The organism is Bacillus infantis, from assembly GCF_020171945.1.
In the GTDB taxonomy this organism is placed as follows: Bacteria; Bacillota; Bacilli; order Bacillales; family Cytobacillaceae; genus Bacillus_AB; species Bacillus_AB infantis_A.
The window spans coordinates 286,719-344,136 of record NZ_JAIVAP010000002.1 but is presented as its reverse complement, the minus strand read 5'-3'; the positions used below and the strand labels follow the sequence as shown (position 1 = coordinate 344,136).

At 48.1% G+C, this 57,418-nt stretch carries 59 protein-coding genes, 1 other RNA gene and 2 other annotated features (2 of these 62 only partly in view); of the genes, 8 read left to right on the top strand and 52 right to left on the bottom strand.

Annotated features, from left to right (window positions below; all coding sequences use genetic code 11):
- From mnmA to LCM00_RS05720, 4 genes are all read right to left on the bottom strand, one after another.
- On the bottom strand, positions 1-820 hold the 5' portion of the coding sequence (gene mnmA, locus LCM00_RS05735) for a tRNA 2-thiouridine(34) synthase MnmA (RefSeq protein ID WP_224898797.1). The gene continues 293 nt to the left of window position 1, outside the view; the window shows 820 of its 1,113 coding nt (coding positions 1-820); it begins with the start codon at positions 818-820; its stop codon lies beyond the left edge, outside the window.
- 87 nt (positions 821-907) lie between these two features.
- The gene (locus LCM00_RS05730; protein WP_224898794.1) at positions 908-2,050 is read right to left on the bottom strand and encodes a cysteine desulfurase family protein; all 1,143 of its coding nucleotides are present in this window, start codon (positions 2,048-2,050) and stop codon (positions 908-910) included.
- A gap of 93 nt (positions 2,051-2,143) precedes the next feature.
- A complete protein-coding gene (gene cymR, locus LCM00_RS05725) occupies positions 2,144-2,563 on the bottom strand; it encodes a cysteine metabolism transcriptional regulator CymR (RefSeq protein WP_224898791.1) in 420 nt (139 codons plus the stop codon).
- Positions 2,560-3,252, bottom strand: coding sequence for a YczE/YyaS/YitT family protein (locus LCM00_RS05720; RefSeq protein WP_224898789.1), 693 nt, complete (start codon positions 3,250-3,252; stop codon positions 2,560-2,562). The genes cymR and LCM00_RS05720 overlap by 4 nt, the downstream gene beginning before the upstream one ends.
- A 246-nt stretch (positions 3,253-3,498) precedes the next feature.
- Between LCM00_RS05720 and LCM00_RS05715 the strand changes: the two genes are divergently transcribed.
- Together LCM00_RS05715 and LCM00_RS05710 are read left to right on the top strand one after the other, a co-directional pair.
- On the top strand, positions 3,499-4,770 hold the full coding sequence (locus LCM00_RS05715) for a replication-associated recombination protein A (RefSeq protein ID WP_224898787.1): 1,272 nt from the start codon (positions 3,499-3,501) through the stop codon (positions 4,768-4,770).
- 112 nt (positions 4,771-4,882) lie between these two features.
- Positions 4,883-5,365 carry a hypothetical protein gene (locus LCM00_RS05710; protein WP_224898784.1) on the top strand — a complete coding sequence of 161 codons (483 nt, stop codon included), beginning with the start codon at positions 4,883-4,885 and terminating at the stop codon, positions 5,363-5,365.
- Positions 5,366-5,382: 17 nt separating this feature from the next.
- Here LCM00_RS05710 and LCM00_RS05705 read toward each other — a convergent pair whose 3' ends face one another.
- The 6 genes from LCM00_RS05705 to LCM00_RS05680 all read right to left on the bottom strand — a co-directional run bounded on the left by LCM00_RS05705 (position 5,383) and on the right by LCM00_RS05680 (position 10,566).
- On the bottom strand, positions 5,383-5,610 hold the full coding sequence (locus LCM00_RS05705; RefSeq protein ID WP_224898782.1) for a hypothetical protein: 228 nt from the start codon (positions 5,608-5,610) through the stop codon (positions 5,383-5,385).
- A gap of 51 nt (positions 5,611-5,661) precedes the next feature.
- Positions 5,662-6,426: a tRNA threonylcarbamoyladenosine dehydratase gene (locus LCM00_RS05700; protein WP_148973684.1), complete on the bottom strand. Its 765-nt coding sequence runs from the start codon at positions 6,424-6,426 to the stop codon at positions 5,662-5,664.
- 208 nt (positions 6,427-6,634) lie between these two features.
- Positions 6,635-6,822, bottom strand: a non-coding RNA gene (ssrS, locus tag LCM00_RS05695) — 6S RNA.
- 63 nt (positions 6,823-6,885) lie between these two features.
- Positions 6,886-8,661: an aspartate--tRNA ligase gene (gene aspS / locus LCM00_RS05690; protein ID WP_224898780.1), complete on the bottom strand. Its 1,776-nt coding sequence runs from the start codon at positions 8,659-8,661 to the stop codon at positions 6,886-6,888.
- Positions 8,662-8,664: 3 nt separating this feature from the next.
- A complete protein-coding gene (hisS, locus tag LCM00_RS05685) occupies positions 8,665-9,939 on the bottom strand; it encodes a histidine--tRNA ligase (protein ID WP_224898776.1) in 1,275 nt (424 codons plus the stop codon).
- A 100-nt stretch (positions 9,940-10,039) separates the two neighbouring features.
- Positions 10,040-10,279: a binding site (T-box leader), on the bottom strand.
- Positions 10,280-10,389: 110 nt separating this feature from the next.
- A complete protein-coding gene (locus LCM00_RS05680; RefSeq protein ID WP_165352527.1) occupies positions 10,390-10,566 on the bottom strand; it encodes a hypothetical protein in 177 nt (58 codons plus the stop codon).
- A gap of 205 nt (positions 10,567-10,771) precedes the next feature.
- Between LCM00_RS05680 and LCM00_RS05675 the strand changes: the two genes are divergently transcribed.
- Positions 10,772-12,511 (top strand): SH3 domain-containing protein, encoded by a 1,740-nt coding sequence (locus LCM00_RS05675; protein ID WP_224898773.1) that lies wholly within the window; start codon positions 10,772-10,774, stop codon positions 12,509-12,511.
- Positions 12,512-12,580: 69 nt separating this feature from the next.
- Here LCM00_RS05675 and dtd read toward each other — a convergent pair whose 3' ends face one another.
- The 8 genes from dtd to LCM00_RS05635 all read right to left on the bottom strand — a co-directional run bounded on the left by dtd (position 12,581) and on the right by LCM00_RS05635 (position 22,819).
- Positions 12,581-13,021, bottom strand: coding sequence for a D-aminoacyl-tRNA deacylase (gene dtd, locus LCM00_RS05670; RefSeq protein ID WP_224898769.1), 441 nt, complete (start codon positions 13,019-13,021; stop codon positions 12,581-12,583).
- 12 nt (positions 13,022-13,033) lie between these two features.
- Complete coding sequence (locus LCM00_RS05665; RefSeq protein WP_224898766.1) at positions 13,034-15,229, bottom strand: RelA/SpoT family protein; 2,196 nt, start codon at positions 15,227-15,229, stop codon at positions 13,034-13,036.
- A gap of 424 nt (positions 15,230-15,653) precedes the next feature.
- Positions 15,654-16,166, bottom strand: a complete 513-nt coding sequence (locus LCM00_RS05660; protein ID WP_148973679.1) for an adenine phosphoribosyltransferase — start codon at positions 16,164-16,166, stop codon at positions 15,654-15,656.
- Positions 16,157-18,523 carry a single-stranded-DNA-specific exonuclease RecJ gene (gene recJ, locus LCM00_RS05655; RefSeq protein WP_224898763.1) on the bottom strand — a complete coding sequence of 789 codons (2,367 nt, stop codon included), beginning with the start codon at positions 18,521-18,523 and terminating at the stop codon, positions 16,157-16,159. The genes LCM00_RS05660 and recJ overlap by 10 nt, the downstream gene beginning before the upstream one ends.
- 109 nt (positions 18,524-18,632) lie before the next feature.
- Entirely contained in the window at positions 18,633-18,953 is a 321-nt protein-coding gene (locus tag LCM00_RS05650) for a LapA family protein (protein WP_224898760.1), read from the bottom strand.
- 18 nt (positions 18,954-18,971) lie between these two features.
- Complete coding sequence (locus LCM00_RS05645; protein ID WP_224899328.1) at positions 18,972-19,832, bottom strand: cation diffusion facilitator family transporter; 861 nt, start codon at positions 19,830-19,832, stop codon at positions 18,972-18,974.
- 169 nt (positions 19,833-20,001) lie between these two features.
- Entirely contained in the window at positions 20,002-22,263 is a 2,262-nt protein-coding gene (secDF, locus tag LCM00_RS05640) for a protein translocase subunit SecDF (RefSeq protein WP_224898757.1), read from the bottom strand.
- A 262-nt stretch (positions 22,264-22,525) separates the two neighbouring features.
- Positions 22,526-22,819 carry a post-transcriptional regulator gene (locus LCM00_RS05635; protein WP_224898754.1) on the bottom strand — a complete coding sequence of 98 codons (294 nt, stop codon included), beginning with the start codon at positions 22,817-22,819 and terminating at the stop codon, positions 22,526-22,528.
- 128 nt (positions 22,820-22,947) lie between these two features.
- Here LCM00_RS05635 and spoVB point away from each other — a divergent pair, with 128 nt between their 5' ends.
- Positions 22,948-24,510, top strand: a complete 1,563-nt coding sequence (spoVB, locus tag LCM00_RS05630) for a stage V sporulation protein B (RefSeq protein WP_224898751.1) — start codon at positions 22,948-22,950, stop codon at positions 24,508-24,510.
- A gap of 43 nt (positions 24,511-24,553) precedes the next feature.
- Here the strand turns inward: spoVB and LCM00_RS05625 are convergent, their stop codons facing one another.
- On the bottom strand, positions 24,554-25,201 hold the full coding sequence (locus tag LCM00_RS05625; RefSeq protein ID WP_224898748.1) for a DUF421 domain-containing protein: 648 nt from the start codon (positions 25,199-25,201) through the stop codon (positions 24,554-24,556).
- 213 nt (positions 25,202-25,414) lie between these two features.
- On the opposite strand from LCM00_RS05625, the gene LCM00_RS05620 reads away from it, so the two are divergent.
- Complete coding sequence (locus LCM00_RS05620) at positions 25,415-25,804, top strand: TIGR04086 family membrane protein (protein WP_224898745.1); 390 nt, start codon at positions 25,415-25,417, stop codon at positions 25,802-25,804.
- A 76-nt stretch (positions 25,805-25,880) separates the two neighbouring features.
- Here the strand turns inward: LCM00_RS05620 and yajC are convergent, their stop codons facing one another.
- The 5 genes from yajC to ruvA are packed head-to-tail and all read right to left on the bottom strand — an operon-like array spanning position 25,881 to position 30,105.
- Positions 25,881-26,165, bottom strand: coding sequence for a preprotein translocase subunit YajC (gene yajC / locus LCM00_RS05615; protein WP_022544225.1), 285 nt, complete (start codon positions 26,163-26,165; stop codon positions 25,881-25,883).
- A gap of 25 nt (positions 26,166-26,190) precedes the next feature.
- Positions 26,191-27,330: a tRNA guanosine(34) transglycosylase Tgt gene (tgt, locus tag LCM00_RS05610; protein WP_224898742.1), complete on the bottom strand. Its 1,140-nt coding sequence runs from the start codon at positions 27,328-27,330 to the stop codon at positions 26,191-26,193.
- Between the two features lie 27 nt (positions 27,331-27,357).
- Entirely contained in the window at positions 27,358-28,386 is a 1,029-nt protein-coding gene (gene queA, locus LCM00_RS05605; RefSeq protein ID WP_224898739.1) for a tRNA preQ1(34) S-adenosylmethionine ribosyltransferase-isomerase QueA, read from the bottom strand.
- A gap of 54 nt (positions 28,387-28,440) precedes the next feature.
- Positions 28,441-29,442: a Holliday junction branch migration DNA helicase RuvB gene (ruvB, locus tag LCM00_RS05600; RefSeq protein ID WP_224898736.1), complete on the bottom strand. Its 1,002-nt coding sequence runs from the start codon at positions 29,440-29,442 to the stop codon at positions 28,441-28,443.
- Between the two features lie 51 nt (positions 29,443-29,493).
- Entirely contained in the window at positions 29,494-30,105 is a 612-nt protein-coding gene (ruvA, locus tag LCM00_RS05595; protein WP_224898733.1) for a Holliday junction branch migration protein RuvA, read from the bottom strand.
- A gap of 132 nt (positions 30,106-30,237) precedes the next feature.
- Here ruvA and LCM00_RS05590 point away from each other — a divergent pair, with 132 nt between their 5' ends.
- Positions 30,238-30,756, top strand: a complete 519-nt coding sequence (locus tag LCM00_RS05590) for a YgdI/YgdR family lipoprotein (RefSeq protein ID WP_224898731.1) — start codon at positions 30,238-30,240, stop codon at positions 30,754-30,756.
- A 52-nt stretch (positions 30,757-30,808) separates the two neighbouring features.
- On the opposite strand, the gene LCM00_RS05585 is transcribed toward LCM00_RS05590, so the two are convergent.
- From LCM00_RS05585 to nadB, 7 genes are all read right to left on the bottom strand, one after another.
- Positions 30,809-31,333 (bottom strand): intercompartmental signaling factor BofC, encoded by a 525-nt coding sequence (locus LCM00_RS05585; RefSeq protein ID WP_224898729.1) that lies wholly within the window; start codon positions 31,331-31,333, stop codon positions 30,809-30,811.
- Between the two features lie 271 nt (positions 31,334-31,604).
- Positions 31,605-32,222, bottom strand: coding sequence for a YhcN/YlaJ family sporulation lipoprotein (locus LCM00_RS05580; RefSeq protein ID WP_224898727.1), 618 nt, complete (start codon positions 32,220-32,222; stop codon positions 31,605-31,607).
- 87 nt (positions 32,223-32,309) lie between these two features.
- Complete coding sequence (locus LCM00_RS05575; RefSeq protein ID WP_224898725.1) at positions 32,310-33,353, bottom strand: phosphotransferase; 1,044 nt, start codon at positions 33,351-33,353, stop codon at positions 32,310-32,312.
- Positions 33,283-34,830, bottom strand: a complete 1,548-nt coding sequence (gene safA, locus LCM00_RS05570) for a SafA/ExsA family spore coat assembly protein (protein WP_224898723.1) — start codon at positions 34,828-34,830, stop codon at positions 33,283-33,285. The genes LCM00_RS05575 and safA overlap by 71 nt, the downstream gene beginning before the upstream one ends.
- A 257-nt stretch (positions 34,831-35,087) precedes the next feature.
- Positions 35,088-36,194: a quinolinate synthase NadA gene (gene nadA, locus LCM00_RS05565; RefSeq protein ID WP_224898720.1), complete on the bottom strand. Its 1,107-nt coding sequence runs from the start codon at positions 36,192-36,194 to the stop codon at positions 35,088-35,090.
- Entirely contained in the window at positions 36,191-37,042 is an 852-nt protein-coding gene (gene nadC / locus LCM00_RS05560; RefSeq protein ID WP_224898717.1) for a carboxylating nicotinate-nucleotide diphosphorylase, read from the bottom strand. The genes nadA and nadC overlap by 4 nt, the downstream gene beginning before the upstream one ends.
- Entirely contained in the window at positions 37,011-38,597 is a 1,587-nt protein-coding gene (nadB, locus tag LCM00_RS05555; protein WP_224898714.1) for an L-aspartate oxidase, read from the bottom strand. Before nadB ends, nadC begins: the two co-directional genes overlap by 32 nt.
- Positions 38,598-38,701: 104 nt before the next feature.
- Here nadB and LCM00_RS05550 point away from each other — a divergent pair, with 104 nt between their 5' ends.
- A complete protein-coding gene (locus LCM00_RS05550; RefSeq protein ID WP_224898711.1) occupies positions 38,702-39,859 on the top strand; it encodes an IscS subfamily cysteine desulfurase in 1,158 nt (385 codons plus the stop codon).
- 64 nt (positions 39,860-39,923) lie between these two features.
- On the top strand, positions 39,924-40,466 hold the full coding sequence (locus tag LCM00_RS05545; protein WP_224898709.1) for a transcription repressor NadR: 543 nt from the start codon (positions 39,924-39,926) through the stop codon (positions 40,464-40,466).
- Between the two features lie 62 nt (positions 40,467-40,528).
- On the opposite strand, the gene pheA is transcribed toward LCM00_RS05545, so the two are convergent.
- The 21 genes from pheA to LCM00_RS05440 all read right to left on the bottom strand — a co-directional run.
- Positions 40,529-41,407 (bottom strand): prephenate dehydratase, encoded by an 879-nt coding sequence (pheA, locus tag LCM00_RS05540; RefSeq protein ID WP_224898706.1) that lies wholly within the window; start codon positions 41,405-41,407, stop codon positions 40,529-40,531.
- Positions 41,408-41,563: 156 nt separating this feature from the next.
- Positions 41,564-42,019, bottom strand: a complete 456-nt coding sequence (locus LCM00_RS05535; RefSeq protein WP_035403585.1) for an ACT domain-containing protein — start codon at positions 42,017-42,019, stop codon at positions 41,564-41,566.
- A gap of 115 nt (positions 42,020-42,134) precedes the next feature.
- Positions 42,135-43,424 (bottom strand): GTPase ObgE, encoded by a 1,290-nt coding sequence (gene obgE / locus LCM00_RS05530; protein ID WP_224898703.1) that lies wholly within the window; start codon positions 43,422-43,424, stop codon positions 42,135-42,137.
- A 129-nt stretch (positions 43,425-43,553) separates the two neighbouring features.
- A complete protein-coding gene (locus LCM00_RS05525; RefSeq protein WP_148973660.1) occupies positions 43,554-44,102 on the bottom strand; it encodes a sporulation initiation phosphotransferase B in 549 nt (182 codons plus the stop codon).
- 268 nt (positions 44,103-44,370) lie between these two features.
- Complete coding sequence (gene rpmA, locus LCM00_RS05520; protein ID WP_009796105.1) at positions 44,371-44,661, bottom strand: 50S ribosomal protein L27; 291 nt, start codon at positions 44,659-44,661, stop codon at positions 44,371-44,373.
- Positions 44,662-44,673: 12 nt separating this feature from the next.
- Positions 44,674-45,006 (bottom strand): ribosomal-processing cysteine protease Prp, encoded by a 333-nt coding sequence (locus tag LCM00_RS05515; protein ID WP_224898700.1) that lies wholly within the window; start codon positions 45,004-45,006, stop codon positions 44,674-44,676.
- Between the two features lie 11 nt (positions 45,007-45,017).
- Complete coding sequence (rplU, locus tag LCM00_RS05510; RefSeq protein WP_009796103.1) at positions 45,018-45,326, bottom strand: 50S ribosomal protein L21; 309 nt, start codon at positions 45,324-45,326, stop codon at positions 45,018-45,020.
- A 13-nt stretch (positions 45,327-45,339) separates the two neighbouring features.
- Positions 45,340-45,424: a sequence feature (ribosomal protein L21 leader region), on the bottom strand.
- Between the two features lie 82 nt (positions 45,425-45,506).
- Entirely contained in the window at positions 45,507-46,985 is a 1,479-nt protein-coding gene (locus tag LCM00_RS05505) for an Rne/Rng family ribonuclease (protein ID WP_224898697.1), read from the bottom strand.
- A gap of 53 nt (positions 46,986-47,038) precedes the next feature.
- Positions 47,039-47,905, bottom strand: a complete 867-nt coding sequence (locus tag LCM00_RS05500) for a M50 family metallopeptidase (protein ID WP_224898694.1) — start codon at positions 47,903-47,905, stop codon at positions 47,039-47,041.
- Entirely contained in the window at positions 47,898-48,674 is a 777-nt protein-coding gene (locus LCM00_RS05495; protein WP_263623278.1) for a M23 family metallopeptidase, read from the bottom strand. Before LCM00_RS05495 ends, LCM00_RS05500 begins: the two co-directional genes overlap by 8 nt.
- Positions 48,675-49,132: 458 nt before the next feature.
- Positions 49,133-49,936, bottom strand: coding sequence for a septum site-determining protein MinD (gene minD / locus LCM00_RS05490; RefSeq protein ID WP_224898691.1), 804 nt, complete (start codon positions 49,934-49,936; stop codon positions 49,133-49,135).
- Between the two features lies 1 nt (position 49,937).
- Positions 49,938-50,618 (bottom strand): septum site-determining protein MinC, encoded by a 681-nt coding sequence (minC, locus tag LCM00_RS05485; protein WP_224898686.1) that lies wholly within the window; start codon positions 50,616-50,618, stop codon positions 49,938-49,940.
- 192 nt (positions 50,619-50,810) lie between these two features.
- A complete protein-coding gene (locus LCM00_RS05480; RefSeq protein ID WP_224898683.1) occupies positions 50,811-51,113 on the bottom strand; it encodes a hypothetical protein in 303 nt (100 codons plus the stop codon).
- Positions 51,097-51,621, bottom strand: coding sequence for a rod shape-determining protein MreD (mreD, locus tag LCM00_RS05475; protein WP_009796094.1), 525 nt, complete (start codon positions 51,619-51,621; stop codon positions 51,097-51,099). The genes LCM00_RS05480 and mreD overlap by 17 nt, the downstream gene beginning before the upstream one ends.
- A gap of 2 nt (positions 51,622-51,623) precedes the next feature.
- On the bottom strand, positions 51,624-52,490 hold the full coding sequence (gene mreC / locus LCM00_RS05470) for a rod shape-determining protein MreC (protein ID WP_224898680.1): 867 nt from the start codon (positions 52,488-52,490) through the stop codon (positions 51,624-51,626).
- Between the two features lie 86 nt (positions 52,491-52,576).
- Positions 52,577-53,596, bottom strand: coding sequence for a rod shape-determining protein (locus LCM00_RS05465; RefSeq protein ID WP_224898677.1), 1,020 nt, complete (start codon positions 53,594-53,596; stop codon positions 52,577-52,579).
- Positions 53,597-53,754: 158 nt separating this feature from the next.
- A complete protein-coding gene (gene radC, locus LCM00_RS05460) occupies positions 53,755-54,426 on the bottom strand; it encodes a RadC family protein (RefSeq protein ID WP_224899323.1) in 672 nt (223 codons plus the stop codon).
- A gap of 69 nt (positions 54,427-54,495) precedes the next feature.
- On the bottom strand, positions 54,496-55,071 hold the full coding sequence (locus tag LCM00_RS05455) for a Maf family protein (RefSeq protein WP_224898675.1): 576 nt from the start codon (positions 55,069-55,071) through the stop codon (positions 54,496-54,498).
- A gap of 177 nt (positions 55,072-55,248) precedes the next feature.
- Positions 55,249-56,364 carry a hypothetical protein gene (locus LCM00_RS05450; protein WP_224898672.1) on the bottom strand — a complete coding sequence of 372 codons (1,116 nt, stop codon included), beginning with the start codon at positions 56,362-56,364 and terminating at the stop codon, positions 55,249-55,251.
- Between the two features lie 110 nt (positions 56,365-56,474).
- Positions 56,475-56,930, bottom strand: coding sequence for a type II secretion system protein (locus LCM00_RS05445; RefSeq protein ID WP_224898669.1), 456 nt, complete (start codon positions 56,928-56,930; stop codon positions 56,475-56,477).
- A 29-nt stretch (positions 56,931-56,959) separates the two neighbouring features.
- A protein-coding gene (locus tag LCM00_RS05440) for a pilus assembly protein PilO (protein WP_224898665.1) crosses the window boundary here: on the bottom strand, positions 56,960-57,418 show its 3' portion. Its footprint extends 348 nt past the window's final position; only the last 459 of its 807 coding nucleotides appear in the window; its start codon lies off the right edge, out of view — the gene reads right to left on this strand; its stop codon occupies positions 56,960-56,962.

Here is a 57,418-nt window from a genome sequence, read left to right as displayed (position 1 = left end):
AGCCCTGCCCAACGTATAAAACATTGCGCTTCAGATCCTTCCCGATCACAAACCAGGGATCACCCGCACCGCCGATGCCAAGTCCATGGCGCTGGCCGATGGTATAGTACATCAAGCCATCATGCTTGCCGACCGTTTCGCCTTCCATCGTTTCCATGCTTCCAGGCTGGGCAGGCAGATAGTTGCCAAGGAACTCTTTAAAATTGCGTTCGCCAATAAAGCAAATGCCTGTACTGTCCTTCTTGGCAGCTGTGGCAAGACCCGCCTTCTTGGCAATTTCCCTGACCTCGGATTTCTCGATGCTGCCGATCGGGAACATGACCTTGGAAAGCTGCTCTTCAGTGAGCTGGTTCAAGAAGTAAGTCTGGTCTTTATTTTCATCAAGTCCGCGCAGCATCTTCACGCCATTTCCCCCATGCTCCACCCTCGCATAATGCCCTGTTGCGAGATAATCGGCGCCAAGGCTCAGCGCGTGCTCAAGAAACGCTTTGAATTTGATTTCCTTGTTGCACATCACATCAGGATTTGGCGTGCGGCCTGCTTTATATTCATCAAGAAAATACGTAAATACTTTATCCCAATACTGTTTTTCAAAATTGACAGCATAATAAGGGATGCCAATCTGGTTGCAGACCCTGATGACATCTTCATAGTCTTCTGTTGCGGTACAAACTCCGTTCTCGTCCGTATCGTCCCAGTTTTTCATAAAAATGCCGATAACATCATAGCCCTGCTCTTTAAGAAGCAGTGCGGCCACTGATGAATCGACACCTCCTGACATTCCGACGACTACCCGGGTATCTTTAGGAGATTTTGCCATCTTCCTCACCTCTCTTGTGTTTCGGCTTTTATCGTAAAGGAAGAGAAGTTTTTTCTCCCCTTTTGCTATTGCCAATAAACAGATAGCTTATTTCCTAAGCCTCTGGATGATTTTTGCCGTTTCTTCCCCGGCTTTTGCAATCTGCTCCACGGAATTTGTAAATCCGAAGCTGAAGCGGATTGAATTGGCCAGCCTGCCGGAATTCTTTCCAAACATGGCTACCAGGACATGCGACGGCTCGATCGATCCGGCTGTGCAGGCTGAGCCGCTTGATGCGGCTAGCCCTGCCAGATCGAGGTTGACGAGCATGCTTTCGACATTGGTTCCGGGAAAGCTTAAGTTTAAAACATGGGGGAGCGTCTTATCAAGTAATCCGTTCGGACAGAATTCCACACCGGCTTCCTCAAGCTTTGACATGAAGACCCGCTTAAATTCACGGTATTTCCGTACGCTTTCCTCCCTGTTTTCGGACACAATTGCAGCAGCTTCCTGAAAGCCGGCTATGGAAGCAACATTCTCTGTGCCTGCACGGCGCTTCCTTTCCTGCTCTCCGCCATACATCCTCGGTGAAAAAAGCTTTGCATCCTTGTTTTTGTAAAGGAAGCCGATCCCTTTTGGCCCATTGATTTTGTGTGCTGATACTGAAAGGAAGTCCACATTAAGTTCACTTACATCCAGTTTTTCCAGTCCGTATGCCTGGACAGCATCAGTATGGAAATAGGCAGGATGATCCTTGAGGAGGGCACCAATTGCCTTGATCGGCTGGATGGTCCCAACCTCGTTATTCCCGTACATTATCGTCACAAGAATCGTGTCATCCCTCAGTGCTTTCCGGACATCTTCCACTTTTATAATCCCAGTTTCATCTACAGGGAGATAGGTGACTTCAAAGCCCTGCTGTTCAAGCTGCCTGCAGGTATGGAGGACAGCATGATGCTCAATTTCCGTTGTGATGATATGCCCTCCGTCCGGGCGGCCTGCAGCAGTTCCAAGGATCGCCAGGTTATCAGCTTCCGTGCCCCCGCTCGTAAAGATAATATCAGCTGCATGCGCGCCGATGCTCCTGGCAAGGGATTCCCTTGCTTCATCAACAATATTCCGTGCACTTCTTCCATAATAATGGATGCTCGAAGGGTTCCCGAAATCTGACTGCATTACTTCAAGCATCCGCTCAATGACGCGCGGATGCATGGGAGAAGTTGCAGCATGATCAATATAAATTCTATCCAATCCATTCACCTTCTAATTGAATTCCTTTTATACAGCTATGCCCAGCTGTGTGTTTTTAAAATCATGCCCGCTGGCAAAAAGCAGGTGCCGGGACTAGATATAAAACATATAAGCATCAGATTCGCCGCTGTCTGTATGGTTTGCCAGATCCTCAAGCGTCGTGCTGTCGAGTACCTCCTTGACAGCATCCCTGATCCTCATCCAAAGCTCTCTTTTCGCAGGCTCTTCGTCTTCAATGCCTTCGACCGGGCTGATGGGCCCTTCAAGTACTCTGATGATATCGCCTGAAGTGATGTCGGCTGGCTCATGGCCCAGCACATATCCGCCATAGGCACCGCGAATGCTTCTGACGAGTCCGGCGTTGCGAAGCGGAGCAATCAGCTGCTCCAGATAGTGCTCTGAAAGGTCATTTGTCTGGGCGATAGACTTCAAGGAAGTCGGTCCTTCTCCATGCTTTTTAGCCAATTCAATCATAATAGTCAAGCCATAGCGGCCTTTAGTCGAAATCTTCATGAACTTGCACCTCGATCTTGTTCTTTTAATGAAGGAGCTCCAATGCCTCCCTTTTTGCTGCGCAGCTTTTCAAGCCATTTATCTGTCAATGTCTGGCATTGCGGCAGGGCAAGCCCTGCCAGCGGCCCGATGACTAGCGTATAAAGAATTGTCGCCCAGAAAATCGGTCCGCCGAGCAGCCAGCCTGCAGCCAGGACCAGCAGTTCCATGGCACCGCGGACATCGCGGATCTTCCAGCCCGTCTTAGCTGCCAGGGCAATCATCAGGCTGTCGCGCGGCCCTGCCCCGAATTGGGCGGAGATATAAAGCCCCATTCCATAAGCATTAATGATGATGCCAGCGCCAAGCATCACTATTTTTCCAGCCAGGCTGCCGGGAGTCTGCATGAAAGGCAGCATCATGTAAAAATCAATGAACACTCCGATTAAAAGCATATTCAGGAATGCCCCGAACTGGGGGATTTCCCCTGAAAGCAAGGCAGCAGCTGTCAGAATGACCAGCCCCACAATGATTGACCAGCTTCCGATCGTCAGGCCTGCCTGATAGAAAAGGCCGACATGGAGGACATCCCATGGTGTTGCCCCAAGCTCTGCCTTAATAAGGAGCACGATGCCAAGGGCCATAATGAGAAGGCCTGAAAAAAACACTGCAAAACGGGGCCACGTCTGCCCTTTTCTATTTCTTATCATTGGTTTCTTCTACTCCCTGTGCCAGAATGGCTTTTTATATTAAATTTTACCAAAATGCTTAGTAATTATATAGACTTTTGACATTATAGCATATTTTCCTGTCTTCATGCAGAAAGCCCCGCCCATCTGCATCCGCCAGGAGCTTTCCTTTTTCCTTTAGAAACCCATTTGCGGTACACTAATAATAAGAATCGGATCGGGAAACCGCTCATCCGCTATCAACTAAATTGGCTGGAGAGATGCATAATGAATACCAAGCCGCTTGCCTTCCGCATGAGGCCTAAATCAATTGATGAGATCATCGGCCAGGAGCACCTGGTCGGCGAGGGGAAAATCATATACAGAATGGTGAAGGCAAGGCAGCTTTCTTCCATGATCCTGTACGGGCCGCCGGGAATCGGTAAGACTTCGATAGCAAGCGCCATTGCCGGCAGCACACAATTTGCCTTCCGGACATTGAATGCTGTAACCAACAATAAAAAAGATATGGAGATTGTGGCTGCTGAAGCGAAAATGTCCGGTAAAGTCATTCTCCTCCTTGATGAGGTCCACCGCCTTGATAAAGCCAAGCAGGATTTTCTCCTTCCTTACCTGGAGAACGGGATGATCGTGCTGATCGGCGCCACAACGAGCAATCCTTACCATGCGATCAATCCCGCAATAAGGAGCCGCTGCCAAATCTTTGAGCTTAAGCCGCTTTCTGAAGAGGATATCAAGAAAAGTCTGCTCAGAGCCCTGCAGGACAAAGAAAACGGCTTTGGAAATGAAAAAGTCAAAATAGACGAAGAGGCCCTGTCCCATCTCGCTTCTTCTTCAAACGGGGACGTCCGCAGCTCCCTGAATGCTCTCGAGCTGGCTGTCCTGTCAACAGAAAAAGACGAAAATGGAGTCATCAGCATTTCTCTCGGTACTGCCGAAGAATGCCTGCAGCGAAAAAGCTTCGCCCATGATAAGGATGGGGATGCCCACTATGATGTGCTGTCAGGATTCCAGAAAAGCATACGAGGCAGCGATGTGAACGCCGCCCTTCATTATCTGGGACGGCTGATCGAAGCCGGGGATCTTGTGAGCATCAGCAGAAGGCTGCTTGTCATTGCCTATGAAGATATCGGGCTTGCCAGCCCCCAAGCCGGCGCACGGACGCTCGCTGCCATTGAAACCGCGGAGAGAATCGGATTTCCAGAGGCGCGTATACCCCTTGCCAACGCTGTCATAGAATTGTGCTTATCTCCGAAATCGAACTCAGCTTATTCTGCCCTTGATGCCGCACTTGCCGATATCCGTGCAGGAAAAAGCGGCGAAGTGCCGCAGCATCTGAAGGATGCCCATTACAAAGGGGCAAAAGAGCTTGGAAGAGGAATCGACTACAAATATCCGCATGATTATCCTGGCGGCTGGGTGAAGCAGCAGTACCTCCCCGATAAAATAAAAAATAAAACTTATTATGAACCTAAAACAACCGGGAAGTTTGAGCAGGCCCTCGCAGCTATTTATGAAAAACTCAATAAAAGCAAATGAATGACTCTTACCTCGCAGAGAGGGCTGTCCACACTCGGGGACAGCCCTTTTTGTTGAATAAGATCATTTGTGCAGGTGACGATAAAGGAATAACGGAAAAGGAGGACGGAGCATGACAGCCAAAAATAAAAAATGGACTGGCGACGAAGACCGGCTCCTGATGGAAGCAATGGAAGAAGGAACAAACCACGGACATACGAAACAGGCCTGCTATGAGGATGCCGCCCAAAAGCTTGCAAGAACGGCTACTGCCTGCAGGGCAAGGTATAATAGTCTGCTGAAATATCAGGACGCTCATTCTGTAAAGCAGGATAATCGTGAAGATTCTGCTCCTGGAGATATCCTGGACCTCAGCAAGGGAATAGCATTCCTTCAAAAGCTGCAGCCCTTAATTCCGCTCATAAATGAACAAAAAGAACTGCAGAGGGAATCGGCCAAACACGCAGAAAGAAACAAGCTCCTGATAAAGGAATTAGAAGACAAACATCTTAAATTTCAGGAATGCGTTCAGCAATATGAGGAAATGTTCGGGATACTAAAGGAAGCAGGGATCATGGCCGAGGAAGCCGGTGTTGCGGTTAAAGTAATTCATTGAAGTAAGGGCTATGCTTATTAATGGGGGCTGTTGATTTCCATTCCAGGCACTTCGCTTTCCGCGGGGCGGCGCTGAGCCTCCTCGTCGTACCTCCTGCGGGGTCTCAGCTCTGCCGCTGCAATCCCGCAGGAGTCTACGTGCCCTCCACTCCAATCAACAGGGCTTCTAGAACTAAATAGCGTCTTCTCAAGTATTATGCAAACCACCTGTTTTTTGTCCAGCAGTCTAACATTTTCTATTTCCATTACCTCTTAATTAAAAGAGCACTGCATCACTGCAGTGCTCTATCATGTGTCTTATTTATCATTCACCCTAACAATCTTAATATCCTTAAGCAGGTCCCTCACCACATAGCTTGCCATGACCAGTCCGGCTACAGAAGGAACAAATGCATTTGAGGAAGGCGGCATTTTCGCTTTGCGGATTTTGGCATCATCCTTGCCCACTTCCTTCCTTACCTCCTCACGGATCACAATCGGGCTTTCATCCGAAAACACAACCGGAATCCCCTTGCGGATCCCTTCCTTGCGCAGGCGGGTGCGGATCACCTTGGCAATCGGATCGGTATGCGTCTTGAAGATATCGGCAATCTGGAACCTGGTAGGATCCATTTTATTGGCTGCCCCCATGCTCGATATCATCGGGATATCCCTTTTCAGGCATTCCTTGATCAGGTGTATCTTATAAGAAATCGTATCACTGGCATCTACTACATAATCAAGCCCGTAAGCAAAAATCTCCTCATACGTTTCTTCTGTATAAAACATCTTTAAGGCAATCACTTCACAGTCAGGATTGATATCCTTGATGCGTTCCTTCATTAAATCCGCCTTCGGTCTGCCGACAGTCGAAACTAAAGCAATGATCTGGCGGTTAACATTGGTGATATCAACATCATCCTTATCAATCAGGATAAGCTTGCCGACTCCTGAGCGGGCCAGTGCTTCTGCAGCAAATGAGCCGACGCCTCCAATCCCAAGGACTGCCACCGTGCTGTTTTTCATTGTTTCAAGGCCTTCCTGGCCAATCGCAAGTTCATTTCGTGAAAATTGGTGCAGCATATATCTCAACTCCATTAAATTTATTTGAATAAATATGCCAGTATCAGGGACTTTTTTACCGCCTATGGCCCCTTATCTCTTATGTATCTATTACCCGATAATGAATATATCATACTTCTTTATAAAAACAAGTATTTCTATGGGAATTAGGGGCAGTGAACAATAAAAAAACCATGCCAGCCAGCATGGTTTATCATTCATATGTAGGAAGAGTCCCAATTGTGCCGTCGCCTTGGATGCCTTCGTTTTGAACCCGCACTCAGCAGGTGGGTGCCCTATTCCCGCTTTTGTAAGTCCCCTAAGCCAGAGGCATTTACGCCGCAAGGAAATCCGGGCTCCCGAAGGAATAATGTTAGGTCAAAATGTCAGGTGAAACAACGAACACATTAGGACTCTTCTGTTATTGATAGTATAGTATCATATCCCGCCTCCCAGTATCAAGGGATAAGGAATAGGTAATTACTCACTTTTTTTCAGCTTAAGCTGCAGATGAAGATCGTTCAGCTGGGCCTCGCTTACTTCGCCAGGCGCATTGGTCAGGAGACAGCTTGCACTTGCCGTTTTCGGGAAAGCAATCGTATCCCTTAGGTTCGAGCTTCCGGCAAGCAGCATCACAAGGCGGTCGAGGCCAAGCGCGATGCCGCCGTGCGGAGGGGTGCCATATTCAAACGCTTCGAGCAGGAATCCGAATTGCTCCCTTGCCTCCTCCTTGCTGAATCCAAGGACAGAGAACATTTTTTCCTGGATCGCGCGTTCAAAGATACGCAATGAGCCTCCGCCGAGCTCATATCCATTCAGCACAAGGTCATAAGCCTGGGCCTTTACCTTCGAAGGATCTGTATCAAGGTATTCCAGATCTTCGCGGTTTGGCATTGTAAATGGATGGTGGGCAGCATAATAGCGGCCTTCTTCTTCGTCAAATTCAAGCAGCGGCCATTCTGTCACCCACAGGAAGTTAAAGAGGGTCTGATCAATTAGTCCAAGCTCTTTGCCAAGCTTCAGGCGCAGGGCTCCAAGGGCGTCAGCGACGACGCTTTTCTTATCGGCCACAAACAGGAGCAGATCTCCTGTCTCGACTCCCAGCAGTTCCTTAATAGCTGCCTGCTCTTCTTCTGCAACAAATTTCGCGATAGGACCCTTAAGGCCTTCTTCTTCTGCTTTCAGCCAAGCCAGACCCTTAGCACCGTATCTTGAAGCAAATTCGGTCAGCGCATCGATGTCCTTGCGGCTGTATTTGGAGGCAGCGTTTTTCACATTGATCGCTTTGACTTCCCCGCCGGAAGAAATCGCGCCTGCAAATACTTTGAAGCCTGAATTGCTTAGTGTTTCAGAGAGGTTGACAAGCTCCATAGCAAAACGGGTGTCCGGCTTGTCAGAGCCATAGCGGTCCATCGCTTCCTGGTAGGTCATGCGCTGGATCGGCAGTGTAATATCAATGCCCTTTACCTCTTTCATGACCTTCGTCATCATCTGCTCTGTCATGGAAATAATGTCTTCCTGGCTCATGAAGCTTGTTTCAATATCGATCTGCGTGAATTCCGGCTGGCGGTCTGCACGAAGATCCTCATCCCGGAAGCAGCGGGCAATCTGATAATATCTTTCGATTCCGCCGACCATCAAAAGCTGCTTAAAGATTTGGGGTGACTGCGGCAAAGCATAAAACTCGCCTGGATGGACCCTGCTTGGAACAAGATAATCGCGGGCGCCTTCAGGTGTGCTCTTCGTCAGGATAGGCGTTTCAATATCAAGGAAGCCTTCACTGTCCAGGTAATCGCGTATTGCCTTTGTCACCTGGTGGCGCATCTTGAAGGTCTCGAACATGACCGGGCGCCTGAAATCTAGATAGCGGTATTTCAATCGCACATCTTCTGAGACATCTGTCTGGTCAGCGATCACGAACGGAGGTGTCTTCGCTTCATTGATGATTGTTACTGCTTCTGCACTGACTTCAATTTTACCGGTGGGCAGGTTTTCGTTAATTGTGCCAGGTTCCCTGGCGACAACCTTTCCTTCCACACTCAGTACATATTCATTCCTGATTTTTTCAGCTGAAGCGAGAGCCTCAGGTGAAGTTTCGGGATTGAACACGACCTGGACCAGCCCTGTGCGGTCTCTTAAATCAATGAAAATCAATCCGCCCAGATCACGTCGCTTCTGAACCCAGCCTTTAAGTGTAACCTTTTCACCAATGCTTTTTTCTGTTACTTCTCCACAGAAATATGTTCTCCCAAACATACATTAACCCCCTATAAGCTCTTTTAATTGGTCTATGAATGAATCCAGGCTGACTTCGGTCTGATCACCGGTTTCCATGGACTTTACATTAATCTTGCCTGCTTTCAATTCATCTTCCCCAAGGACAGCTACATATTTTGCGTTCATGCGGTCAGCTGCCTTGAATTGTGTTTTGATCTTTCTGTCCAGATAATCCCTTTCTGCGGAAAAACCGGCCATGCGCAGCTTATGCAGGAGGCCGACAGAATGATCCTTCGCCTCTTCCCCAAGCGCCACGAGATAGCAGTCGATTCCTTCATCAACGGGAAGCTTGATATCTTCTGCCTCCAGAGCTGACAGAAAGCGCTCAATGCTGAATGCAAAGCCGATGCCTGGCGCTTCCGGGCCGCCGATTTCCTCAGTCAGGCCGTTATAGCGCCCTCCGCCGCAAAGAGTCGTTATTGCCCCGAAACCTTCAGCATCACTCATGATTTCAAAGGCAGTGTGATTATAATAATCCAGGCCGCGCACGAGGTTGGGATCGACCGTAAAGTCGATGGACACATCCGTCAGGTACTGCTGCACTTTATTAAAATAATTCCTTGAATCTTCATTAAGATAATCCAGAATGGAAGGGGCTGTCTGCATCAATTCATGCTCCCTGTCCTTTTTGCAGTCCAGGATCCTCATCGGATTTTTTTCCAGCCTGTTTTGGCAGTCTGAACAGAATTCCCCGATCCTTGGCTTGAAATGGGCAATCAGCGCCTCGCGGTGGCTGTTCCGGCTTTCTTTATCGCCAAGGCTGTTGATGACCAGTTTTAGCTTCTTCAGTCCCAGTTCTTTGTAGATGCTCATAGCCAGGGCAATTACTTCTGCATCAATGGCAGGATCCGAGCTCCCAAGCGCCTCGACCCCGAATTGGACAAATTGTCTGAAGCGGCCTGCCTGAGGGCGTTCATAACGGAACATTGGGCCTGTATAATAAAGCTTTACAGGCTGATTGGCATAGCCATGCATTTTATTTTCTACGAATGACCGTACAGTTGGTGCAGTGCCTTCAGGCCTCAGTGTCAGGCTGCGCCCGCCCCGGTCCTCGAAGGTATACATTTCTTTTTGCACGATGTCCGTTGTATCTCCGACCCCTCTCAGGAAGAGCTCGGTATGCTCGAATATCGGCGTCCGGATTTCCTGGTACTGAAACCTGCTGCACAGCTCCCTCGCTTTCTCTTCAACATACTGCCATTTTTCCGATTCTCCAGGAAGGATATCCTGCGTCCCCCTCGGTATATTCATTGCCATATCCTGTTTCCTCCTAGCATTCCTATGTATACTAACAGGGCACACCGGGGACATGCGGCGCTTTCTAAATGCAAAAAACTCCCGTCCCTTGTATTCCCATACAAGGGACGGGAGTTAGATCCCGTGGTGCCACCCTAATTGAAGGCATAACCATCATGCACTTCCACTTTTACAGTTAACGCCTGTCAACGTTCAGCCCCTACTAAAGCGATCTGCTATTTCAGGGAGAATCCTACGGAGTGTTCATTCATTAAGCTGCCATGCAGAAATGCTTTCAGCCCAGGGCATTTCCTCTCTTTTCACACATTTCTCAACTACTGTTCTCCATCATCAGTGTTCAATATGAATAGTGATTTTATTTATCTAATCATAAAGACCATTTCAGCCATTGTCAAGGGGTAAAAGAGCCTTTCCGAAAAGGGTCTTTCTCCCGGAGCCGATGCACCTGCTCTAGGAACGCTCAAGCTTCCTCTTCAGCTTCCTGACATCCCCTATGCTGAGGCCGAATTCCGAAGCAAGTTCGTACATGCCGGAACCCTGCTCCTTCTGGATGAAATCGTGGAAGTCCACCCCAAACAGCTGATTACCGTTTTCATGGGCATGCATGCCCTTTTCTCCAAATCTCATCAAACCACCCTACCCGAAAAGTTTTTTATTCTTTAAGTATGTCTTGAAAGCCCCGGGAACATTCCCTTACCAGCTAATAAATTTACCTTTTCAGCTAATGGCTAAAATTGGACTGCAAAATTCCGATATTAACAGCAGGGGTTTTATGTTCTAAAATAGAACTTATATTTATGCACTCCAAGATTTCGCAAAAGGAGGGGACTTTTTGTTAAAAAGCAGCAAAATACTACTGTTTCTATGCTTCATCCTTTTAGCAGGAGGAGTATGGAGGCCATCAGAAAGCACTGCCTCAACCGGCGGAACAGCACTGATTGCAGACAGCGGAGTGAATATCCGCAGCGGCCCGGGGCTCAGCTACCCGATTGTCAAAAAGGCCGCCAAAGGGGACCGGTATCCGATCCTGAAAGAAAGCGGGGACTGGCTGCAGCTCAGCCTTTCCGGGGGATCCAAAGGATGGGTTGCAGGCTGGCTGGCAGTGAAGGAAGCTGGCAAGAAAGACGCTGCCACCGTATCTTCCGGCGGGACAGTCACAGCCGATGGATTGCGGGTCAGGTCAAATCCCGGAACAGATGCCTCGGTCATAGCTGTCCTGAATAAAGGACAAAAGGTAGGCATTGTTGAAAAAGAGGGGAATTGGGTCAGGATCACCGGCTCATTCGGAAATGGCTGGGTTTCCGCAGATTTTATCACGGAGGGAAGCAGCAAAGCCGATGCGGCTGCCGAAGGAACGGTCACAGGTGATTCGGTAAACGTCAGGAGTGCTCCCGGAACACAGGGTACGGTCCTGGGGAAGCTTCAAAGCGGTGATAGAGTCAGCATGGTATCCAATAACGGGAGCTGGACAGAAATTATCTTCCGCGGCAGTCACGCATGGGTGAGCAGCGAGTTCATTTCTTCTTCCAAAAGCTTAAGCCCGAAGCCAAGTGCCGGCAGCAGCGCGAAACCTTCAGGAGGATTGACCGGAACGGTTACCGCCCAGACTCTGAACCTCAGAGATTCAAGTTCCTTGAATGGGAAAGTTCTCGGATCGGTTTCAAAAGGCGAAACATATTCAATTATTGAAGAAAAGAACAATTGGGCAAAGATTGAGTACAAGCCCGGTTCTTATGGCTGGATAGCAGCGTGGTATCTCGATAAGTCCGAGATTTCCTCAGCAAACGGCAGCAAACCGGCAAAAGGCAGCACCATCACCATACTACATAACGGAACGAATATCAGGAAAGACGCCAGAACTGGAAGCTCTGTGCTCCAATTGGCAAACGCAGGAGAATCCTTCGAGGTGCTCGGCCGTGAGAATGACTGGTACAAAATCAGCCTGGATGGGAAGACAGGCTATGTAGCCGGATGGATCGTTTCCTTGAGCGGCAGTTCGCCCCAAATTGAAAAGCCGGGGGCAGAGCTTCACCTGCAGGGGAAAACCATCGTCCTTGATCCAGGACACGGCGGCCGCGACAATGGCACAACCGGAGCGCGGGGAACCCAGGAAAAAACTGTCACCATCAAAACAGCCCAGCTTCTGTACAGCAAGCTGAAGGCAGCGGGCGCCAATGTAATTTTAACAAGATCCACTGACACTTATATTCCGCTCAGCTCAAGGGTCGGCTCGGCATCATACAATAATGCCGATGCTTTCATCAGCCTGCATTATGACAGCATTAATGATAAAAGTGTCCGCGGAATGACTGTTTACTATTACCACGGTTTCCAAAAGGCCCTTGCCGAGAGCGTCCACAGCTCCCTGGCCGCCCAGACTAAGCTGAAGGACCGGGGTGTGCGGACGGGCGATTATTTTGTCATCAGAGAAAATAATAAAAATGCCATTTTGCTTGAATTAGGCTATCTCAGCAACCCGGCAGAAGAAATGCTCGTTACCTCACCTCAATATCAGGAGGCAGCCGCAGCCGGCATTTATCAGGGACTGGCCAGGCATTTCAAAAGATATTAGCGCAACAAGAGACCCTTCAATTTGAAGGGTCTCTCTATTTCCCGAAAAAAAAACAGCCCTCTCAGACTGTCATTTGCTATCTATTATCAGTGTGACCGGGCCATCATTCACTAGGCTGACGTCCATCATGCTGCCAAACTGCCCTGTTTCTGTTTTGATGCCCTTTTCCCTGAGAAGCCCATTGAACGCCTCATAGATTTGAAGGGCATGGTCAGGCCTGGCTGCTTCCATGAAGTTAGGCCTTCTCCCTTTACGGCAGTCGCCGTATAGAGTGAACTGGGACACAGAAAGGATTTCTCCCCCCACATCCAGCAAAGATTGGTTCATCTTGCCTTCTTCATCTTCAAATACGCGGAGATTGGCAATTTTATCAGCCAGATATTCAGCATCTTTCACCCCATCCTCATGGGTGACGCCCACAAGCAAAACAAATCCGCGGGAAATGCTGCCTACAGTCTTTTCTTCTACAGTCACACTCGCTTCTTTGCTTCGCTGAACAACTACTCGCATTTCGTATTCCCCTTAGTTCATGATACGTCTGACAGAATAGATATCAGGAATCTGCTTGATGCGGTCCACAACCTTCTGCAGATGGCTTACATTTGTAATGCTGATCGACATATTAATAGTAGCCATTTTATTGCGGTCCGATTTGCCTGACACTGCAGATATATTTGTTTTTGTTTCGTTGACGGCCTGCAGCACTTCGTTCAGAAGGCCGCGGCGGTCATAGCCGTTAATTTCAATTTCAACGTTATATTCTTTTTTATCATTAAGGCCTGTTTCCCATTCAACAGGGATGAGCCTTGCTTTAGCATCGGCAGTATCAATATTGGTACAGTCTGAACGATGGACAGATACTCCTCTGCCTTTAGTGATGAAGCCGACAATTTCATCTCCCGGCACAGGATTGCAGCAGCGGGAAAGACGGATCAAAAGATTATCGATCCCTGAAACCCTTACACCTGATTCCCGTTTCTTGACGGACGGGAAGGATTTCAATTCTGAAACGGCATTGGAAATATCGTTTACCTGCTCCATATTGCGCTTTTTCCGCCACTTTTCGGTCAGCCGGTTTGCAACCTGCAGAGCCGTGACGCCATTATAGCCGACAGCGGCATACATATCCTCTTCACTGGCAAAATTGAATTTTTCAGCCACTCTCCGGACATTCTCGGCAGTCAGGATTTCTTTGATGTCAAAATCCATATTGCGGATTTCTTTTTCAACCATCTCTTTGCCTTTTTCAAAGTTTTCGTCCTTCTGCTGCTTTTTGAAAAATTGGCGGATTTTATTTTTCGCCTGGGTCGTCTGGGCAAGCTTCAGCCAATCCTTGCTCGGCCCATAGGAATGCTTGGACGTGAGAATCTCAAGAATATCGCCGGTCTTCAATTTATAATCCAGAGTGACCATTTTCCCGTTAACCTTTGCACCGATTGTTTTATTGCCGATCTCTGAGTGAATCCGATAGGCAAAATCAATCGGGACAGACCCTGATGGCAGCTCGATGACGTCTCCCTTTGGTGTGAATACAAACACCATATCAGAGAAAAGGTCAATTTTCAGCGATTCCATGAATTCTTCTGCATTCACGGCATCATCCTGAAACTCGAGGATTTCCCTGAACCATGTCAGCTTTTCTTCAAAAGAAGAGCCTTCATTGACAGTTTTGCCTTCTTTATATGCCCAATGGGCTGCAATCCCGAACTCTGCGATCTGATGCATTTCAGTTGTGCGGATCTGCACCTCAAGCGGGTCGCCCTTTGGACCGATGACCGTTGTATGCAGAGACTGGTACATATTCGCCTTCGGCATGGCGATATAATCCTTGAACCGCCCAGGCATAGGCTTCCAGCATGTATGGATGATGCCCAGCACAGCATAGCAGTCTTTGATGCTATTGACGACAATGCGGACGGCAAGCAGATCATAGATTTCATTGAACTGCTTATTCTGAAGCGCCATTTTCCTGTAGATGCTGTATATATGCTTCGGCCGTCCGGAAAGATCGGCTCTGATGGACACTTCATCCATCTTGCCTTTCATTTCGCCGATGACATCCTCCAGATAGAGCTCGCGCTCGGCACGCTTTTTCTTCATCAAGTTGACAATCCGGTAATACTGCTGCGGATTGAGATAGCGGAGCGCCGTATCCTCCAGCTCCCACTTGATTTTCGAAATACCGAGGCGGTGGGCGAGCGGGGCAAAGATTTCGAGCGTCTCATTCGATATCCGGCGCTGCTTTTCAGCAGGAAGGTGCTTCAGCGTCCTCATATTGTGGAGCCTGTCAGCAAGCTTGATCAGGATGACACGAATATCCTGGGCCATGGCGACAAACATTTTCCGATGATTCTCGGCCTGCTGCTCTTCCTGTGATTTGTACTTGATTTTCCCCAGTTTTGTCACGCCATCGACTAGCATCGCAACTTCCGGATTAAAGGCTTCTGAAATATCAGCCAATGTGACTTCCGTATCTTCTACAACATCATGAAGAAAACCGGCAGCAACTGTCGACGGATCCATTTCAAGATCGGCCAGGATCCCTGCCACCTGTATTGGATGGATGATGTATGGCTCCCCGGATTTCCTATATTGTTCACGATGGGCATGTTTCGCAAATTCATAGGCCTTCCGTACGACTCCGGCATGCTCCTCATTTAAATATTCTTTTGTCCTCTCGATGACTTGATCGGCGGTCAAAACCTGGTCGTTCGCCATAGAATCACCTTTATCTATATAAAGTTTAATGAGAATCCAAGCTTCCCCGGATTCTCCCTAAAATCTCCGTTTACAACCATTCAATTAATGATAGAACAGAAAAAAGAATGATTGTTACTATTATCGAAAAAAAAACCGTGGATGTAAAGGGATTGGAAGTTATTTTTATATGGAATTGAAGATTTTTGTCGAAAAAGCTCTTTTTTTGCCGGATTCTTCTCTTTTTTTGTCTTGGCTTTGTTAAACATTGCTGTTGATTTTGGGCTCATTCGTGTGAAACAGAGTTTCACACGAATGAGCCCAAAACCAACAAGGTACACTAACACAGCCTTTTTGTAAAATGAACTTTGCGGAAAAGGAAAAGCGGCGCACTATGTTGATAGTGCCCCGCTTCTGTTTAAACAATTTTTTCAAAGGCTGCGCCTCAGTAGTTCATTAATGTAAGGATATCATATCCGTCAAGCTTGCTCCGGCCGTCAAGGTAGGTTAATTCGATCAGGAAAGCAATCCCGGCGACAACGCCTCCAAGCTCTTCGACAAGCTTGATTGTTGCGTCAATAGTGCCTCCCGTTGCCAGCAGGTCATCTGTGATCAGGACGCGCTGTCCTGGTTTGATGGCATCTTTATGGATTGTCAGTACATCTTTTCCATATTCCAGGCCATAATTGACTTTAACCGTCTCGCGCGGAAGCTTCCCTTCTTTTCTGACAGGTGCAAAGCCTACGCCTAGTGAATACGCAACAGGGCAGCCGATGATAAAGCCGCGTGCTTCCGGCCCGACTACAAGGTCAATTTGCTTTTCTTTCGCATATTCAACGATCTGGTCAGTCGCATATCTATAAGCATCGCCATTATCCATAAGCGTTGTGATATCTTTGAATCTAATCCCGGGCTTCGGCCAGTCTTCCACTATTGTTATATATTGTTTCAAATCCATTCTTCCATTGCCTCCTCAGTATGAACCGCCCCTTGAAGTACTGTATCGAACCAGTTTTTCAGCTCCTGGTATGAAGAATACAGCAAATCGTTTTCAAGGGTGTATTGTGCATGCTTCCTTTGATATGTCGGGGATTCTGTCAGGTCCCGCTTGTTTGCCTCTTTATTAAGGGCCAAGAACCCATTTTCCATTTTAGCAAAGTCCAGCTCAAAAAACACCTTTGACATAAAATCAATCGTTTCCCTGCTCCAGCCTTTATGCTTGGCCAGCTGGTCCCCGAATTTTCTTATGTCGAATTGGCCTCTTTTGGCCAGGAATGAGTAAAACCATTTAAAATGGTCCCTGTTTGGGATCGTGCTGAAATACTCGCTTTCTTCCTTATAGAAGTGAGCATAGATCCTGGCAGGGGCTTTGCCCTGAAGCAGCTTTTCCAGCAGCTGTTTCGAAGGAGGCAGATCTACAAGGACTATATACTCTTCTTCAATAGCCAGAGCTTCCGCTTCCGTTTCGGAGCTGATGAAAAAAGTTGAGTCTTCAGGCAATGAAGAAATCTTTCCCCGGCTTTGGCCGTCAAAGCAGATCCACTTCGTCCGGCTTTCAGGAAGGAGTTCCCTCAGCTGTTCAAATCTCTTGATCCCTCTCAGGTCAAAAAGCTGCCATTCGCTGACAGATAAATCGTGCAGGAAAATCTGCGGTTTTCTTATATTATTCCATTCATTTATAGATAATTCACCGATTACAGATATCCGGGAGTCTGCCGAGATATGATGGAACATCTCTCCAAGGCCGAAGCCAATCCCATCCAAAGAGGATGAACCTTCGCCGAATGTCATTTTTAGATGATTCTGGCCGGAGCCGATCTTTTTCATGCTGGCGATCGGAGCATCTTTGATCAGGACGCGCGGTTTAGGATTGTCCATTCCAAAAGGAGATAGGAGCTGCATTTGTTCAATTGCCGGCAGGCTGACATCCTCAAGGCTTACCTCGGCATCAAGGCTTGCGACCGGTATGAAATCCTCTTCGCTTAGCTGCTCTTTCGCAAGGCTGTTCAAACGGTCCCTCAGCTCTCCGACATCATCAAGCCCAAGCGTCATCCCCGCAGCCATCGGATGGCCCCCAAAATGGGGCAGGATGTCCCTGCAGGCTGACAGATTTTTATACAAATCAAACCCCGCTATGCTTCTGGCAGACCCTTTTGCCGTACCCTTTTCCTTATCAAAGCTTAGGACGATGGCCGGCCTGTAGAATTTATCGACAAGCCTTGACGCTACAATGCCGATTACCCCGGCATTCCAGCCTTCCTTCCCGATAACGAGGACAGCATTTTCCCCAGCCGGGTATTTTTCCTCTACTTCTTTGATTGCCTCTTCGGCAATCTGGCTGACAATTGACTGCCTCTCTTTGTTCATGCTGTCAATTTCTTCAGCAATCATAGCGGCTTCTTCCCGGTCTTCTGTCAGCAGCAGCTGAACGGCCGGATCTGCGCTGTCCAGCCTGCCGGCCGCATTCAGCCTTGGAGCCAGCATGAATCCGATCGTTTCCTCATCCACTGCAGCCTGCTCCACATTGGCCAGCTTGAACAGCGAGAGGAGTCCTGCCCTTTTAGTCACCTTCAGCTTCTTGATCCCTCTCTGGACAAGGAGCCTGTTCTCTCCTTTTAAAGATACCAGGTCGGCCACGGTCCCTATGGCGGCAATTTCCAGAAGCTCCTCGGGAAGATTTCCCAAAAGGGCGTGAGCTACCTTAAAGGCCACGCCCACTCCGGCAAGCTCACGGAAAGGATAAAGGCTTCCCTCAAGCTTTGGATGGATGATAGCCAGGGCCTCCGGGAGAACCGGACCGGGTTCATGGTGGTCCGTAATGATCAGGTCCATGCCCAGCTCTTTGGCAATGGACGCCTCGTGGACTGCTGATATGCCGGTATCCACTGTAATAAGCAGCTTGATGCCCATTTCAGCTGCATGCCTGAATGCACCTTCATTCGGGCCGTATCCCTCCGTAAACCGGTTAGGTATGTAGAAATCTACATTCGCACCAAGGCTGCGGAGCGTTATCATCATAACAGAGGTGCTTGTGACACCGTCTGCATCATAATCCCCATATATTAAAATCGGTTCATTTTCGTTTATCGCTTTATTAATTCGTGAGACTGCGGCATCCATCCCGGCCAGGAGGAATGGATCGTGGAACTCCCCATTCTTTCCATACAGGAAACTCTGTGCCGATTCAGGAGTATCGAGCCCCCGATTCACTAATAATGATGCCACAATTGGACTGATTTTCAATTCGCTGATCAGTGTGTCAGCTTTATCCTTATCCGATTGACGAACAATCCATCTTGTTTTTGACTTTAACATACGTTCACCCCTCAGCTTTTCTATTATACAAGAGGAGGTACCGGGATTCAATGAATTCCTGGGGTGTACAATCGGCAGAAAATAAAGGAAGCAGCAAGGCTGCTTCCTTCTAATGAATATCCCTTTTTAAATAATCTTCGTCACTGTCTGCTGCAACTTCGGTGCTTTCCTTATCAGTGCCAGCTTTTAGAGCGGCGTTCTCTTTCTCAAGGGATCTGACCTTCCGCTGAAGGGCAAATACCCTTAATACACCGACGAGCCCGACGATAAGGCCGCCCATGAGCACTGAACCAAGGATGACCAGTATAAGCGGCCATTCACTTTCTCCAAAAACATAGTTGACTGTAACAGGATCCACATTAATAACAGCAAATACCGCGACAATAAGTGCAAATAGAATCCCGAATATCAAGGCCCATTGAACTTTCACTCCACATCTCTCCCATCTTTAATCTGGATTGCCGGGATTGTAAGGGTTGATATGCACAAAGACATTATGCACATTTTTCTCCTGCATCAGCTTCTCTTTTACTACCTTTCCTACCCGGTGCCCCTCCTCTACTGTCATATGGGGGTCGACTGCAATCTTCAAGTCTATGATGACATAATGGCCATGCTCCCTTGCATGAAGCTGATTGATCTCTTTCACTGCCGGAACAGACAGAACTGCTTTGCGCAGCCCTTCCGTGTCCTCATCATGAAGCACATGGTCCAAAGTATTGTGAATCGATTCTTTTCCGAGTGACCATGCCATTTTTATGACAAGCAGCGAGACCAGCAGCCCTGCAACAGGATCTCCGTATTCCAGCCATCCGATCCCGGCTTTCCCCCCGATGACAGCTGCCCCGATCCCCGCCAGGGCGGCAATGGAGGAATAAACATCAGAACGATGTTCATATGCATTGATGATTAAGGCATCGCTATTAAGCTTTTTTCCCAATTTATACTTATAACGAAACATTGCCTCTTTCACAACAATGGAAATAAGAACAGCGGCAATAGCAATAGCCTTGGGCGGCTCGATTGGATGGAAGAAAGCCTCAAAGGAAGATTTGCCGATTTCAAACCCCACAAGCATCAGCAGGACGGCAACAATGATGGCTGCAATCGATTCAGCCTTTCCATGTCCATAAGGATGGTCTTCATCAGGCGGCTGCTTGGCAGCCCTTAGCCCAATATAAACGGCAAATGACCCCGCAATGTCTGAAGCAGAGTGGACCGCATCCGCGATGAGTGCACGGCTGTTGGCATAAACTCCTACTGCATACTTAAGAATTGCCAGCACAATATTTCCTACAATCCCGATCATGGCCGCAAATTCTGCCTGTTTAAAACGATCTTTGTTAGTATCCAAATCTCAACTTCCTTCCCCGCAGTTTAATACTTATAGTGTATCCGAAATTCGCCAATCAAAAAGCACTTAGGGGTTAAAACAGAAAAAACACAGGAAAGGTTTTCCTGTGTTTTTCTTCAGCAGATCAGACCTGCGGCTCGTCTGATGCTTTGTGTTTTACTTTTTCTGTTTTGATGACGCCTTTTTTCTTCAGCTCTTTATTTTTCCATACCAGCCACAGCTGGGACGCAATGAAGAGCGAGGAATAGGTTCCGGCTACAAGGCCGACAAGCAATGCGAATGAGAAGCTGCGGATCGATTCGCTGCCGAAGATCAGCAGGCCGATAACGGCGATGACCACCGTTATTACAGTGCTGACAGAACGTCCGAGCGTCTGCCTCAAGCTCTTGTTGACAACCTCCGCAATATCATCGAAGGTTTTGAGCCTTTTCTTTTTGTGCATATTTTCCCTGATCCGGTCAAACGTAACGATCGTATCATTGATCGAATAACCGACAATTGTGAGTACCGCTGCAATGAAGGTGATATCCACCTCAAAGCGGATGATGCTGAACAGGGCGATGATGAAGAATGCATCATGCAGGAGGGCAATGACGGCTGCAAGCGCCATGTAAATTTCAAATCGGATCGTCACATAAATGATGATGCCGACAGCGGCAATCAGCAGCGCTTTGAAAGCATTCTTCGCCAGCTCTTTTCCGACTGTAGGAGATACTGTGCTGACATTAGGCTCTCCGCCGTATACATCTGTAAAATGGGATTTCAGCTCAGCGATCTTATCTTTGCCAAGGGGATCTTTGAAACGGGCTACCCCAATCTCTCCATCGTCTCCTGAAATAATGACATCATCGGTTTTAAGATCGACTTTGCTGAGCTCATCCTGAATTTCACTTTTTGTCAAAGTCTGTTCGGCCTGGATCTCAACCCTTGTACCCGCTACGAAATCAATGCCGAGATTCAGCTTAAAAACAGATAGGGCAATGATGCCGGCAACAGCCATTGCAATCGAGAAGATGAAAAACTTCTTGCGGTGACCAACAAAGTCAAACCGGTCATATTTTGTAGGCAGGTCAAGCGTATCATAGTTTTCAGCAATATCTTTGATTTCGCTTTTCTTGACCCCAAACCAGGCCGGCTTTTTCGTGAAAATCCTGCTGTTCACCCATAATCCAAGCAGCAAACGTGACCCGTAGACAGCCGTAATGAAGCTTGCCAGGATGCTGAGGATAAGCATTGTGGCAAACCCTTTGACTGAGCTTGTCCCGTACAGGAACAGAACGATTGCCGCAAGGATGGTAGTGATGTTGGCATCAAGGATTGTAGACAATGAATTTTTATTTCCTGCCTGGAAGGCCGACTTGATTGACTTTCCGACCTTCAGCTCTTCCTTGATCCTCTCATAGGTAATAATGTTGGCATCGACTGCCATGCCGACCCCGAGGATCAATGCGGCAATACCCGGGAGTGTCAATACACCATTCATCCAGTCGAAGACAAGCAGTACCAGATAGATGTAAATAGACAATGTTATGGTTGCAATAAAACCCGGGAATCGGTAAAACACAATCATGAACAGGAAGATGACCAAAATGCCGATTATACCGCCTGTAATGGTCTTCTGCATGGCATCTTCACCGAACTTGGCACCGACACTCGTGGAATATTCCTCCGTCAGCTCAACTGGAAGCGCGCCCGCCTTCAGCAGGGAAGAGAGTGTTTTTGCTTCTTCAAGGGAAAAATTACCGACGATTGAAACTGTATCCTGGTTGAATACCTGGCTGACCTGAGGTGCAGAAAGGTATTTTGGATCTTCTTTCTGTGATTCTTCTTTGAAAGAATCGCCTTCTTCATAGTCGAGCCAGATGACCAGCAGGTTATTTGGCGCTCCCATGTTTACAATTTCCTGTGTGACTTCCTTGAACTTCTCGGCACTCTTCAGCGTCAAGGAAACGCTTGGCTTGCCGTTTTCATCGAAAGTCTGTTTTGCTCCGCCTTCTACAAGGTCAGACCCATTCATCATTTCACGGTCATTGACATCTCTGAAGGAAAGGTTGGCTTCAGTGGAAAGCAATTCACGGGCTTTATTCTGATCATCGACACCTGCCAGCTGGACCCGGATACGATTATCGCCCTCGATTTGGATGCTTGGCTCACTGACGCCAAGGACGTTGATACGTCTGTCCAGCGCTTCTGCGGTGCTGTTTAGCACTTCTTTCGTCGCTTTCTTCCCATCCTTGGTCTTTACATCATAAAGTACCTCGAAACCGCCCTGAAGATCCAGGCCGAGCTTGATATTATTCAGTATGTTTTTCGTTGTGCCTCCCATCAGACTGCCGATCAGAATGACAATCAGGAAGAAGGCAACAATCCTGCTGCGCTTTACCATTGTGCTGTTATATCCCCCTTAAACTCCGGCCCCTGCAGGAATGCCCTCGTACAGAGCCTGCTGCAGCGCCGGGTGCTGCTTGCAATCTTTAAGCCTGCTCCGCTTTCTTGCGGGCAGTTTTTTTCTATAATTAGACCGGAAAAACCAACATATCCATTATGAAATAGAATGGAATGGCTGTCAATTTGTCCCTTCATAATAAAATGGCTATTAATAAAAAAAAAGAATTGTATATACAGTAACCGCTGCTTACAGCATATCCCTATTCAAGCAGCTTCCTTCTGTCTTCTTCGCTCAATTCACCAAGGCCTTTTCCTTTAAATGCCTCGACGGTTGCATAGCTGAAATAATCAGCAGCTTTGACTTCCAGGATGCCGCTCACTATTTCGAATAGTCTGGCATCTTCGTGCGATTTCCGCCATTTTTTTTCAGTCAGATACCTCCAAAGCTCTTCTTCCGCAACATCTCCATAATTCAGGAGCCGGAATTCCTCCAGCTTGCTTTGCAGTGCAGGCTGCACCTGCCGGCGAAACTTATCATATACATGGCCTTTCATCACTAAGGCTCCTCCCCCGCTGTTCTATAGAAATAGAAAAATCAAGATAACTTGTCATGCTTTGTCCTAATCGCGGCATATAGTTAATTGTATATGATTATACCTATTTTGAGAAGGCAGGGAACAGGATGTCTAAGTTTTTAAAAGGAACGATTATTTTACTGGCTGCCGGCCTGGTGACAAGGGTTCTCGGGTTCATAAACCGTATTGTGATTGCCCGCTTCATCGGCGAAGAGGGTGTAGGCTTATATATGATGGCATTTCCCACTCTGATCCTTGTCATTACAATTACACAGCTTGGCCTGCCCGTTGCCATCTCCAAAAATGTAGCGGAGGCAGAAGCCAGGGGCGATACGGCAAAGATCAAAAAGATTCTGGCTGTATCTCTTGCTGTGACCATTTCTCTTTCTGCCATTTTCACGCCGGCCTTGTTTCTGCTCGCCCCCATATTGTCTGAAACTCTTTTCACTGATCCAAGGACACATTTGCCGCTGCTTGCGATTGCCCCCATTGTGCCGATTGTAGCTGTTTCATCAGTCATAAGGGGATATTTCCAGGGAAGGCAGCAGATGAAGCCCGCAGCATATTCACAGGTACTTGAGCAGATTGTGCGGATCGGGCTCATCGCCTTGCTGACGAAGGCTTTCCTGCCGTATGGGATCGAGTATGCCGCCGCAGCTGCAATGTTTGCTTCTGTGATCGGGGAACTGGTTTCACTGGTTTATCTTGTGGCAGCCTTTAAACTGAAGAAAAGGTTCAGGCTTAGAAAAAATTTCTTCGGCTATGTCCAGTCCGGGAAAAGCACTTTCAGCGATTTAATGAAGATTGCACTGCCGACAACCGGCAGCAGGATGATCGGATCGATTGCCTGGTTTTTCGAGCCTATCGTTGTCTCGCACAGCCTTGCCCTGGCTGGGGTGGCTGCGATCGCAGCCACAAAGCAATACGGGGCCCTGACAGGCTTTGCCATGCCTCTGCTGCTGCTGCCGTCTTTTGTCACCCACTCCCTTTCCACCTCGCTGGTGCCGGCAATCAGCGAGGCCAACTCAAGAAAGGATATGAAGCTGATTGAACACAGGCTCCAGCAGGCGCTCCGATTCTCTTTTATTACAGGGGGGATGGCAGTCGTTCTTCTCTATGTCCTCGCCAGCCCTTTGATGGAGGTTATGTATGGAAGTTCGAGCGGAGACCAGTTCATTAAGCTGATGGCTCCTTTCTTTCTGTTTTACTACTACCAGGGGCCGCTTCAAGCCACCTTGCAGGCACTCAACCTTGCGAGGGCCGCGATGATCAACAGCCTGATCGGATCAATTGTAAAAATTGCAGTCATTTTTATCCTTGCCAGCCAGCCTGCATTCGGCATCAATGGGGTGGCTCTCGGCATCCTGGTCGGATTTGTTCTTGTTACACTGCTTCATTTTGCAACCGTGCTGAAAACAATATCATTCACTTTTTATATTATGGATTATGTTAAAACCTTTGTTGTCATGGGACTGGCCGGCTGGGGGGGCCATGTCTCATTCAGCCTGATGCCTGAGGGGATGCTTCTGGCTTTTAAGGTTTTGATATCTGCGATGATCATGGGAACGCTGTATCTGATTTTCCTGCTCCTCTTCAGGCTGATTACAAAAGAAGATGTACTTCGGATCCCGGTGATCGGCCCGCCTCTTTCAAAGTTTGCCTTCAAATGATGAAAAATAAAAATGGCGTCCTGAACGCCATTTTTTTGTCCATCTATTTTTCATCGATGGGATCAATATAAAGATTTCCATTGGAATAGCTGCAAAAGGAAATCTGCCTGATCTCATCATAGCCTTTTTTCTTCAGCTGCTCTGTCAGCCACTGGCGCGATTTATGGAGCGACGCGAGATTTGCTTCCTGTAAGTTTCCGTCTATGATAAGAGGATGATCAATGTCGCTGCCTTTCCTATTATCTTTTTCGAACACAGACAGCTTGCCTGAAGGCTCCAGGATTGCAAATTCGACGTCCGCGATATTTTTGATATCTTTATCCCTCAGCTGAGTGAGGAGATCATCGAAATTATAGCGCTGCTTCCTCATCGTATTTTCATCGATTTTCCCCTGATTGATGATAATGGAAGGCTTTCCGTCCACAATGTCCCTGAATTTTTTGCTTTTGAGAGAAAGGATGGCCAGAACGATTTGTATAACCATCAGAAGCATCATAGGAAGTATATTTTTCACCAGGCTGCTGTCAGGATTTTCAATCGCAACCACTGCCATTTCGGCAATCATGATATATACCACTAAATCCAGCACGCTCAGTTCGCCAATTTCCCTTTTGCCCATGAGCCGAAAAATCAGGAGGATGACCCCATACAATAAAAGTGTCCTCGCAATGATTATTAAATATTCTGCCAAAACTGCCTCCTCCTCTTCATTACATTCCAACATTAGTATGCTTCACGTCCAGGACTGTCATTAAGAAAGCTTTTTCCATATGGCTCAGATGCTTAACACACTCTTCCATCCAGGAGGAAAAAGCCAGCCCTCATGCTCAAAATTTAATTCTAAAAGGATGCTGCTGCGAATATGCTTGTACTAGGATTTATCGTTTGAAGGGAGAGGAAATGAATGGAAGAATCCAAACATATGGGGAGTGCGGTGCTATACGGGATAGGGAGCATCTTTATCATTGCGATTGCCAGCAGCCTGGTGTTCTCGCTGCTCTTGAAATTCACTTCAATGGACGAGTCATCCATAAAGCTTCCCGCAGAAATCCTGGCTTTTATTTCACTGTTTGCCGGCGGCTTTATTTCCGGGGGAAAAGGAAAGCAGAAAGGATGGCTGCTCGGGGGACTGACTGGCGCCATCTATACACTGATCATTTTCCTGTTCCAATATCTCGGGCATGACAGCCTGTTTTCCGCTGAACAGACGATTTATCATACCTGTTTCCTGCTGGTCTGTATGATGGGCGGGATCCTGGGGGTTAACATGTCATCAAAATCAAGGGCAGCATAAAAGCCCAAACCGAAACGCTATAGTTGACAAAGGCAATAAAAAAAGAAGCAGCACAATGTGCCTGCTTCTTTTTTTATTATGATTTCGCCAATGTTGTTTCGGCTGCTGCCCGTACTTCCCTGATCGCTGCACGATCATATGTAAGTCTGCTGCCGTCACCGCATTTGATGACGATCTTATCTTCATCGATGGCATCGACAATGCCATGGAGGCCGCCAATCGTTACAATCTTATCTCCCTTTTTCAAATCCGACTGCATCTGCTGCACAGATTTCTGGCGCTTTTGCTGCGGACGGATAAGCAGGAAATAAAATAAGATGAACATCAGTAATAATGGTCCTAATGTACCTAAAATATCCATTCCTTTTTTTCACCCCTTTCATGTATCAGAAATTTTTCGCATCCGGTTTATTGAAACCGTAACGTTCGAAAAATTCTTCTCTAAAATCACCCAGGCGATCTTCGCGGATTGCTTGTCTAACCTGTTCCATTAAGTTTACCAGAAAATAAAGGTTATGGTAAGTTGTAAGTCGTATGCCGAATGTTTCGTCAGATTTAATCAGGTGGCGGATATAGGCCCTGCTGTAATTACGGCAAGTATAGCAGTCGCAATTTTCATCAATCGGGCCAAAATCGCGGGCAAATTTGGCATTTTTAACGACAAGGCGCCCATTGCTGGTCATCAGTGTCCCGTTGCGGGCAATCCGCGTCGGAAGGACGCAGTCGAACATGTCGATGCCCCTGATGCTGCCATCAATCAAAGAATCCGGAGATCCGACCCCCATCAGATAACGCGGCTTATCCGCAGGAAGAAGCGGCGTCGTAAACTCCAGCGCCCTGTTCATAACGTCCTTTGGCTCGCCGACAGAGAGGCCGCCGACTGCGTAGCCCGGGAAGTCAAGCGATACAAGGTCACGTGCGCTCTGCTTCCTCAATTCTTCGTATTCTCCTCCCTGGACGATCCCAAAGAGACCCTGGTCATTCGGGCGTTCATGGGCATTCAGGCAGCGCTCTGCCCAGCGTGATGTCCGCTCAACTGATTTCTTCATATACTCGTATGTAGCCGGATAAGGAGGGCATTCATCAAAAGCCATCATGATGTCAGAGCCGAGTGCGTTCTGGATTTCCATCGCTTTTTCCGGTGAAAGGAACAGTTTGTCTCCATTCAGGTGGTTCCGGAAGTGGACTCCTTCTTCTTCAATCTTTCTGAATTGGCTGAGGCTGAATACCTGGAAGCCCCCGCTGTCTGTCAGGATGCTGCCATCCCAATTCATAAATTTATGGAGGCCGCCTGCTTCCTTGATGATATCGTGCCCCGGGCGAAGCCAAAGGTGATAGGTATTGCTGAGGATGATCCCGGCACCCATGCCTGCGACTTCTTCCGGCGACATTGTCTTAACTGTGGCCAGTGTTCCTACTGGCATAAAGACAGGCGTTTCAAATGATCCGTGCGGGGTGTGCACCCGGCCCAGCCGCGCACCTGTCTGTTTGCATGTTTTTATCAATTCATACCGTATTGCTGTCAAGTTATTCGTTCTCCTTCCGTTTCCATGCTAGATGATCAGCATGGCGTCTCCAAAGCTGAAAAAGCGGTAGCGCTCCTTCACAGCTTCATTATAGGCGTTCAGCACATTTTCCCGGCCTGCCAGTGCACTGATCAGCATGATCAGCGTCGACTTGGGCAGATGGAAATTGGTGACCATCCCGTCAATCGCCTTGAACTCATAGCCTGGGTAGATGAAAATGCTCGTCCATCCGCTTCCAGGCTCGAACCTGCCTTCATTGGCGTCTGCGATTGTTTCAAGTGTACGTGTTGAGGTGGTGCCGACAGTGATGATCCTGCCTCCGTTTTCCCTGACCTCATTCAACAGCCTTGCGGTTCCTTCAGTGACCTGATAGTACTCGGCATGCATACTATGCTCCTGAATATCCTCGACACTGACTGGCCTGAAGGTCCCAAGCCCTACATGCAGGGTAATAAAGGCGATATGCACACCTTTTTCCCTGATTTCATCCAGCAGTTCTTCGGTAAAATGAAGCCCGGCGGTCGGTGCGGCAGCTGATCCCCTTTCTTTTGCGTACACAGTCTGATACCGTTCGCGGTCATCTAACTGCTCTTTGATATAAGGCGGAAGGGGCATCTCTCCAAGCTGTTCCAGCACTTCATAAAAAATGCCTTCATAATCGAATTTCAGCAGTCTTCCCCCCTGCTCTTCCGTACCAGTGCAGACTGCTGACAGAAGGCCGTCCCCGAACTCGATCCTAGTTCCTTCCTTTACCCTTTTTGCCGGTTTAATGAGCGTTTCCCACACATCGCCTTCCTGCTGTTTCAGCAGCAGGACTTCAATTTTCGCGCCGGTTCCTTCCTTGGCGCCAAACAGCCTTGCAGGCAGCACTCTCGTATCATTGAGCACAAGGCAGTCACCCGGATTCAAATATTCGGGCAGATTTTTAAATGTTTCATGCTGCAGTGCTCCGTTTTCCTTGTTGAGCACCATCAGCCGGCTGCTCGTTCTATCTTCTAAAGGAGTCTGGGCAATCAGCTCCTCAGGCAAATGAAAATCAAACATTTCTACTTTCATGGTGTTTCACCCTATCTGTTTTTTTAACTCAATTTTATTTTACCAGTAACAGCTTCAAGCCTCTGGCAGCTCAAGGTTAAGGTGATGGTAGACAAGATGCGTCACTATCCTCCCCCTTGGGGTCCTTTGCAAAAAGCCGATCTGAAGCAGGTACGGTTCATATACATCTTCAATTGTATGGGACTCTTCCCCGATTGTAGCGGCTATCGTCTCAAGCCCGACAGGTCCGCCGCGGAATTTCTCTATGATTCCTCTTAATAATTTATGGTCAATATGATCAAGGCCTAAACGGTCGACCTGCAAAAGCTCGAGAGAATCATGGGCAAGAACTGCATCAATGCTGCCGTCTCCCTTTACCTGGGCAAAGTCCCTCACCCGCCTCAGAAGGCGGTTGGCGATCCGCGGCGTCCCCCGGGATCTCCTGGCAATTTCAGAAGCCGCCAGATCGTCTATGCCCGTTTCAAGCACATCGGCCGTCCTTGACACAATATTTTTGAGCTGACCCTCATTATAATACTCAAGGCGGCAGAGGACACCAAATCTGTCTCTGAGCGGCGCTGAAACTGAACCCGCCCTTGTCGTTGCCCCCACCAGAGTGAATGGGGGGAGGTCGAGCCTCACAGACCGCGCACTCGGACCTTTGCCGATGACGATATCAAGGCAGAAATCCTCCATCGCCGGGTAGAGCACCTCTTCTATCGAACGCGGCAGCCGGTGGATTTCATCGATGAAAAGAACATCGCCCGGCTCCAGCGCAGTCAGTATGGCGGCAAGATCCCCAGGCCTTTCAATGGCAGGGCCGGCGGTTGTCCTGAGATTGACCCCCATCTCATTGGCTATGATTGCGGCCAGCGTCGTTTTTCCGAGCCCCGGGGGGCCGTAAAGCAGGACATGATCCAAAGTCTCTCCGCGGATCCGCGCAGCCTGGATGAAGACCTCCAGGTTTTCCTTCACTTTATCCTGCCCGATATATTGCCTCAGCGTCTGCGGCCTCAGGCTCTGTTCAAAGGAGACATCCTGAAGGTCCGCTTCACCGGAAATGATCCGATCTTCCATAAGCTGTATTCACCCCTTGGCTGCCGAGCACTGCAAAAGAAGAACTCCGTCCTACTTAAGCAGCAGCTGCAAGCCTTTTTTAATATATTCATCTGTTGTAAGCTTCTCTTTTTCCAATGCCGGTTTGATGCGCTTGACCTCTTTTTCGGAATAGCCAAGCGCCCTGAGTGCCAGGATGGCTTCCTCAAGAAGAGCTGCGCTTCCTGTGGCAGCAGGCTTGGCCGCATCAGGATTGAACAGATTGGGAAAGAAGTCAGGAATGGCATCCTGCAGCTTGCCTTTCAGATCAAGGATCATCTGGCGCGCTGTTTTTTTGCCAACGCCCGGGAATTTGACCAGAAACGCTTCATCTTCATCCTCAATCGCCTGGACGACCTGAGCCGGCTCTCCGGAAGCAAGAATTGCAAGGGCTCCTTTTGGCCCGATGCCGGAAACGTTCAGAAGCTTTGTAAACAGCATTTTCTCCTCGCGGGAATGGAAGCCGTATAGGGCGAAAATATCTTCCCTTACATAATGATAGGTGAAAATCCGGATTTCCCCTCCCTGCTTATTTGAGTAGCTGAACGGGTTTGGTGTGGCAATTTGATAGCCTATCCCATTATTTTCAATCACTATGTACTCAGGGCCGATAAATTCGACCGTGCCTTTTATATATTCAAACAAATGTCTCGCTCCCCAAATTTTCTGTACCTCATTCTATCATACTACAAAGATTTGCCGAAGAAAAAAGTTGCAATTTTCAGCGTTATTTCTATATAATGGGAGAGGTTTAAAAAATGACTGGGGGTCAGTGAATTGAAGAAACTATTATCTCTTTTAGCAATTTTCACACTATTATTTGCCGTTGCAGGCTGCTCTTCAAATGAAGATGAGGGCAAAGAGGAAAAAGCTGCTGAAGAAAAGACAGCTGAACTGAATGAGGCTGCTAAATCAAAAATCTATAATAGCGTCCGCATTGCAGAACTGAAGGTAAACGAGGTATTCAACAAAGAAACAGCTGCTGATGAAGAAACGATCGTCATCAACTCAAGCTTTGCTGATGAAAGCTCTGCATCCGCATTCCTTTCAAAATACTACAGCGAGGATCTGGCAAAAGAAATGTATGCACACTATGCTACAGACCAGAAATCTGAAGATGGCAAGATGATTGTCAATACTGAGCCGTTCTTCAATCCTTCATTCCTTGATACAACACAGGAAGACGTCAAGATTGAAGGCGATGCAGACAAAGCCACTGTGACAACTGCTGAAAATGCAGTGTATACAGTGGAAATGAAAGACAAAAATTATATAGTAACAGGCTATGAAAAGTAATAAAGCCGGCCCTGGCCAATTGGACCAGGGCTTATTTTATACTCTGCTTATGCTACTGGCCGCTTCCGCTTATTGAATAGGACTGAAAAGCCTCCAGGACCTCAGCATATCTGTTCTTCGTCATGATTGGGATGCCCTTTTCAAGCTGTTCCCTTTTCTTGCTTTCAAGCTTCCTTATATCAATCTGAAAAAAAGACTGGATAATGCGGCTTTTGTCCGGCCTGCCGTTATAGATGGTCAAGATGCCTTCATCCGTCAATCCAAAATACCCGTTCGATTTTAATAAAGGTGAAATGTCGTCCACCTGCTGCCGGAAAACCATTTGGCCCTCATCCATTTCGACCAGCTGCCACTCGTCATACTTGGACCAGAAATCCTCCAGGGACCAGACGGTTTCCTGAATTTCCTCTTCGCTCATTTCCCCGTCGAGATACACTCTCTCCAGTATGACTGAAAGCTCGAGCGGGCCGCTTTCAGATGCCTGCACCGGGATTCCTGTTTCTGTACCTGCAATTACTGCAAACCATACAGCTATCAGGAGAAATGAGGCAAGCAGCCGGATTGGATTGGTTCTCATAACAGATCACCCCTGGTTTGGATTCCAAAACTTTATTTCTATTGTTTCCAGCTTCACATTAAATATGCCAATTTTTTTAGGGGTATACAGGTGCATGAATTTTAGAAAAACAGCCTTCTCAGCATGGATAACATTAAAAGGAAAGCGACGGTGAATAAAATAACGACCAGTATTTTTTCCTGCTTATTCTCTTTTTTCAACTCCTTGTCCTCCCTTTTTGCCTTTATCTATGTATTGAAAAAGCAAAGCCGCAGCTTTGCTTTTCCAATTATCAGCGGCCCTCGCCATTGAGCCTGTGCCTGAGCGAATGGAACATATCCTTCATGTCCAGGTCGATCTGCTCTCTTGGCCCGCCATCCCGCAGGTCATTGTCTATATTGCGGATGCGGCTGAAGGTGCCTTCATCCGTAACCACTGTACAGGACCTCCCCCGCAGATAAGGGGACACAGCCTGCTGTATGTCCCGCTTTGTCTGCTCTTCCCTGCTGTAGTCGGACAGATCGACGGCAATCAGCACATCGCTTCCGTAAACGACAGACCGGACATCTTCCACATTGCGGACAGCTGCCGTTTCATCGCCTATCTTTTCCGCAAGCTGCCCTTCGTAAGCCGTATAATAGGATCTTTTTGCTTCCTTTGTATTATCATCCAGATGCCCGTGATAATTGGCATCACTGTGGCTGAAGCGATTATCATGCTGATAAAAATTCTTGTCATACCCTGCAAGCGGACTGGATGGATTCTTATCCCGGTCCATGCCGGCTCCCAGCGACTCTGTGCGGTGTCCCGCTTCAGAAGCTGCATCTCCGCCGTTTCCTCCCATAGCGCAGCCTGCCAGGCCAAGACTTAATAATGCCGCAAATGGTACTGCCAGAAATTTTTGGTTCAAGCGGCTGACCCCCTTCGCCAATTTTGAGCTAGGCTCCTTAATAGCTTACCGGCGAAGGTTCGATTTCATCCTGAAAGTTTTGTCCAGCTAATCGGGGAGTTTTTTCTCAAGCTCCATCAGCTCTTTGATAAAAAGTTTCCTTTCGGTAAACTGCCCTGCTGTCATGTCGAGCAGCTGCCTTGTTTTATAAGGATCGTTGTATGTCCCTTCTCTGACTAATCTGTTCCATTCCCGAAAAATGTCTGAGGGAAACGCCAGAGCATAAATAAATCCCTTTTTCCCAAGGTACGGAGATAAAACATCATACTCCGCCAGCGCTTCGGCAGACCAGCCGATAAACGGCAGGATCCGGTTGGCATATTGAAGGTAGTCCATACAAACTGCGCCAATGCTGATTAAATCAAAGTCGATCAAATAAACCTTACCGGTTTCATCTCTCAGAAAATTATGGTGGGCTACATCCCCATGAAGAACTGTTTCATTATCGGCTTCGAAAAATGCCTTTTCCCGCTCCATACCTTTCAGGGACCAATCCGCCCAGCCCATCAGCTCTTCAATCAATTCTTTCTGGACGAAAAATTTAACCACTGGCTGATTGCTCAAAAACAGCGCTGCCCTTTCACGCCATTTTTCAATTTGGCTGAAACGGGGCAGGACACGATCGTAGCGTCCGGCCACCTTCGCTGCTGTATGGTGGTACTGGCGTAACAGGTCAAGCCCGGCGCTGCGGTCAGCTTCATTATGATAAGAAAAAGAGGCACCCGGGACAATGTACTTCATGACTCCATAATAATACCTCCCATCATAAAGCGGCTGGGCGGAAGACACTGTTTCAAAGCTGCAGGCAGAATCAAAACCTTCTTTTTTGAGGGAAGAGGTGAAGGCCTCCTGGATTTTAAGGCGCTGATAAGAGGAATACCCTTTCACCACATACATGTCCTGCCCGGCATCAATCAGCATGACATTGTTTCTGACCGGTGAGAGTTTCTTAACAGGAAAAGGGAGGGTTTGGCGCAAATAGGAGAGGAGACGATTGCAATAAGAATCGTCTCCCCAGCTTTTAACCATTAAATTCATAGCTTTCATCGTCAAAGCGCGGCATTCCGAATGCCTGGCCGCCCATCGGGCCATAACCCTGCGGCTGTCCCATGAATGGCGATTGGCCATAGCCCATCTGCTGTCCATACTGAGGCTGGTATGGGGCTCCATACCCCATTTGCGGCATGCCCATCCCCATATGGTGCATTCCCTGCTGCATTCCTTGCTGCATTCCATAGTGCATGCCCGGCATCATCTGCGGCATGCCTGAGCCGCATCCGCAGTCATCAGACATCCCCTGGACGCCCTGCTGAGGCATGAGCGGCATCTGGGCTTCAGAAGGCATGATCGGCATTTGGCTTTGCGAAGGCATTAATGGCATCTGGGCCATAGAAGGTGACTCATATTCCTCCATTGCTCCCTGTACCATAGGCTGCTGAGGATATCCGTATGGCATCCCCGGTTCACAGGCACCGTAGCCAGGGCCAGGCATTACCGGTGAAACCGGGTGAAGGCAGGCTGGGTATGGAGGAAATGGATATTGCTGCTGCATGGCAGGCATCGTCTGGGTCGGCTGGAGCGGAAGCTGCTGCTGGGACATAGGAGACAATGGCAGCTGCTGCTGATCTGATATTCCCATAACACCTGTCGGCTGGGCATACATCGGATTAGTGTTGCTCATAGGCATAAAGGATGAAGATTCTTCATATTGGTGGTGCATCTGGCCGGCACCTTCCATTCCAGGCATCATGCCATGCTGGTACGGCATCTGCTGCTGATATGGCATCTGCTGCTGATATGGCATGGAAGCCCCCTGAACCTGCGGATATTGGCCAGGCTGCTGATAACCATGCCCCGGGTTCACCGGAGATCCTTGATAATAGTTTGGCTGATAAGGGTACATAGGCTGTTTATAACCTCCTTGCAGCGGCATCTGCGCTGTTTCTGGACTTTCCATTTCAGGGCTTTCTTCACCAATCGGCTTAATGCCGGGAAGAATATTCATCGGCTTCGGCGGCAGCTGCGGCTGCTGCTTTGGCATGGTGATCGGCATCTGGGCTGCCGGCTCTTCTATCGGCTTCGGCTTGTATTCCTGTTTCGGCATGGCCTTCGGCTTTGGCTGCGGCTTTGGCTGCGGCTTAGGGGCTGGCATGTTCATCATATAGTAATTGTTGATATCAATATCCGGAATGATCGGCTGCGGCATTTTTGGAACGAAAGGCGCTTTCGGCTGTTCCATCTTTGGAGCCGTCACCTGCGGCTTTGGTGCTTCTTTCTTTGGCTGCGGCGCTTCCACAGCCTCGATTGGCTTTTCTTTTGCAAAAGGATGCTCTGCTTTTGGCATTTCCTTCTTCGCGCCCATATTGATTTTTGCTTCAGGAGACATTCCCATCGGGGCTTCTTTCTTTATACTTCCCCCTGCTGTAGGAACTTTTATCTTCATCCCGGGCATAATCATATCAGGGTTGCTGAGCTGCGAATTCATCTTCTTCAGCTCTTCAAAGTTCACGCCGTACTTCTTGGCGATCTTCCAAAGAGTATCCCCTTTCTGTACGATATGGATCTTCACTCTGATATCCCTCCTATGCATAAGTCCATACATTGTATGACGGAATGGGCAAATTGCTAATCATTATTAAAAAAACATATGCGGTTCCGGATAAACTTTCCTCCTCAGGCCACGCAGCGGTGCCATACTGCTTCTATAAAAAAATAAAACAGTCCCTTCGTCTTCAATGATATGACTGGCAGGCTTGCCATATAACACAGAAGAAAAGGGACTGCTGAAAAGCTCTGATATTTATTTGTTTAATTTTTTCAAAAGGATCAGGACCGTGCAAGCATCCTCTCAAGGGCAAGCCTCGCATTGGAAGCATCAGGCTCCGGCACTGTGATCCTGTTCACGCCATTCCCTTCCGCTGCCATCTCGAGTGACCAGGCCAGATGCGGAAGGTCGATTCTGTTCATGGTCAGACATGGGCACATATTCGGGTTGAGGGAGATGATCTTTTTGTCCGGATGGGATTGGATGATTCTATTTACAAGATTCATTTCGGTCCCGATCGCCCACTGGGTCCCCGGAGCAGACTTTTCGATTGCCTGGATGATGTAATTGGTTGATCCGGCAAAGTCAGACCGTTCGACTACCTCTCTCCGGCATTCAGGATGCACGATGATTTTCATGTCAGGATAGTCTGCCCTGACCTGCTCGATGTTTGCCATGGTAAAGTTTTCGTGGACAGAGCAGTGCCCTTTCCACAGGATAACCTTCACTTCCTCCAGATCGCCTTCGTATTCAAGAACTTCAGAGATTGGATTCCAGACGGCCATTCTGTCGAGCGGGATAGCCAGATTGAAGGCTGTATTTCTCCCAAGATGCTGATCAGGCAGAAAAAGCAGCCTTTCTTTTTGCGTAAACGCCCACTCAACCATTTCTTCTGCATTCGACGAGGTAACGGTGGCTCCTCCATGTGCACCAGTAAACGCCTTGATCGTAGCTGTTGAATTCACATAAGTCAGAGGCAGCATTGTATCGCCGAACATGGCAGACAGCCGGCTCCAGGCTTTCTCAGTCTGGCGGATATCGGCCATATCAGCCATGGAACAGCCGGCCCTCATATCTGGCAGATACACTTTTTGACTTTCTGCGGTCAGGATATCTGCTGTTTCCGCCATGAAATGGACCCCGCAAAATACAATATGCTCTGCTTCTTTGTTCTCAGCAGACAACTGGGCAAGCTTAAGCGAATCTCCAGTAGAGTCGGCAAATTGGATGACTTCATCTTTCTGATAATGGTGTCCGGGGATGAAGAGCTTCTTTCCAAGCCTGCTTTTTACAGCCCGTACTCTTTCCTCAAGCTCTTCCGTTGACATCGTTTTATATTTTTCCGGAAGCATCTTTGCCCCTTGCTCCGCTATCTCAAAAATATTCATCCTTTTACCTCCTGAAGCATTTTGACTTTCACACTGATATCCAGCGACTTGACAGAATGCGTGAGAAAACCGAGCGAAATATAATCTACATTTGTTTCCCCATAAGCGGCAAGTGTCTCCATCGTAATCCCGCCTGATGCCTCTGTTGTGATTTCTTCCGGAACGAGCGGCAGCCATTCGCGGATTTCTTCGGGTGACCGGTTATCAAACATGATAACATCTGCCTTTGCTTCGACCGCCTCGAGCACCTGATCCTTCGTTTCTGTTTCAACCTCTATTTTCACCATATGCCCAAGTTTTGACCTGACCGCCTCAACTGCATTTGAAATGCCGCCTGCAAAGGAAATATGATTATCCTTGATCATGACAGCATCATACAAACCATATCGGTGGTTAAAGCCCCCTCCTGTACGGACTGCATATTTCTCCAGCATCCTCAAACCAGGGGTCGTTTTTCTTGTATCCGTGATCCTTGTGCGGCTTCCGGCCATTAACTGTACGGCCTTATTTGTGCTTGTCGCGATCCCGCTCATCCGCTGCAGCAGATTAAGAATGACACGCTCCCCTTTCAGGAGGCTGTGAACCGGCCCGCTCACCCTTGCAAGAGTCTGGCCGGCCCTTATCTGTCCGCCGTCTCCCGCGATCAAATCAACCGAAATAGTGCTGTCCAGTAAAGGGAAGCCTGTCAAAAGGATATCGGCTCCGCAAAAAATGCCATCTTCCTTGGCCAAAAATACGATCTCCCCCTGCTCTTCTTCACCAAATATCAATTCACTGCTCACATCCCGGTCCCCGATGTCCTCGAGAAAAAATTGCTCAAGTAGCAGCCGCAGCTTTATTCTGTTCATTCTCCCCATCCTCTTCTTTTTGATCTTTCTGCTGGATTATCTGTACTCTCAGCCATTTCTGGTCATCCTCAAATGGAAAGTCGCTTCGGAAATGCCCCCCGCGGCTTTCGGTCCTTCTTAAGGCCGCTTCCGTGATGAGCCAGGAGGCAATGAGCATAAAGATAACCTTTACCTCCTCCTGACGATACCCTTCAAGCGAGGCACTGACCCACTTTTCCGTCCCATATCCCTGCAGCCATTCCCTTTGTGAAAGAAGGCCGGAGGCGGTGCGGACGATCCCGGCATTCTGCATCATACGCTCTTTTATTTCCTTGATAGGGGGCAGGCATAGCGAAGGACGGGATTCCGCTTTCTCTATACTCCTGGAACCCGGCTGATTGCGCTGCATCGGACTGGATAAGATATACCGGGCAAGCTGCCTTCCAAAATAGAGCCCTTCGAGCAAAGAATTGCTCGCCAGCCGGTTCGCCCCATGGACACCTGTACAAGCAGCCTCCCCTATGGCATAAAGGCCATCGACTGAGGTTCTGCCGTCCAGATCGGTCCTAATCCCGCCCATCAGGAAGTGGCTGCCGGGAATTACCGGCAGCAGCCCCCGCTTCAAGGATATCCCGTTTTTCCTGCACATCTCCGTTATCGTCGGGAACCGGGCAGCGAAATTCCCGATAGAGGCAATATCAAGAAAAATCTCAGTTCCGCTGTTTATATACTCGAAAATGGTTTGCGACACGATATGGCGCGGAGCCAGATCCTTCATAGGGTGGACGTCCTCCATGATGGCACGGCCATCTGCTGTGACAAGCCTTGCCCCTTCACCCCGTACAGCTTCAGATATCAGGCCAGCGCCTTTGCCGCCAATTGATAATAATGTTGGATGAAATTGAATGAATTCCATATCCGCAACCTCTGCCCCGGCCCTGTAGGCCAAAGCTATTCCATCCCCCGTGACAGTTTCGGCGTTGGAGGTGAAACTGTACAGCTGACCGCAGCCCCCTGTTGCCAGTACAATGTGTTCTGAGTAATATTCAGACCGTTTCCCATCCTGACCTATGCCCCTCACCCCATAGCAGCCGGAGTCATTTGTCAGAAGCTCATACACAAAAAACTTTTCAATGATTTTGATATTCTCATTTCTTTGTCCCATTAAAAACCCGACAAGCTTTTGTCCGGTCGCGTCACCGCCCCCATGGACAATCCGTTTCTCGCGGTGCGCCCCTTCCATTCCAAGGAGAAGTTCCCCTGATGGACCGTTATCGAAAGGGCATCCTGATGCATGCAGTTCATTGATTAATCCGGGAGCCGCTGCTGTCATAAGCCTTGCTGCCCTTTCGTCATTATGCCAGCGGCCCGCTTCCAATGTATCTTTTAAGTGGAGAGAAGGGCTGTCCTGACTGCCGAGAGCTGCCGCTATGCCGCCCTGGGCCATATAGGAATTGCTATCTGTCACCTTTGATTTTGTGAAAATAATCACATTCATATCACGGCTGAGCTCCTTTGCCAATTGCAAAGCTGCCACACCGCTTCCAATGATGATCACATCGGTGCGATTTGCCATTTTTTCTTCCTCCTGTTTTACAGGTGTCTTGACACCTATATTTACATAGATTTAAACTTATGACAAGTGATTTTTAACATTCATAGATTGGAAGCTGGTTAACGATGAAATATTTTGATTATGCTGCAACGACTCCATTAGATCTGGATGCGGCAAATGTATATGTGAAAGCATCAGGTGAATATTTCGGCAATACTGGCAGCCTGCATGACACCGGCAGCCGGGCAGCTTCCCTGCTCGAAAGCTGCCGTGCCCAGCTTGCCCTCATGCTCGGGGCTGAAAAAGAAGGGATTTATTTTACAAGCGGGGGAAGCGAGGGAAATTTCCTTGCCATCCATGCACTGCTCTCTGCTGCGGAAAAGAAAGGAAAGCACATCATAGCGGGCAAGGCAGAGCATTCTTCTGTCCACAGTACACTCAGGCGGCTTGAGGAAGAAGGCTGTGATATAACTCTCCTGCCTTTTGATGAAAAAGGAAGAATCAGAATTTCCGAGTTTGAAGCTGCTATAAGGGAAGATACAGTGCTGGCTGTCATCCAGCACTGCAATTCCGAAATCGGGACCATCCAGCCTTTGATGGAAATAAGCGCTCTTTGCCGGAAGAATGAGATTCTGCTGCACAGCGATATGGTCCACTCCTTCGGGAAAATGGATCTGGCCGGCATTCTTGATCATGCAGACAGCCTTTCTATCTCTGCCCACAAATTTTACGGGCCCAAAGGGGTTGGCGCTGTATACGTCAGACCTGCTCTTTCCTGGAAGCCATACTATCCAGACAGTTCGCACGAAGATGGTTTCAGGCCCGGCACAGTGAATGTCCCAGGGATAGCCGCTATGTTAGAAGCAGCAGGAAAGGCATACAGTTCCCTGACTGACCTTTCGGTGCTTGCTGCCAGGCAGAGAGAAGAATTTCTTGGAGTGATGAAAGAGGCGGACCTTCCCATTACAGTATACGGTTCCGACTTACCCGGGGAGCAGCTTGCCTCTACGGTCGGACTTGGGATCAGGGGAATTGAAGGGCAATGGATGATGCTTGAATGCAATCGGAGAGGATTTGCGATATCAACAGGAAGCGCCTGCCAGACAGGGATGCAGAATCCTTCCAAGGCCCTGAAGGCGATGGGCATGGAGGATGCTGCAGCAAAAGAGTTTATCCGGATTTCCTTTGGCCGGAATTCTGCCTTGGAGGAAATCAGCGAGCTTGGCTGCACAATTGCGGGCATCGTCAGGGATTACAGCCGGCACAAGCCTGCTGCTGATTGATCGCTTTCAGGAAAATGCTGTGTTAAAATTGGTTCATTATAGAAGGTGTTAGGAGAGTTTTTGTATGAACGGACAGAAAAAAGTGCTGGGGGATGAACGGCGCACTATGCTGCTTGATCTCCTGAAATCCCGCCAGGAGCCAGTTACAGGGAGCGAGCTGGCCAGAAAGGCGAATGTAAGCAGGCAGGTCATCGTCGGCGATATCACGCTTCTTAAGGCAAAGAATGAACCGATCATTGCCACAAGCCAGGGATACCTCTATCTTCAGCAGGTCCCGCCCGCCCAGCTGTTTGAACGGACGGTCGCCTGCTCCCACTCTCCAGACAAGACAGAAGATGAGCTGAATCTGCTTGTTGACCATGGGGCAACAGTTAAGGATGTAAAGATTGAGCATCCTGTGTATGGAGATCTGACAGCATCCATCATGGTTTCCAACCGGCGGGAAGTCAAACAATTCCTGGAAAAAATCAGGAAAACCAATGCTTCTTTCCTATCAGAGCTTACCGGAGGCTTTCACCTACATACAATCACTGCTTCTTCAGAAGCGATTCTGGATGCAGCAGAACAGGCACTTGCGGAAGCAGCTTTCCTTGTTGACCTTCCATAAGTGCCGGATATGTATATACAAAAAGCCAGGCTTCAGCAAGCCTGGCCTTTCTTTTTTGTTTGTTAATGCACATTGGACGCCTTATCTCTCGCTTTCCTGCCAATCTGGAAATACGGATAGCTTCCAAGTATTTTCACTCCGCAGCCCAGCGCTTCCAGCTCTGCTACCGCTCCGGGTATCAGAATATCATCAGCTTCCATATCAATATCAATGATGAAAAAATAATTGCCAAGCCCCGTTTTCATCGGCCTCGACTCAATCTTGGTCAAATTCAGCTTTCTCCAGGCAAATGCAGATAAAACCTGATGAAGTGCACCAGCCCGGTCTGAAGGCAAGGTGGCCATAACGGTTGTCTTATATCCCAGCGCCTTTGTTCTATCAAGCTTGACAGGATTTTTCGAAATAACAACAAAGCGGGTGTGGTTATATTGAAAATCATGAATATCCCTCTTCACAATAACCAATCCATATTCCTCTGCAGCCAGTTCATTGGCAATAGCGGCTGCCTTCATTTCCGGATTCTCTTTCACAAATTGAGCGGCAGCAGCTGTAGAGGTCATATTTTCAGAAGGGATGCCCTTCAAATCCTGGTGCAGGAATTTATGGCATTGCGCAATCGCATGAGAATGGCTGTAAATGATTTCAGTATCCTGCCACTCTTGTGCATGCTCAGGATGCACCATCAGATGCTGGCTGATCGGAGCCGTTATCTCCCCGCAGATCGGCAAATCCACTTCATGAACCAAATAATCCAGTGTAATATTGACAGACCCTTCAAGCGCATTTTCTATCGGAACAACAGCAAAATCAATTTCTCCATTCAAGACTGCGTCCATGCAGCCCGGAATCGTGCGGTAAGGGGCAGATTCCGTCTCCGGAAACATCGCTCTTACTGCCAAGTCAGTGAATGTAGCCTTTGGCCCAAGATAGCCTGCTTTCATAGTCAATATTCCTCCCAAACAGATCCACAGTCCTTTTTATATACTTTAACACTTTACACTATGCATGTCCTTAGTTTTTATGGCTTGGAATGGATAAATCTGAACAATCGTGCTGACAAGGATGCCCAATTTTAAAAAAAAGGAGCCGGGAATTGGCTATGCACCTGATCCCAGCACCTCTACTTTTTCAACAAATTCCAATTTTCTCAGCCTGGCCAAAAGCTCATCGATCTCAATTCCCATCCCGCTCGTATTGAGAGACATGGTGACATTCGCCCTGCTTTGCAGAGGGATGGTCTGATGAATCGTTAAAACATTGCAGCCTGAGGATGCAACAATCCCAAGGAGCTGTGATAATGTCCCTGACCTGTCCTCCAAATGGAAAAACAGGGTGATGAGCCGCTCTTTGATCACTGTATGGAAAGGAAAGACCGTATCCCGGTACTTATAAAAGGCACTTCTGCTTAAGTCGACCTTCTGGACTGCGTCCCACACCGATTCTGCTTTCCCCCTATCAATCATTTCCTTCGCTTCAAGCGTTTTTTTCATGGCTTCCGGAAGGACATCTTCACGGACCAAATAAAACTTCCTATCTGACTTATCCTGTCTCATTCCTTTCACCCCTTCGCGTAAAGCAGTGTCCACTTACATGTATGTATATTGATCCCTGAAAAAGCCATGAAGCCTGCGCCGGCCCATCATGGATCCGGCGCAGCGGCTTTATATCCTATTCAACAAATTCGAATTCAAACTCAAGCAGCTTGATCGTGTCGCCATCCTTGGCTCCGCGTTCTCTCAGGGCCTCGTCCACGCCCATGCCCCTCAGCTGGCGCGCGAAACGGCGGACAGATTCTTCCCGCGAGAAATCAGTCATCTTGAACACTTTGATGACTGCATCGCCGGAAAGGACGAAGCTTCCATCCGGATCCCTTGTGATCACAAACTCAGTTTGAGGTTTTTCATGCTTGTAGACAACCCGGTTAATGCCGTTATCCTCTTCTTCTTCCATGAGAGGGAATTCAGGCGTTTCCTCGATCTTGTCTGCAACAGCAAACAGCAGATCCCTGAGGCCCTGCCTTGTAAAAGCGGAAATCGGGAAGATCGGATGATCATCAGTCAGCCTGTTTTTAAATTCCTTGAGATTTTCTTCAGCTTCCGGCATGTCCATTTTATTGGCTACAATGATCTGCGGACGCTCTGTCAGTCGAAGATTATATTCTTTCAGCTCTTTATTGATTGTCAGGTAATCCTCATACGGATCACGGCCTTCCACAGCTGCCATATCAATAACATGGACAATGACACGGGTCCTTTCAATATGGCGGAGAAATTGATGCCCCAGTCCGACACCTGAGTGCGCCCCTTCGATCAGCCCAGGCAGATCTGCCATTACAAAGCTTCTTCCATCTTCTGTTTCAACCATTCCTAAATTCGGGGCGATCGTTGTAAAATGGTATTCAGCAATCTTCGGCCTTGCTGAAGAAACAACCGAAAGCAGGGTGGATTTCCCGACACTCGGGAAGCCGACTAGCCCTACATCAGCGAGAAGCTTCAGTTCAAGGACTACTTCACGCTCCTGGCCAGGCTCGCCATGCTCTGACAGCTCCGGCGCAGGGTTGGCAGGAGTAGCGAATCTGGTATTGCCCCGCCCTCCGCGTCCGCCTTTTGCGATGATGGCCCTTTGCCCATGCTCAGTCAGATCAGCTATTACCTCTTTTGTATCCGCATCGGTCACAACCGTTCCCGGCGGGACCTTGATGATCATATCCTTTGAATTTCTGCCATGCTGATTTTTGGACATCCCATGTTCCCCGCGGGAAGCTTTAAAATGGCGGTTATAGCGGAAATCCATAAGAGTCCGCAGACCTTCTTCCACCTCAAAAACAACATCTGCACCCTTGCCTCCGTCCCCGCCGGCAGGGCCGCCCTTTGGCACGTACTTTTCACGGCGGAAAGCAACCATTCCGTTGCCTCCGTCGCCGCCTTTCACATATATCTTGGTTTGATCGACAAACATATTAAAAAACTCCTCCTGTCTGCTGTATGTACACAAAACCGCGAATCTACAGCAGTAAAAATCTGCTTTGTTCTAAGCAAGGCACAGCGGCATCTTTTCGCAGCGTATCCCCTTTCAGGGCGCACACTGCTACTCCAATCCTCTGCTGAATGGCATAAACACTTCCAGGGCCAGCTCCTGCTCTGACAGCTCCTCCATCTTCATCCTGATGGCCTGGTGCTGCTCTCCCAGATAAGATCTGATCGATTCTCTCTCTGTTATTATTCCGCTAAAATCAAAAAACAAACGGATTCCATCCTCCTGAGGCTCTATCAATACCGATAAATGGTTATCATGAAAGGGTTTAACCGAATCGTCCAGCCTTGCAAAAAAAGACCTTGTCCAGCTCTCAAGGAACTGGTCATCCAGTTTTCTGCACTTGACGTCATCCAGCACCTCATAATCAATCTGGAACGAATGGTTTTCCCAATTGTAGGTAAACAGCAGGGAGGCAAATTGAGGAATATTCAAGTTGGAAAGCTTTGCTTCATTCTGGGCTTCTACAACGATTTCATCGATGATTTCCTTGGCCCTGTCATATTTGCTTAGGGAAAGATTTCCTTTAATTAATTGTATTTTATTCATCCAGTCATGGCGTGCATGCCGCAAAACCTCAACTGTGCTCCAATCTTTTTCCATAAATGCACTCCTACACAATTATTAGTGTCATAAGATTGCCTGCTGATAGTATATCAAAAAAGAAGATGGGAGTAAGCAATTTCCTTTTAAAATTAAGAATTCCCGGCAGCCGGGCACAAGCCGGCGAACCGCGGAAAAGCCACGGCAGCCCGTTTGGGATCCATGCCCTTTCCGCGGTCCACGCTTGATCATCAGCCCTATAGCTGGAATCGCATATAAAGGAAAAAAGAAAACTCTAACCTGTCGGTTAGAGTTTTCTGTAGTAAGCTTAAGCTTCTTGAGCAGCTGGATAAACGCTCACTTGCTTGCGGTCACGGCCTACACGCTCGAACTTGACAACTCCGTCCACTTTCGCGAAAAGAGTATCGTCGCCTCCGCGTCCAACGTTCACTCCAGGGTAGATCTTTGTACCGCGCTGACGGTAAAGAATAGAACCGCCGGATACGAATTGACCGTCTGCACGCTTAGCGCCAAGGCGCTTAGAGATTGAGTCACGGCCGTTCTTTGTAGAACCTACTCCTTTTTTAGAAGCGAAAAACTGAAGATCTAATCTTAGCATTTGTTTCACCTCCTATTTTTTGAAGGTTATTTTTATGTGCTTGCCATACTCGCGCTCAATCGTCTCCAATGAAACAATCATGCCTTCCAGCAGAAGCTGGACTTTCTCTTGCGTCTCTTCAGGAAGGTCCTGCGGGATATCGCATCGGAGAAAGCCGCTGTCTCCCTGTTCGATGTCAGGCTCGACTCCTGTCAGCGCCATGATGCTGTTGATGGCACCGATGGACACTGCAGAAACGCCTGCACATACGATATCTTTGCCCTGGTTGGCAAAAAGGGCATGCCCGCTCAATGAAAAGGATCTGACGCGGCCGGCTTCAGTACGAATAATCGTCGTATGGATCATACAGCCAAACCTTATGCGTTGATCTTTTCGATTACAACTTTAGTGAACGGCTGACGATGACCTTGCTTTTTACGATAGTTTTTCTTCGCTTTGTATTTGAAGACAATGATCTTCTTTGCACGGCCTTGTTTTTCAACTTTAGCCGTTACAGTAGCGCCTTCAACTACAGGGCTTCCTACCTTTACATTGTCGCCGCCTACGAATAAAACTTTGTCAAAAGTAACTGTTTCGCCTTCTACAGTGTCCAGCTTTTCGATGAAGATAGCTTGGCCTTCTTCAACTTTGATCTGCTTTCCACCAGTTTCGATAATAGCGTACATGAACTGCACCTCCTTATAGACTAAGACTCGCCAATTGCAGGCGTTTTGCAAAAAAAAGCAAAAGCTTGAATACCTGCTCTGAGCGGTTGTAGCTTGGTGCGCTACAAACATAACATAAGAATACTATCATATATTCAAAGAGTGTGTCAATACATTATCCCAGTTTTACATCAGGGAGCTTTATTGCTTCTTATGTTTTGCTTCAATATCCTTCAGGCTTCCCAGCTGGCGGATCTCATAAAAGGGAGTCCTGGAGTCTTCTGCAGTAAAAAACAGCCTGAGGCCGCATGTTTCTTCCAGCCTTTTCCGGTGGATCTCCTGTTCGCCGGAAAAGACGTTCAGGACATCTGATGAAAGTCTGACCAGAGCCGCCTCATAATCGCTCCCCCTATGCTCCCAAAGCTCCCGCTCAAGCCGGAAGGCCGCTGTCTCAGCACTGATCATCCGCCCGGTCCCTTCACAGGCCGCACACTTGACGGTGAGTGATTCAGAAAGGGCCGCCCTCGTCTTTTTCCTTGTGATCTGCAAAATGCCAAGCGGGGTGAACCCTACGATCCTCGTCCTCCGTTCATCTTTGCGGAGCTCTTTTTCCATCACCCGTGAAATATGCTGCCGGTCCCTCTCCTCTTTCATATCAATGAAATCAATCAGGATCATGCCGCCGATGTCCCTGAGCCTGATCTGCCTTGCAGCCTCTGCCGCTGCCCATTCATTGGTCCTGAGAACCGTGTCGCGCAGGTTTTCCCGGCCGGAATATTTTCCTGTATTCACATCGATGACAGTCAGTGCTTCTGCTTCGTCAAAGATAAGATAAGCCCCGTTATCAAGCCAGACGATCCTTTTGAGCGCTTTATCGATTTCCTGGTCAAGATTATAGGCAGAGAAGATGCTTTCCTTATTATTATAAAAACGGACTTCAGACCCTGCAGCTGCTTTTTCCAGTTTCTGCTTTACAGCAAGGTCGTCAACCAGCACCTCTCCGGCTCCAAGCCTGGCCATCTCAGCTGCTGCTTCCTCCAGAAAGGTTTCTTTTTCAGCAAGCTTTGCAGGCTTTTTTACAGAAGCAGCCGCTTTAGCGAGCTCCCTGTGTTCAGCACGAAGACCGTCCAGTTCTTTTTGAAGCTCTTCTAATGAAGCTCCTTCAGCAGAAGTACGGAAAATGAGCCCTTCTTCTTCTTCCTTCAGCTTCATCCCGAGAGTCCTCAAATCTTCCCGTGCGGATTCATCCCCTATTTTCCTTGAAACGGCCACATACCGGCCAGATGGCATATAGATCAGCTTCTCGCCCTGGAATTCTATGATATTGGTAAGCCTGGGACCTTTTGTCCCGGCAGCATCTTTTTCAACTTGTACAAGCAGCTTTTCACCTTCACGGACATAAGAGGAGATTGATTTTCTGTCTTTCACCTCTTTGTCTTCGGTTGAACGCACATAGGATGCGAGCCTGTCGCGGTGCAGAAATCCGCTCTTCTCCTCGCCAATCTCAACGAAAGCAGCATTCATCCCCGGCAGCACCTTTGCGACCGTCCCGAGATAAATGCTGCCGACTGCGGACAGATTTTTGGGCTGGTCGATGATCAGCTTTACAGGCTTGCCCGATTCATTCAGCACAGCATAGCGTTTTTCCCTTGTTGCATAATTGATGACTAATTTTTTCAACTTTATTCCCCGCTTTATTATATCTAAAAATCTTTGTCTATTATTATCAAGCTTTAATAGGCATAAAGCAAATCAGCCATCCGTGCTGTGGTAAGCTTTTCGGAAAAATAAGCATGGAGGAGCTCATTCTCATCAAGTGCAGCATGCTCCTTCCCATCCTTTTCGACGATGATTGGATGCTTTGTGCCGCGCTGGAAGCGCTCAAGCACCTCGACAACCATCTCATCCTCCTTGACGATCAATGGCTTCAATACTTTGAATTCATTCCGGTTCCCATAATAACGCTCCAGCAGGAATCGCATAAAAATAAATCGCCTCTGCTTCCATTCAAAATGCAGGGAAAAAAGCAGGAAGCCGAGCACAATCCAGATATTTGGATTAAGGGGTGCTGCCAGCAGCATAACCGCAGCAAATATGATGGCCGCCGCAAGTGAAATCCTTAAGGCCTGTTTGTGGGCATCAGGGAATGCCTTCTTTTGGGAGAGGTATAAAAACAGCAGCTTCCCGCCATCAAGCGGCCAGATAGGCAGGAGATTGAAGATCAGGATCATGATATTATATTGAAAAAAAAGCTCAAACAGTGCCCCGTCCAGCACTGACAGCCTATAAAGAATATAGGAAAGGCCAATCAGCCAGACATGCTGGAGAGGCCCGGCCAAAATAACGGCCGCTTCTTCCTTCAGCGGCCTGTTTCCGTGCTCATCCATTTCGGCTACCCCGCCAAAAGGAAGCAATGATATTCTTTTGATTCGCCATGAAAAGCGGGCTGCCGCCCATGCATGCCCCATTTCGTGCACAAAGACGATCAGGAGGAGCATGATCACCTCCTGAAAGCGGGCTGTAGCCACTGCCAGCCCGATGACAGCCCAAAGCAGCGGATGAATGTGGATATACCGGAATAAACCGAGCCATTTAATCAAATTGCATCACCTGGATAGGATCGATAAAATCATCGCCTTGCTTTAGCGCAAAGTAAAAAGAGCCCTTGCCGCTCTCCGGCACTTCTGCGGCTGTTCCCACTGCGACGCCTTTGCCGATATAATCGTATAGATTGACCTTGATTTCGCTCAAGTTTCCATACCATGTTTCACTTTTATCAGCATGCTGGACAATGACAGTTTTCCCGAATCCTTCTTTATTGCTGGCAAACTTAACAAGGCCCTCTTCCACTGACTCCACATTTGCACCCATCGCAATTTCAATCGTTACCCTCTGGCCTGTCTCATTGAATTCCTCAAGGATCTTGCCCGAGGCAGGGAGGGCATATTCCTGGGCAGGAGCTGACTCGTCCCGCTCCTTTTTTGAGTCTGTAAAAGGCACCAGTGCCAAAGGCTCCCCGAACTGCTTTTCATACCATTCCGACACAGCCGCAAACTGAAAGTCAGTCTCCATTGTTTTGGCCACAAAGCTTTTGGCCGGCTCAAAGGCAGCCGACGGATTTTTGAAAAGGATGGCGGTGACCAGCACCAGGCAGGCAGAGGCCAGCAGTTTAAAGAAGAATACTTCTTTTTTAAACAGGGGATGCTCTCCTTCGGGAGAGGTGCCTTCATAGGAAGGCAGCTTTCCAAACCCGTGCTTTTCCTCTTCATCTGCCCAGGGAAGCCTGTGCTGAATTTGTTTATTCATCCGCTCCTGGTCTTTTTTCCGCTTTTCAATTCTTTTGCGTATTTCGTCTGCTCTTGAACGCATAATCTCCCCACCTGTCCCTAAACTGATTTGTACAAGTCTATGAGGGGTTTGGGGGGAGTATGACATATTGGGGGAGAAAGAGGTGGGGAGGTTGGGAGAATATCAACGATTTGGAACAGTTAAAAAAAGCAAACAAAAAAAGCCGGAGATTACCGGCTTTTTTGACTGAAGACCAATCGTAAAAAAATAGATTTTTTGCTGCGCTTAGTATGAGGCTGTTGATTTGCGTTCCAGGCACTTCGCTTTCCGCGGGGCGGAGTTGAGCCTCCTCCCGCTGCGCGCTGCGGGGTCTCAACTTTTCCGCTATTTCCCGCAGGAGTCTTCGTGCCTTGCACTCCAATCAACAGGGTTTTTAAACTTTTTTGGCACCAAATTGCAAAGTTAAAAGATTTCATGCAAATAGACTATTGGAAATTAAAACTCTTAATAATTTTTATATTCAAAGCTAGCTTCCTCGCCTATTTCACACCAAAGAATCTTTTCAGTTTGGTGAACATGCCTGTGTTTTCTTGTTCGAGCTGCTGGAGCGGAACGGCTTCGCCGAGGATGCGGCGGGCGATGTTGCGGTATGCGACGGAAGCTTTGCTGTTCGGGTTGAGTGCGATCGGTTCGCCGTGGTTGGATGCTTTGATGACTTCGTCGTCATCGGCTACGATCCCGATCAGGTCGATGGATAGATGGGCGGTGATTTCATCGACATCCAGCATATCGCCATTCTTCATCATATGGCTGCGGATCCTGTTGATGACAAGCCTTGGAGCCTCGACATTCTCTTCCTTTTCAAGCAGGCCGATGATCCTGTCGGCATCACGGACGGCTGAAACCTCCGGAGTCGTCACGACAATCGCCTTGTCTGCTCCGGCAACGGCATTCTTATAGCCCTGTTCAATCCCTGCAGGACAATCGATAATGATATAATCATAGTCCTGCTTCAGCTCTTCTACCAGCTTTTTCATCTGTTCAGGATTTACAGCGGTTTTATCACTTGTCTGGGCAGCAGGCAGCAAATAAAGAAGATCTTCAAAGCGCTTGTCCTTCACAAGAGCCTGGTGGACCTTGCAGCGGCCTTCGATCACATCCACCAGATCATAGATGATGCGGTTCTCAAGCCCCATTACCACATCCAGGTTGCGCAGGCCGATATCTGTATCGACAAGACAGACGCGCTTGCCCTGCAAAGCCAAAGCCGTACCGATGTTGGCGGATGTGGTCGTTTTGCCGACACCGCCTTTGCCTGAAGTAATTACAATAGCTTCTCCCACACTAGTGTCCCCCTTCCAATCTCGTTAAGTTTGGTCTGAGATGCATCAAAACCTGTAATCTATCAACTATCATTTGTTCATTTTCGTCTATGTAGGCACATTCCATTTCCCTCATATCCTCATCTTTGCTGTGATCAGGCGCCCGATTGATGCAGTCGCTGATCCTGAGCTGGGAAGGCCTCATCATGCTTGCCGCAATGACAGCCTGCCTGTTTCCGTAGCAGCCGGCATGGGCGATTCCCTTTAAGCTGCCCATGATGAAAATGCTTCCTCCCGCCATGACAGTGCCGCCGGGATTCACATCCCCGATCAGGAGCAGATCGCCCGGAACCTCAAGGACCTGGCCTGAGCGGATGATCCTCGCCACAGACATAATCTCATTTTCTTTTTTTTCCCTGTCAGCTTCTTCTTTAGTCAGGACATTTGAGCTGACAGAATCAACGACAAAGTTCTTCTTAGTCCTGATCAAGTCCTTCAGCTCTTCCTCCTGATCAGCTGTAAGATAACGGTTTCCCGACTGCACCCTTACAGACATAAGAGGACGGTCAACATTGGTCCTGGCGCTTTCAGAGAGCTTTCTATCAAGCTCCTTTTTCAGGTCCTCATAGGAACAGGAGTCGTCCAGATGAAGAGTCAGGCCGTCCTTGGTCCCTTTTATTGTTACATTCTGAGTTTTCTTCATTGCAAGATGTTCACCTCAATAAGAAAAGCGCAAGCGCCTTGCTCACCCCAAAGGATTGCAGACTAAGAACGCCACGTCCTGTGGCAACGTCTGCATGACCCCCCATCCTGGGGGCCTCCGATCCTCCCGGAAAGGCGTTCTTTGCCTTTTTGGGAGGATTGGCTTGTGACCTCGAGGAGGTAGGCGCTGGAGCTAGACAGTGATCAAATTAGAAAAAATATATACTTTCTTATCTTGATTAGAAAAACCTGGCATCTGCCAAGTCATTGCAGGCTGACCGGCTTTCCATCCCCTGCAGAACAGCCGCGCTGCCCCTGCCAGGGATACAAGCCGTACGCCATACATAGATTCAATGTATGCCTTTTCTGCGGCTCCACATAATACAATTCGACATAAGCTCACAAAATCCTTTTTTCGCCTGTGCAGTTTTACCTGCTGTTTCACTAATTTTATCGGCTGGCCACCAGCACTTTCCACATTACTGGCCGTATTCATCAAGCTCGCGTGCGAACTTTTCGAAAAACTTCTTAAAAGGAAAGGACACCACAACGATGAAAGCGAGATTCAGCACAAGCGTCGGCAGGAGCCTTTGCTGCAGGAACACTGAAAACTCCATGTTTGTGCGGTGGATTAGAAAATTCATCTCGTACACACCAAGTTCCAGAAGCGCCAGTTCAAACAGAGTGATAAGGGCAACCACAGCAAGATTGGTATGCAGGATCCGGATGATTTTGGACGCAATATAGGCCAGCAGCGGCAGCATGAATAAATAGATGCCGATGATATCTGTATACACAATATCAAACAGCAGGCCGAAAATCAGTCCATAGATGATCCCGTGTTTTTTACTGCCGTAGATGGTCAGGAAAATGATGATGACCGCCAGGAAATGCGGGACCATGATCCTTTTGCTGTTATACAATTCGGCAGACAGCAGCTGGACAAAAACGCTGTCCAGGACGAAAAAGAATAAAACGAGAAGAGGGAGAAGAAACCGTTTCATCTCTATTCCTCCTCTTCTTCCAATATATCCAGGTCAGGCTTCTCCATAGAAAGCTTTGCAACCATCACATGCTCTATATCATAAAAATCCGCCCCAGGCTTCACATAAGCAGTCTGGTTCAGGCCGAACTCATCAGGAACGACTTCCTCTACTACACCGACAGGCAAGCCTGAAGGAAATACACCGCCAAGTCCGGAGGTTGATACAATCTCTCCTTTTTTAATTTCGGCATCATAAGGAATCCGCTTTAGCAAAAGAAGTTTCTTTTTAGTATCATACCCTTCGATCGTCCCATAAATCTTTTCATTGATGACAGCAGAAATCCGGTTGGCAGGATCTGTGCTGCTGAGGAGCTGAACGCTGGCGGAAAGAGGGCTTGTATTCTTCACTTTGCCGATCAAGCCGCCGGATGTTATGACAGCCATATCTTTTTCCAAACCGTCTTTTTCACCTTTGTTGATGATCAGCGTCTCTTCCCAGCGATCGGGATTTCTCGCAATCACAGTCGCCTGGATGGGCTTATACTTGCTTAAATCACCTTTTTTATCAAGTATCGTCTGCAATTTTTCATTTTCATCCTTCAGGCGCTGGACATCGGCCTCAAGCATGGCAAGCTCATCCAGCCTGCCCTTCAATTCCTTGTTTTCTTCATATGTATTCTGCAAATCTTTTACATTTTCGAAGAATCCGGCAACATAGCTTGCCGGCCTGGAAACGATGGTCTGCGCCCAGCTCGCTGTATCTTTCACAAATTGCTCTGCCCATGAAAGCTTTTCCCTTTCCTTCAGGGAAAATCCGATTAATGCCACCAGAATAATGATACTGACAAGCAGGATGATCAGGCGTTTATTCAGGAAAAACTGTGGCATGGTTCACACCTCTATTTCTTTAAAAAGAAAGGACTCCAGGATAAAAGCGAATGACTGCTTCATGCCCGGAGCCGCCCTTTTTGTTATTAATAAGAATCTTTGGATTTGTTTTTAAATAAGTGAATATGGTCAAGAGCCTTCCCTGTTCCGATTGCCACACAGTCAAGCGGATTTTCAGCGATGAGCACAGGCATTTTTGTTTCCTCTGCAATCACCTTGTCCAAATTGCGGAGAAGCGCTCCTCCTCCAGTCAGCACAATCCCCCGGTCCATGATATCAGCAGCCAGTTCAGGCGGCGTCTTTTCCAGGGTGACCTTCACGGCATCTACAATGCTATAAACAGTATCACGAAGGGCAGCAGCAATTTCCTCTGCCGTAATTTCAATCGTTTTCGGCAGTCCTGTCAAAAGGTCGCGGCCGCGGATTTCCATGTTTTCAATGCCTTCAGGCTCACCGGCGGAGCCGATCTCCATTTTAATGGCTTCAGCCGTCCGGTCGCCAATCATCAGGTTATAAGTTTTGCGGATATAATTAATGATTGCATCATCCATTTCATCACCCGCAATGCGGATTGACTGGCTCGTAACGATGCCGCCAAGTGAAATGATGGCCACTTCAGTCGTCCCGCCGCCGATGTCGACAACCATGCTGCCTGTCGGCTCCCAAACAGGAAGATTCGCACCGATTGCAGCAGCAAACGGCTCTTCGATCGGATAGGCATCACGGGCACCAGCCTGGCGTGTAGCATCAATGACGGCACGCTGCTCTACAGCTGTTATGCCTGAAGGCACACACACCATCACATAAGGCTTGCCGGCAAAGAAGCCCTTCTTGACAGCCTGTCTGATATAATATTTCATCATAGTAGCAGTTGTTTCATAATCAGCAATGACGCCGTCCTTCATAGGGCGCATTGCTACGACATTCCCCGGCGTACGGCCGATCATATTCTTCGCATCATTGCCGACAGCGACAATGCTTTTAGTATCCGTCTGCATGGCAACCACAGAAGGCTCCCTAACAGCGATTCCTTTTCCTTTTACATAAACGAGTGTATTGGCAGTCCCCAAGTCGATCCCAAGATCCCGTGTTCCGATTCCAAACATAGCTGTATCTCCCTTTCTGATACGAAATGCAATTTTTTAAGGTGATTTTTATATTCGAAGAAGGCTGAAAAAGCAGCCTATTTAGCAGTTGGCAGACTTATTCTAGTCTAAAAAATCATAAATTATATTATATCCTAACAAACGGTAAAATCATAGTGTTATAAATAACCTTTTTCCTTTAAGCTGACATATTTGTTTTCACCGATGATCAAATGATCGAGAACATCAATGCCAATGATTTTCCCGCACTCCGCCAGCCTCTTTGTGACTTCTATATCCTCCCTGCTGGGGGCGGGATCGCCGGAAGGATGATTATGAATGCAGATGATAGACGCAGCCGACCTCCTGAAGGCCTCCTTAAAAACCTCCCTGGGATGGACGATCGAAGCATTCAGGCTGCCGATGAAAATCGTCTGCTTATGGAGCACCTGATTCTTTGTGTTCAAGTAAAGGCAGACAAAATGCTCCTGCGAAAGGAAGCGCATATCATTCATGACATATTTGGCGCCGTCCTCAGGTGAACGGATCACAAAGCGGTCATCATAGGTGAGGCTGGAAATTCGCCTCCCTATCTCGACCGCGGCCAGCACCTGAATGGCTTTTGCCATGCCGATCCCTTTGATGCTGGTCATCTCATCAAGCGTTGCATCCTTCAGGAGGCGGAGGCCTTCAAAATGGGTAAGAAGCCTGTTTGATAGCTGGAGCACAGACTCCTCTTTAGTCCCGGTCCTGAGCATCAGAGCAAGAAGCTCATGATTGGACAGGCTTTCGGGGCCATTCTGGATAAAGCGCTCGCGCGGCCTTTCATCCTGCGGGAAATCACGGATCATCAATGATTCAGTTTTCAATACGATTCCTCCCTTGCCGGCAGGAAAGGGAGGCAGATGATCGTTAAGTATTTAAAAAGGCAGTTGGAACCCGGCCTTTTTCAATTCTCTTGCTGTTCTTGAAAGCGGGAGCCCGACGACCGCGAAGTAATCACCGCTGATCCGCTTCACAAGCGTAGCACCTAGACCCTGGATTCCATATGATCCGGCCTTATCAAAGGGCTCGCCGCTTTCGATATATGCCGACTTTTCGTCATCTGTCAGCTCCCAAAATTCCACATCCGTTTTTTCGTAAAATTCAATTTTGCTTTTTTGCGGAGTAATAATCGATACTCCTGTATAAACCGAATGGACCCTGCCGGACAAACGCGACAGCATATCAAATGCCTCGCCATGCCCATCAGGCTTCCCTAAAATAAGACCGTCTGCAAAGACAATCGTATCCGAACCGATGACAAATGAAGCAGGATTCTTCCTGGCGACAGACTCCGCTTTTCTGGAAGCAAGCTCCATGACAACTTTTTCGGGAAGCATCCCCGGTTCGAATGTTTCGTCCACATCACTGCTGGAGACTTCAAATTTCAGCTGAAGATTTTCAAGAAGTTCTTTTCGCCGTGGAGAAGAAGAGGCTAATATGAGGTTCTGCAAAAAAATCACCCTATCCTTTACTTGTATCATTTTGGGAGATACAAACTAATCGTACCAAAATTTATAGGTTCTAACAATTTTTAATAGAGATTTGTCAAAAAAAATGGGGGCTTGTCGAATGATCTCCGACAGCCCCCTATAATGTGCGATATTTCCTGGAAAATATTCACCCTTCTATTAAAGTGCATTATACGCTGCAATGAATGACAGCAGATGCTGCTGAATCGCGTAATAGCCTTTTTCATCAGGACTTTCCTGATAGCTGGCCATTAGCTCTGCTGCTTCTGAAAGCTCCTTTTGCATAACCGCCACACGATCCGCTGAAAGCTTTGCTTTATCAAACCCTGCAAGCTGTGCTGATATATCGGCCGCCTGCTTTGATGCTTCTTCCGGAACCGCAGCTCCAGGTGTCACAGCACCAATTCCTGCAGCCATGGAAGAATATATTCCTGGAGCCGCCTGCAGGAACTTTTTATCTTCCTCCTGCAGCTTATCCAGTGTTTTTCCGCCGGCAGCCAATTCCTTGGCGAATGCATCCATGCCCTTGCTCTTATAATCAGTTCCCAGCTGTTTCGCGTCTTCAAGCGACCCTGCAGCCCCCAGGAAGAGATATGATTTTCCTTCCATCTCCAGCAGCTGTGCCGGAGCACCTTTCTCAAAAATCGTGCTTTGAATCTTTTCAGCCGCATCCTTCGTTGAAAAGACACCGCCCTGAACAACGAAAACCGTAAGAGGCTCGAGGGCCAGAGTTCCGCTTCCCGCTTGGCTTTCCTGACCGCTGCCGCTCACACTTCCCGCTGCTGTCTGCGCAGCTCCTTCAGGCTCTTCTGCGCTTCCGTCATGGATCACCATCTTCAGCATTAAAAATCCAAGACTTGTCCCGAACAGCACAGCAAAGAATACAGAAATCACCACTGATCGGACCAGTGCTTTCTGATTGGAAGGCTTCCCAGGTGAGCTGAAAATACTGCCTTTCTTTCCGCTTCCTTTTTCGGGCTTTTCGGCAACCTTATACTCCTTCGGTTCTGGATTTTCCTCCATAATCTCCGGGAGAATCCAGTCAAACTCATCATCTGCAGCTTCCCTGGCTGGAGCCGCCTCCAATTCAGCCAGGTCACCGTTTGCTGTCAGAGCCTTCCCCTCTGCCGGCTCTTCTTCCACATTCTCTATGTGCTGCACTTCTTCTACAGGATCTCTTTCCTTTTGTGCCGTTTTGTCTTTCATATGCACGGCTTCCCGATCCTTGCCATTCAGCTTGATCGTGATGGTCCGGCCGTTCCCTCGGTTTTCCACAGCTTGTCCTCCCCGTGTCGATTGCTGGATTTGCCTTCATCCTAACACAGGGGCAAAAAAAAATAACAAGACTTTTGTCGTCTTGTTATAGGATGCTTTCGTCAAATTTTTCAGTTGTCTTTTACAATCAGATCTATTGATAGCTCGCGAACCGGGATCGGTTTGCCTGACGCCCCTTGATAAGAGCAAAGATTCCGGTTTTCACCGTACAGGCATACCGTCCTGACATGCTCCCCGTCTATTTCTACATAGCTGGCATCTGAAGGTTCAATATAATTGCCTGTATACGGATCCTTAAAAGCCTCCATGAAGCCGGCTTCTGAAACCATACTGAAAGTAATCCGCTGAGCGAGCGTATTGCCGCTGGTCACTTCGCGCTTCACAAAATAGCCCGCTGCTTCATTCAGTGCATAGGCATTGCCGACAAAGGCTTTATCCCTTGAATTCTGGACCAGACTCAGTATGGAAGCAGTGGCGATTGCGGCAACAATGCCCAGGATCACAATAATAGCCAGCAGTTCTATTAAAGTTAGTCCCTTGTCATTCAGTCTAGCAAAGCTCTTCATCATACTAGACCCCGTTTCTATAGAATAGATTAAGGCTGAGTATCTTCTCCTGCCTCGACGTCCTCCTGGCTGGAGAAACCGCTCAAGGGGTTCTGCTTATTAGAAACAGCAGGAACGTCCAAAGGAGGCAGCTCCTTTTGCAGCTCTTCCAGATTAGGATAATAATAAGCGGCAAGTGATACTTCAAATTCTACATTTTCCGAATCCTGATCAACCGAATAAATCTCGGGAAGTCCGTTGAAGTTAAGAACCTCCACCTTTACGATCCGTTTCAGCGATTCCAGGCTTTTGATAAACTTTTCCATCTCAAAATAAGTTGCTGCTTCACCGCTCAGCGTCATGGAAATTTTTCTGATCCCGTTGGGAAGGATCTCCTCAGCAGGTGAATTGACTTCACTAGTACTTTCATTGGAATCTTCCTGGTCCTCGGATGGTGATTCTTCCTGTTCCTCCCCCCTCTCTTCTTTTGCAGCTTCGGCAACAAGATC

Bases quoted from the DNA above. Each gene is read 5' to 3' on its own strand.
- yajC (WP_022544225.1), bottom strand. From the start codon at position 26,165: ATGGATATTTTAGGTACATTAGGACCATTATTACTGATGTTCATCTTA.
- rplU (WP_009796103.1), bottom strand. From the start codon at position 45,326: ATGTACGCTATTATCGAAACTGGTGGAAAGCAGATCAAAGTTGAAGAA.
- LCM00_RS05645 (WP_224899328.1), bottom strand. From the start codon at position 19,832: ATGATCGGGATTGTAGGAAATATTGTGCTGGCAATTCTTAAGTATGCA.
- LCM00_RS05535 (WP_035403585.1), bottom strand. From the start codon at position 42,019: ATGAGACAGGATAAGTCAGATAGGAAGTTTTATTTGGTCCGTGAAGAT.
- LCM00_RS05720 (WP_224898789.1), bottom strand. From the start codon at position 3,252: ATGATAAGAAATAGAAAAGGGCAGACGTGGCCCCGTTTTGCAGTGTTT.
- recJ (WP_224898763.1), bottom strand. From the start codon at position 18,523: ATGTTAAAGTCAAAAACAAGATGGATTGTTCGTCAATCGGATAAGGAT.
- pheA (WP_224898706.1), bottom strand. From the start codon at position 41,407: ATGAAAGCAGGCTATCTTGGGCCAAAGGCTACATTCACTGACTTGGCA.
- spoVB (WP_224898751.1), top strand. From the start codon at position 22,948: ATGTCTAAGTTTTTAAAAGGAACGATTATTTTACTGGCTGCCGGCCTG.
- mreC (WP_224898680.1), bottom strand. From the start codon at position 52,490: ATGCCACAGTTTTTCCTGAATAAACGCCTGATCATCCTGCTTGTCAGT.
- LCM00_RS05660 (WP_148973679.1), bottom strand. From the start codon at position 16,166: ATGGATTTGAAACAATATATAACAATAGTGGAAGACTGGCCGAAGCCC.
- mreD (WP_009796094.1), bottom strand. From the start codon at position 51,621: ATGAAACGGTTTCTTCTCCCTCTTCTCGTTTTATTCTTTTTCGTCCTG.
- obgE (WP_224898703.1), bottom strand. From the start codon at position 43,424: ATGTTTGTCGATCAAACCAAGATATATGTGAAAGGCGGCGACGGAGGC.
- minC (WP_224898686.1), bottom strand. From the start codon at position 50,618: ATGAAGAAAACTCAGAATGTAACAATAAAAGGGACCAAGGACGGCCTG.
- LCM00_RS05495 (WP_263623278.1), bottom strand. From the start codon at position 48,674: ATGCGTTCAAGAGCAGACGAAATACGCAAAAGAATTGAAAAGCGGAAA.
- LCM00_RS05480 (WP_224898683.1), bottom strand. From the start codon at position 51,113: ATGAATACGGCCAGTAATGTGGAAAGTGCTGGTGGCCAGCCGATAAAA.
- cymR (WP_224898791.1), bottom strand. From the start codon at position 2,563: ATGAAGATTTCGACTAAAGGCCGCTATGGCTTGACTATTATGATTGAA.
- nadC (WP_224898717.1), bottom strand. From the start codon at position 37,042: ATGAACAGAATAAAGCTGCGGCTGCTACTTGAGCAATTTTTTCTCGAG.
- aspS (WP_224898780.1), bottom strand. From the start codon at position 8,661: ATGTTTGGGAGAACATATTTCTGTGGAGAAGTAACAGAAAAAAGCATT.
- LCM00_RS05665 (WP_224898766.1), bottom strand. From the start codon at position 15,229: ATGGCGAACGACCAGGTTTTGACCGCCGATCAAGTCATCGAGAGGACA.
- LCM00_RS05715 (WP_224898787.1), top strand. From the start codon at position 3,499: ATGAATACCAAGCCGCTTGCCTTCCGCATGAGGCCTAAATCAATTGAT.
- LCM00_RS05575 (WP_224898725.1), bottom strand. From the start codon at position 33,353: ATGGCCCGATGGGCGGCCAGGCATTCGGAATGCCGCGCTTTGACGATG.
- LCM00_RS05545 (WP_224898709.1), top strand. From the start codon at position 39,924: ATGAACGGACAGAAAAAAGTGCTGGGGGATGAACGGCGCACTATGCTG.
- LCM00_RS05635 (WP_224898754.1), bottom strand. From the start codon at position 22,819: ATGAAAGGCCATGTATATGATAAGTTTCGCCGGCAGGTGCAGCCTGCA.
- ruvB (WP_224898736.1), bottom strand. From the start codon at position 29,442: ATGGAAGATCGGATCATTTCCGGTGAAGCGGACCTTCAGGATGTCTCC.
- LCM00_RS05525 (WP_148973660.1), bottom strand. From the start codon at position 44,102: ATGGAAAAAGATTGGAGCACAGTTGAGGTTTTGCGGCATGCACGCCAT.
- nadA (WP_224898720.1), bottom strand. From the start codon at position 36,194: ATGAATATTTTTGAGATAGCGGAGCAAGGGGCAAAGATGCTTCCGGAA.
- hisS (WP_224898776.1), bottom strand. From the start codon at position 9,939: ATGGCAATGAATATACCGAGGGGGACGCAGGATATCCTTCCTGGAGAA.
- LCM00_RS05445 (WP_224898669.1), bottom strand. From the start codon at position 56,930: ATGAAGAGCTTTGCTAGACTGAATGACAAGGGACTAACTTTAATAGAA.
- rpmA (WP_009796105.1), bottom strand. From the start codon at position 44,661: ATGCTAAGATTAGATCTTCAGTTTTTCGCTTCTAAAAAAGGAGTAGGT.
- radC (WP_224899323.1), bottom strand. From the start codon at position 54,426: ATGATCCGTGATTTCCCGCAGGATGAAAGGCCGCGCGAGCGCTTTATC.
- LCM00_RS05620 (WP_224898745.1), top strand. From the start codon at position 25,415: ATGGAAGAATCCAAACATATGGGGAGTGCGGTGCTATACGGGATAGGG.
- LCM00_RS05680 (WP_165352527.1), bottom strand. From the start codon at position 10,566: ATGAGATTTGGAGAAAAGGGCATGCATGCCCATGAAAACGGTAATCAG.
- LCM00_RS05550 (WP_224898711.1), top strand. From the start codon at position 38,702: ATGAAATATTTTGATTATGCTGCAACGACTCCATTAGATCTGGATGCG.
- secDF (WP_224898757.1), bottom strand. From the start codon at position 22,263: ATGGTAAAGCGCAGCAGGATTGTTGCCTTCTTCCTGATTGTCATTCTG.
- dtd (WP_224898769.1), bottom strand. From the start codon at position 13,021: ATGCGAGTAGTTGTTCAGCGAAGCAAAGAAGCGAGTGTGACTGTAGAA.
- LCM00_RS05710 (WP_224898784.1), top strand. From the start codon at position 4,883: ATGACAGCCAAAAATAAAAAATGGACTGGCGACGAAGACCGGCTCCTG.
- LCM00_RS05585 (WP_224898729.1), bottom strand. From the start codon at position 31,333: ATGAGAACCAATCCAATCCGGCTGCTTGCCTCATTTCTCCTGATAGCT.
- LCM00_RS05700 (WP_148973684.1), bottom strand. From the start codon at position 6,426: ATGCTGCACCAATTTTCACGAAATGAACTTGCGATTGGCCAGGAAGGC.
- LCM00_RS05515 (WP_224898700.1), bottom strand. From the start codon at position 45,006: ATGATCCATACGACGATTATTCGTACTGAAGCCGGCCGCGTCAGATCC.
- LCM00_RS05705 (WP_224898782.1), bottom strand. From the start codon at position 5,610: ATGGAAATAGAAAATGTTAGACTGCTGGACAAAAAACAGGTGGTTTGC.
- LCM00_RS05465 (WP_224898677.1), bottom strand. From the start codon at position 53,596: ATGTTTGGAATCGGAACACGGGATCTTGGGATCGACTTGGGGACTGCC.
- nadB (WP_224898714.1), bottom strand. From the start codon at position 38,597: ATGGCAAATCGCACCGATGTGATCATCATTGGAAGCGGTGTGGCAGCT.
- queA (WP_224898739.1), bottom strand. From the start codon at position 28,386: ATGAAAGTAGAAATGTTTGATTTTCATTTGCCTGAGGAGCTGATTGCC.